Origin of the sequence: Patulibacter defluvii, assembly GCF_034096925.1 — a bacterium.
GTDB classification, from domain to species: Bacteria; Actinomycetota; Thermoleophilia; order Solirubrobacterales; family Solirubrobacteraceae; genus Patulibacter; species Patulibacter defluvii.
Window position 1 is genome coordinate 56,949 of record NZ_JAWZSQ010000021.1, and the last position, 49,828, is coordinate 106,776.

The 49,828-nt window shown below is 75.5% G+C and carries 52 protein-coding genes and 1 tRNA gene (1 of these 53 running past the window's edge); 28 read left to right on the forward strand and 25 right to left on the reverse strand.

Going from position 1 to position 49,828, the window contains the following annotated elements:
* From rlmD to argF, 3 genes are all read right to left on the reverse strand, one after another.
* Positions 1-1,167: the 5' portion of a 23S rRNA (uracil(1939)-C(5))-methyltransferase RlmD gene (gene rlmD, locus SH587_RS18855; protein WP_320672199.1), read on the reverse strand. The gene continues 270 nt to the left of window position 1, outside the view; 1,167 of the gene's 1,437 nt are visible here — the first part of the coding sequence; the start codon lies at positions 1,165-1,167; the stop codon falls past the left edge of the window.
* Positions 1,168-1,554: 387 nt separating this feature from the next.
* The gene (locus SH587_RS18860; protein WP_320672200.1) at positions 1,555-2,040 is read right to left on the reverse strand and encodes a hypothetical protein; all 486 of its coding nucleotides are present in this window, start codon (positions 2,038-2,040) and stop codon (positions 1,555-1,557) included.
* 99 nt (positions 2,041-2,139) lie between these two features.
* Positions 2,140-3,054 (reverse strand): ornithine carbamoyltransferase, encoded by a 915-nt coding sequence (gene argF, locus SH587_RS18865; protein WP_320672201.1) that lies wholly within the window; start codon positions 3,052-3,054, stop codon positions 2,140-2,142.
* 93 nt (positions 3,055-3,147) lie between these two features.
* Here argF and SH587_RS18870 point away from each other — a divergent pair, with 93 nt between their 5' ends.
* Together SH587_RS18870 and SH587_RS18875 are read left to right on the forward strand one after the other, a co-directional pair.
* The gene (locus tag SH587_RS18870; protein ID WP_320672202.1) at positions 3,148-3,873 is read left to right on the forward strand and encodes an endonuclease/exonuclease/phosphatase family protein; all 726 of its coding nucleotides are present in this window, start codon (positions 3,148-3,150) and stop codon (positions 3,871-3,873) included.
* 42 nt (positions 3,874-3,915) lie between these two features.
* Complete coding sequence (locus tag SH587_RS18875; protein WP_320672203.1) at positions 3,916-4,350, forward strand: cupredoxin domain-containing protein; 435 nt, start codon at positions 3,916-3,918, stop codon at positions 4,348-4,350.
* Positions 4,351-4,354: 4 nt separating this feature from the next.
* On the opposite strand, the gene SH587_RS18880 is transcribed toward SH587_RS18875, so the two are convergent.
* From SH587_RS18880 to SH587_RS18890, 3 genes are read right to left on the reverse strand one after another with little or no spacing between them, the layout of a single operon-like run.
* Positions 4,355-4,843 (reverse strand): ester cyclase, encoded by a 489-nt coding sequence (locus SH587_RS18880; protein ID WP_320672204.1) that lies wholly within the window; start codon positions 4,841-4,843, stop codon positions 4,355-4,357.
* 35 nt (positions 4,844-4,878) lie between these two features.
* Complete coding sequence (locus tag SH587_RS18885) at positions 4,879-5,685, reverse strand: thiazole synthase (RefSeq protein ID WP_320672205.1); 807 nt, start codon at positions 5,683-5,685, stop codon at positions 4,879-4,881.
* Between the two features lie 5 nt (positions 5,686-5,690).
* A complete protein-coding gene (locus SH587_RS18890) occupies positions 5,691-6,356 on the reverse strand; it encodes an HAD-IA family hydrolase (RefSeq protein ID WP_320672206.1) in 666 nt (221 codons plus the stop codon).
* A gap of 79 nt (positions 6,357-6,435) precedes the next feature.
* Between SH587_RS18890 and SH587_RS18895 the strand changes: the two genes are divergently transcribed.
* On the forward strand, positions 6,436-7,449 hold the full coding sequence (locus SH587_RS18895; RefSeq protein WP_320672207.1) for a M48 family metallopeptidase: 1,014 nt from the start codon (positions 6,436-6,438) through the stop codon (positions 7,447-7,449).
* Between the two features lie 43 nt (positions 7,450-7,492).
* Here the strand turns inward: SH587_RS18895 and thiS are convergent, their stop codons facing one another.
* Together thiS and thiO are read right to left on the reverse strand one after the other, a co-directional pair.
* A complete protein-coding gene (gene thiS, locus SH587_RS18900; protein WP_320672208.1) occupies positions 7,493-7,714 on the reverse strand; it encodes a sulfur carrier protein ThiS in 222 nt (73 codons plus the stop codon).
* The gene (gene thiO / locus SH587_RS18905; RefSeq protein ID WP_320672209.1) at positions 7,707-8,918 is read right to left on the reverse strand and encodes a glycine oxidase ThiO; all 1,212 of its coding nucleotides are present in this window, start codon (positions 8,916-8,918) and stop codon (positions 7,707-7,709) included. Before thiO ends, thiS begins: the two co-directional genes overlap by 8 nt.
* A 152-nt stretch (positions 8,919-9,070) precedes the next feature.
* Between thiO and thiE the strand changes: the two genes are divergently transcribed.
* The 5 genes from thiE to SH587_RS18930 all read left to right on the forward strand — a co-directional run bounded on the left by thiE (position 9,071) and on the right by SH587_RS18930 (position 14,046).
* Positions 9,071-9,730, forward strand: coding sequence for a thiamine phosphate synthase (thiE, locus tag SH587_RS18910; RefSeq protein ID WP_320672210.1), 660 nt, complete (start codon positions 9,071-9,073; stop codon positions 9,728-9,730).
* Positions 9,731-9,769: 39 nt separating this feature from the next.
* Complete coding sequence (locus SH587_RS18915) at positions 9,770-10,372, forward strand: hypothetical protein (RefSeq protein ID WP_320672211.1); 603 nt, start codon at positions 9,770-9,772, stop codon at positions 10,370-10,372.
* A 138-nt stretch (positions 10,373-10,510) separates the two neighbouring features.
* A complete protein-coding gene (lpdA, locus tag SH587_RS18920; RefSeq protein ID WP_320672212.1) occupies positions 10,511-11,890 on the forward strand; it encodes a dihydrolipoyl dehydrogenase in 1,380 nt (459 codons plus the stop codon).
* Complete coding sequence (locus SH587_RS18925) at positions 11,887-12,561, forward strand: DsbA family protein (RefSeq protein WP_320672213.1); 675 nt, start codon at positions 11,887-11,889, stop codon at positions 12,559-12,561. Before lpdA ends, SH587_RS18925 begins: the two co-directional genes overlap by 4 nt.
* A 123-nt stretch (positions 12,562-12,684) precedes the next feature.
* Positions 12,685-14,046: a hypothetical protein gene (locus SH587_RS18930; RefSeq protein ID WP_320672214.1), complete on the forward strand. Its 1,362-nt coding sequence runs from the start codon at positions 12,685-12,687 to the stop codon at positions 14,044-14,046.
* Between the two features lie 20 nt (positions 14,047-14,066).
* Here the strand turns inward: SH587_RS18930 and SH587_RS18935 are convergent, their stop codons facing one another.
* On the reverse strand, positions 14,067-14,327 hold the full coding sequence (locus tag SH587_RS18935; protein ID WP_320672215.1) for a hypothetical protein: 261 nt from the start codon (positions 14,325-14,327) through the stop codon (positions 14,067-14,069).
* An 80-nt stretch (positions 14,328-14,407) separates the two neighbouring features.
* Between SH587_RS18935 and SH587_RS18940 the strand changes: the two genes are divergently transcribed.
* From SH587_RS18940 to SH587_RS18950, 3 genes are all read left to right on the forward strand, one after another.
* A complete protein-coding gene (locus tag SH587_RS18940) occupies positions 14,408-14,953 on the forward strand; it encodes a metallophosphoesterase family protein (RefSeq protein ID WP_320672216.1) in 546 nt (181 codons plus the stop codon).
* Between the two features lie 93 nt (positions 14,954-15,046).
* Entirely contained in the window at positions 15,047-16,120 is a 1,074-nt protein-coding gene (locus SH587_RS18945) for a dihydrolipoamide acetyltransferase family protein (protein WP_320672217.1), read from the forward strand.
* Between the two features lie 32 nt (positions 16,121-16,152).
* The gene (locus tag SH587_RS18950) at positions 16,153-16,899 is read left to right on the forward strand and encodes a 2-oxo acid dehydrogenase subunit E2 (protein ID WP_320672218.1); all 747 of its coding nucleotides are present in this window, start codon (positions 16,153-16,155) and stop codon (positions 16,897-16,899) included.
* Here the strand turns inward: SH587_RS18950 and SH587_RS18955 are convergent.
* The gene (locus tag SH587_RS18955) at positions 16,896-17,537 is read right to left on the reverse strand and encodes a hypothetical protein (protein ID WP_320672219.1); all 642 of its coding nucleotides are present in this window, start codon (positions 17,535-17,537) and stop codon (positions 16,896-16,898) included. The genes SH587_RS18950 and SH587_RS18955 overlap by 4 nt on opposite strands.
* A gap of 110 nt (positions 17,538-17,647) precedes the next feature.
* On the opposite strand from SH587_RS18955, the gene SH587_RS18960 reads away from it, so the two are divergent.
* Genes SH587_RS18960 through SH587_RS18975 form a run of 4 tightly spaced genes read left to right on the forward strand, consistent with a single transcriptional unit; the run spans position 17,648 to position 21,240 of the window.
* Complete coding sequence (locus tag SH587_RS18960; RefSeq protein ID WP_320672220.1) at positions 17,648-18,790, forward strand: polysaccharide deacetylase family protein; 1,143 nt, start codon at positions 17,648-17,650, stop codon at positions 18,788-18,790.
* Positions 18,790-19,605, forward strand: coding sequence for a lipoyl(octanoyl) transferase LipB (lipB, locus tag SH587_RS18965; protein WP_320672221.1), 816 nt, complete (start codon positions 18,790-18,792; stop codon positions 19,603-19,605). Before SH587_RS18960 ends, lipB begins: the two co-directional genes overlap by 1 nt.
* A gap of 9 nt (positions 19,606-19,614) precedes the next feature.
* On the forward strand, positions 19,615-20,616 hold the full coding sequence (lipA, locus tag SH587_RS18970) for a lipoyl synthase (RefSeq protein ID WP_375341788.1): 1,002 nt from the start codon (positions 19,615-19,617) through the stop codon (positions 20,614-20,616).
* Positions 20,617-20,661: 45 nt separating this feature from the next.
* The gene (locus SH587_RS18975) at positions 20,662-21,240 is read left to right on the forward strand and encodes a hypothetical protein (RefSeq protein ID WP_320672222.1); all 579 of its coding nucleotides are present in this window, start codon (positions 20,662-20,664) and stop codon (positions 21,238-21,240) included.
* Here SH587_RS18975 and SH587_RS18980 read toward each other — a convergent pair.
* A complete protein-coding gene (locus SH587_RS18980) occupies positions 21,234-22,337 on the reverse strand; it encodes a glycosyltransferase family 2 protein (protein ID WP_320672223.1) in 1,104 nt (367 codons plus the stop codon). The two genes, SH587_RS18975 and SH587_RS18980, sit on opposite strands and share 7 nt — an antisense overlap.
* 314 nt (positions 22,338-22,651) lie before the next feature.
* Between SH587_RS18980 and SH587_RS18985 the strand changes: the two genes are divergently transcribed.
* From SH587_RS18985 to SH587_RS19000, 4 genes are all read left to right on the forward strand, one after another.
* Positions 22,652-24,148, forward strand: coding sequence for a DHA2 family efflux MFS transporter permease subunit (locus SH587_RS18985; protein ID WP_320672224.1), 1,497 nt, complete (start codon positions 22,652-22,654; stop codon positions 24,146-24,148).
* Positions 24,145-24,633 carry a MarR family winged helix-turn-helix transcriptional regulator gene (locus SH587_RS18990; protein ID WP_320672225.1) on the forward strand — a complete coding sequence of 163 codons (489 nt, stop codon included), beginning with the start codon at positions 24,145-24,147 and terminating at the stop codon, positions 24,631-24,633. Before SH587_RS18985 ends, SH587_RS18990 begins: the two co-directional genes overlap by 4 nt.
* Before the next feature lie 127 nt (positions 24,634-24,760).
* On the forward strand, positions 24,761-25,975 hold the full coding sequence (locus tag SH587_RS18995; protein WP_320672226.1) for an acyl-CoA dehydrogenase family protein: 1,215 nt from the start codon (positions 24,761-24,763) through the stop codon (positions 25,973-25,975).
* Positions 25,975-27,120: an acyl-CoA dehydrogenase family protein gene (locus tag SH587_RS19000; RefSeq protein WP_320672227.1), complete on the forward strand. Its 1,146-nt coding sequence runs from the start codon at positions 25,975-25,977 to the stop codon at positions 27,118-27,120. The genes SH587_RS18995 and SH587_RS19000 overlap by 1 nt, the downstream gene beginning before the upstream one ends.
* Positions 27,121-27,261: 141 nt before the next feature.
* Here SH587_RS19000 and SH587_RS19005 read toward each other — a convergent pair whose 3' ends face one another.
* Both SH587_RS19005 and SH587_RS19010 read right to left on the reverse strand, forming a co-directional pair.
* Positions 27,262-27,774 carry a nitroreductase/quinone reductase family protein gene (locus tag SH587_RS19005; RefSeq protein WP_320672228.1) on the reverse strand — a complete coding sequence of 171 codons (513 nt, stop codon included), beginning with the start codon at positions 27,772-27,774 and terminating at the stop codon, positions 27,262-27,264.
* 116 nt (positions 27,775-27,890) lie between these two features.
* On the reverse strand, positions 27,891-29,909 hold the full coding sequence (locus tag SH587_RS19010) for a right-handed parallel beta-helix repeat-containing protein (protein ID WP_320672229.1): 2,019 nt from the start codon (positions 29,907-29,909) through the stop codon (positions 27,891-27,893).
* A gap of 94 nt (positions 29,910-30,003) precedes the next feature.
* Here SH587_RS19010 and SH587_RS19015 point away from each other — a divergent pair.
* Positions 30,004-30,076, forward strand: a tRNA-Ala gene (locus SH587_RS19015).
* Between the two features lie 79 nt (positions 30,077-30,155).
* On the opposite strand, the gene SH587_RS19020 is transcribed toward SH587_RS19015, so the two are convergent.
* Complete coding sequence (locus SH587_RS19020; protein WP_320672230.1) at positions 30,156-30,755, reverse strand: D-alanyl-D-alanine carboxypeptidase family protein; 600 nt, start codon at positions 30,753-30,755, stop codon at positions 30,156-30,158.
* A gap of 142 nt (positions 30,756-30,897) precedes the next feature.
* Here SH587_RS19020 and SH587_RS19025 point away from each other — a divergent pair, with 142 nt between their 5' ends.
* Together SH587_RS19025 and SH587_RS19030 are read left to right on the forward strand one after the other, a co-directional pair.
* Entirely contained in the window at positions 30,898-31,575 is a 678-nt protein-coding gene (locus SH587_RS19025) for a response regulator transcription factor (protein WP_320672231.1), read from the forward strand.
* Positions 31,568-32,833, forward strand: coding sequence for a sensor histidine kinase (locus SH587_RS19030; protein WP_320672232.1), 1,266 nt, complete (start codon positions 31,568-31,570; stop codon positions 32,831-32,833). The genes SH587_RS19025 and SH587_RS19030 overlap by 8 nt, the downstream gene beginning before the upstream one ends.
* 15 nt (positions 32,834-32,848) lie before the next feature.
* On the opposite strand, the gene SH587_RS19035 is transcribed toward SH587_RS19030, so the two are convergent.
* From SH587_RS19035 to SH587_RS19055, 5 genes are all read right to left on the reverse strand, one after another.
* Complete coding sequence (locus SH587_RS19035) at positions 32,849-34,054, reverse strand: ABC transporter permease (RefSeq protein WP_320672233.1); 1,206 nt, start codon at positions 34,052-34,054, stop codon at positions 32,849-32,851.
* Complete coding sequence (locus tag SH587_RS19040; protein WP_320672234.1) at positions 34,051-34,734, reverse strand: ABC transporter ATP-binding protein; 684 nt, start codon at positions 34,732-34,734, stop codon at positions 34,051-34,053. The genes SH587_RS19035 and SH587_RS19040 overlap by 4 nt, the downstream gene beginning before the upstream one ends.
* On the reverse strand, positions 34,731-35,885 hold the full coding sequence (locus tag SH587_RS19045; protein WP_320672235.1) for a peptidoglycan-binding protein: 1,155 nt from the start codon (positions 35,883-35,885) through the stop codon (positions 34,731-34,733). Before SH587_RS19045 ends, SH587_RS19040 begins: the two co-directional genes overlap by 4 nt.
* Before the next feature lie 33 nt (positions 35,886-35,918).
* Positions 35,919-36,368, reverse strand: a complete 450-nt coding sequence (locus tag SH587_RS19050; RefSeq protein ID WP_320672236.1) for a hypothetical protein — start codon at positions 36,366-36,368, stop codon at positions 35,919-35,921.
* 170 nt (positions 36,369-36,538) lie between these two features.
* Positions 36,539-38,038, reverse strand: a complete 1,500-nt coding sequence (locus SH587_RS19055) for a cellulase family glycosylhydrolase (protein ID WP_320672237.1) — start codon at positions 38,036-38,038, stop codon at positions 36,539-36,541.
* 158 nt (positions 38,039-38,196) lie between these two features.
* On the opposite strand from SH587_RS19055, the gene SH587_RS19060 reads away from it, so the two are divergent.
* Entirely contained in the window at positions 38,197-38,994 is a 798-nt protein-coding gene (locus SH587_RS19060) for a hypothetical protein (protein WP_320672238.1), read from the forward strand.
* Positions 38,995-39,023: 29 nt separating this feature from the next.
* On the opposite strand, the gene SH587_RS19065 is transcribed toward SH587_RS19060, so the two are convergent.
* The 5 genes from SH587_RS19065 to SH587_RS19085 all read right to left on the reverse strand — a co-directional run bounded on the left by SH587_RS19065 (position 39,024) and on the right by SH587_RS19085 (position 45,360).
* Positions 39,024-40,316, reverse strand: a complete 1,293-nt coding sequence (locus SH587_RS19065) for an acyl-CoA dehydrogenase family protein (RefSeq protein ID WP_320672239.1) — start codon at positions 40,314-40,316, stop codon at positions 39,024-39,026.
* 38 nt (positions 40,317-40,354) lie between these two features.
* Positions 40,355-40,768, reverse strand: coding sequence for an SCP2 sterol-binding domain-containing protein (locus tag SH587_RS19070; RefSeq protein ID WP_320672240.1), 414 nt, complete (start codon positions 40,766-40,768; stop codon positions 40,355-40,357).
* A 157-nt stretch (positions 40,769-40,925) separates the two neighbouring features.
* Entirely contained in the window at positions 40,926-42,620 is a 1,695-nt protein-coding gene (locus SH587_RS19075; RefSeq protein WP_320672241.1) for an ATP-binding cassette domain-containing protein, read from the reverse strand.
* On the reverse strand, positions 42,620-43,072 hold the full coding sequence (locus SH587_RS19080; protein WP_320672242.1) for a universal stress protein: 453 nt from the start codon (positions 43,070-43,072) through the stop codon (positions 42,620-42,622). Before SH587_RS19080 ends, SH587_RS19075 begins: the two co-directional genes overlap by 1 nt.
* Positions 43,072-45,360, reverse strand: a complete 2,289-nt coding sequence (locus tag SH587_RS19085; protein ID WP_320672243.1) for a lytic murein transglycosylase — start codon at positions 45,358-45,360, stop codon at positions 43,072-43,074. Before SH587_RS19085 ends, SH587_RS19080 begins: the two co-directional genes overlap by 1 nt.
* 339 nt (positions 45,361-45,699) lie before the next feature.
* On the opposite strand from SH587_RS19085, the gene SH587_RS19090 reads away from it, so the two are divergent.
* A complete protein-coding gene (locus tag SH587_RS19090; RefSeq protein ID WP_320672244.1) occupies positions 45,700-46,086 on the forward strand; it encodes a hypothetical protein in 387 nt (128 codons plus the stop codon).
* Here SH587_RS19090 and SH587_RS19095 read toward each other — a convergent pair.
* Positions 46,083-46,748 carry a phosphorylase family protein gene (locus tag SH587_RS19095; RefSeq protein WP_320672245.1) on the reverse strand — a complete coding sequence of 222 codons (666 nt, stop codon included), beginning with the start codon at positions 46,746-46,748 and terminating at the stop codon, positions 46,083-46,085. The two genes, SH587_RS19090 and SH587_RS19095, sit on opposite strands and share 4 nt — an antisense overlap.
* Positions 46,749-46,810: 62 nt before the next feature.
* Here SH587_RS19095 and SH587_RS19100 point away from each other — a divergent pair, with 62 nt between their 5' ends.
* The 4 genes from SH587_RS19100 to tilS all read left to right on the forward strand — a co-directional run.
* On the forward strand, positions 46,811-47,215 hold the full coding sequence (locus SH587_RS19100) for a hypothetical protein (protein ID WP_320672246.1): 405 nt from the start codon (positions 46,811-46,813) through the stop codon (positions 47,213-47,215).
* A 14-nt stretch (positions 47,216-47,229) separates the two neighbouring features.
* Positions 47,230-47,661: a hypothetical protein gene (locus tag SH587_RS19105; protein WP_320672247.1), complete on the forward strand. Its 432-nt coding sequence runs from the start codon at positions 47,230-47,232 to the stop codon at positions 47,659-47,661.
* Positions 47,662-47,901: 240 nt separating this feature from the next.
* Positions 47,902-49,080 carry an adenylate/guanylate cyclase domain-containing protein gene (locus SH587_RS19110; RefSeq protein WP_320672248.1) on the forward strand — a complete coding sequence of 393 codons (1,179 nt, stop codon included), beginning with the start codon at positions 47,902-47,904 and terminating at the stop codon, positions 49,078-49,080.
* A 4-nt stretch (positions 49,081-49,084) separates the two neighbouring features.
* On the forward strand, positions 49,085-49,828 hold a 744-nt coding region (gene tilS / locus SH587_RS19115; RefSeq protein ID WP_320672249.1), incomplete at its 3' end, for a tRNA lysidine(34) synthetase TilS.

Consider the following 49,828-nt stretch of genomic DNA (forward strand, 5'->3'; position numbering starts at 1 on the left):
GCCGGTGCGAGCGTCCGAGGCCAGGAAGCGGGCGTTGCGGACGTCGTTCAGCTCGGCGTTCTTGATCGCGTCGCGGATCGAGTCCTCGACGATCTCGACCCCGACCAGCTCGCCGGCGCGGGCGGCCATCGTCAGCCCGACGGCGCCGCTGCCGCAGTAGAGGTCGAAGAGCCGCTCCCAGCCCTGGAGGTCGGCGTACTCGCCGGCGATCCCGTAGAGCCGCTCGGCCATCGTGGTGTTGGTCTGGAAGAAGCCCTCGGGGCTGATCCGCAGCCGCAGGCCGGACAGCTCCTCGTGGAAGTACTCCTGGCCGGCCACCAGCTCGGTCTCGCCGCCGTAGGTCGTCTCGCCGACGTCGTGCATCTGGGTCCAGAGCAGGCCGGTCGGCGGCTCCTCCAGCGCCTCGTCGAGCCACGCCGCCAGGCTCGTGACGTCGAACTCGCCGACGCTGGTGACGATCCGGACCTGCAGCTCGCCGGTGCGGAAGCCCTCGCGGACGACGAGGTTGCGCAGGAAGCCCTGCTGGTGCTTGCGGTCGTAGGCGCCGAGCCCCTCCTCGACGCACCACTGGTGGACCACCCGCCGGGCCTCGTTGCCGCGCTCGGTGGCCAGCAGGCAGTCCTCGATGTGCTCGATCCGCTGCCACGAGCCGGCGGCGTGGAAGCCGCACAGCAGCCCGCCGTCGGCGCTCGGCCCGAACGAGTACTCGAGCTTGTTGCGGTAGCGCCACTGCTGGTCGGCGGGGACGATCGGCTCGATCTCGACGTCGGCGTGGCCGCCGAGCCGCCGCAGCGCGTCCTCGACCTGCTCGGCCTTGATCTCCAGCTGGCGCTCGTAGGGCAGCACCTGCCAGGGGGCGCCGGGGTGGTCGGCGACCGCCGGGATCCGCTCGGCCGAGGGCTCCAGCAGCTCCTCGACCAGCGCCTCGCCGTAGTCGCGCTTGCGCTTGGTGACGACGGCCCGCACCCGGTCGCCCGGGATCCCGCCGCGGACGAAGACCACCCACCCCTGCTCGGTCCGGGCGACGCCGTTGCCGCCGTGGGCCAGCGACTCGACCTGCAGCTCGAGCACGTCGCCCCGCTTCGGGCGCGCCGGACGCGGCGGACGGGTGGCCGCGGCGGCCTCGGGCGCGGTCTCGGTCTCGGGATCGGGGGCGCCGTCGGACATCGTCCAAGGGTGACAGGCGGCCGCCGCCACGGGCTTCCCGCAATCCCGACTCGACGAGTTGGCATTTCGCGGCGGGGTGCGATACGGTTCGCCGCGGTCGCGGAGTTAGGGCAACCTTCCTTCCGCCGAAGATCGACCGCCAGCCGTCCCGCGGCTCGCCCCGCCATGACCGTCTGCCCGATCGGGCCGGCGGAAGGGCGGGCCGCTGGACGGTGACGGCCGGCCCTCGGTCGACGACCACCGAACGTTTTCCGACCGGAGCACCCATTCGTGTCGGAAGACAGGGGACCACCGGGCTTCCCACGTGTTGAGGGACATGTGGGCCGCGGGGTCCGGGCGCTGTGAGGGGCGCCCGGGCCCCGCGTCACCGGCCCCGTCGCCGGCGGCTCAGCCGAGCTTGCGCTCGATCGCCCGCAGCACCGTCTTGCGGTTCGCGGTCCGGGTCTCGTGGTCGAGCAGCTTGCGCAGCGCGGCCGGCTCCAGCCCGTCGAGCGCCTGGACCACCTGGGCGGCGGTCATCTCGTCGTAGCCCTCGATCGGCAGCGTCGGCGCGGCCGGCGCCGGTGGCTCGCTGCCGTCGCCGCGGGTGCCGACGATCCGGTCGCGGCCACGACCGAGCAGCTGCTCCAGCTCGCCGCGCAGCTCGTCGGTCTGGCGGCGGCCGGCGGCGACGATCGTCGCGGCCAGCTCGTGGGCGTCGTGGCGGGTCATCCGCCCGCGGCGAACCGCGTCCTCGATCGCCTCCTGGACCCGCTCGCCGGTGACGATCACGCCCTGTGCCAGCAGCTTCGCCAGGCCGCTCAGCTGGCCGCCCGAGTCGTCGGAGGGCGCGTCCCCGGAGGAGGGATCGCGCGGCGGGGTCTGGTTGCTCATGGCTCCTTCGGGGGACGGGTGGGACGGCGGTGCCGGGGCCCGCACGCGAGCCTATCCGACGGCTTTCGCGGCGGGACCGGGTGCGGCGATCGACGGCGGTCAGCCGCCGAAGGGACCGCGCCGCAGGGCCCACTCCAGCAGGGCCTTCTGCGCATGGCGGCGATTCTCCGCCTGGTCCCAGATCCGCTGCCGCGACCCGTAGAGGACCTCGGCGGTGATCTCCTCGCCCGGGTGCGCCGGCAGGCAGTGGAGGGCGATCGCGCCCGGCGCGGCGGCGTCGAGCAGCGCGTCGTCGATCCGGTACGGCGTCAGCGCGGCGCGCCGCTCGTCGGCGGTCGCCTCGTCGCCCATCGAGACCCAGACGTCGGCGTAGAGCGCATCGGCGCCGGCGACGCCCGCGCGCGGATCGCTGGCCAGCGCGGCCGGCACGTCGGCCTCCAGCTGGTAGCCGTCGGGGGCCACGACCGTCACCCGCAGGCCGGCGATCGAGCCGACCAGCGCCAGCGAGCGGGCGACGTTGTTGCCGTCGCCGACGTAGGCCAGGCGCAGGTCGTCGAGGCCGCCGTCCGGGCCGAGCCGATCGGGAAACGCCTCCTGCAGGGTCAGCAGGTCGGCGACCGCCTGGCAGGGGTGGTGGCCGTCGGTCAGCAGGTTGATCACCGGCACCGAGCCCTCGGCGGCCAGCTCCTCGAGCAGCGCGTCGGCGTGGGTCCGGATCCCGATCGCGGCCACGTGGCGGCTGAGGACCAGCGCGGTGTCCTTGACCGACTCCCCGCGCGAGAGCTGCATCTCGTCCGGCCGCAGCAGCAGCGGGTGGGCGCCCAGCTCGGCGACGCCGGCCTCCATCGAGACGCGGGTGCGGGTCGACGGCTTCTGGAAGATCAGGGCGACGCTGCGACCGGCCAGGCTGTCGGCGCCGCGGGTCGGATCCGCCTTCAGCTCGCGGGCTCGGCCGAGGACGGCCAGCAGGTCGTCGCGGGTGAGCTCGGTGCCGGTCAGCAGGTGGCGCGTCACCCCGGGGAAGCTACCGCGCCCACGGCGGCGGCGAGCGGTGCCGCGCGGGCCCGCGGGCGGGTTCGAGCCGACCCGCCCGTCACGATCCCGCCCGTGCGGGTGCTCAGCTGGAACCTGTTCCACGGACGGGCGACGCCGGCGGCCGGCCGGCCGCTGCTCCACGAGTTCGCCGTTGCGTTGCGCGACTGGTCGTGGGACGTGGCGCTGCTGCAGGAGGTGCCGCCGTGGTGGCCGCCGCTGCTGGCCCGCGCGACCGGGGCCGAGCAGCGCAGCGCCCGGACCTCGCGCAACCAGTGCCTGCCGCTGCGGCGCGCGGTCGCCCGCCGACGGCCCGACTGGCTGAAGAGCAACGGCGGCGGCGCCAACGCGATCCTCGTCCGCGGCGGGCTGCTGGTGACCGGCGAGCACGCCGCGGTCCTGCGCCGCCGGCCGGAGCGGCGGGTCGTCCACGCGGTCCGGATCGGCGTCCCCGGCGGCGGGCCGTTCGAGGGCGCGTGGCTGGGCAACGTCCACACCCAGCTCGGCGCCTGGGACGACCACGGTGGGATGGACGCCCCGGCCGCCGACCTCGACCGCTCGCTCGACGCGCTCCGCGGGTGGGCCGGTCCCGGCGACGGCGTGCTGCTGCTGGGCGGCGACCTGAACCTGCCGGCGGCGGCGGTCCAGGAGCGGCTGCCGGCCGGCTGGCAGCGGGTCTGCTCGCACGGACCGGACCACCTGCTGGCCCGCGGGGCGCGGCCGGAGCGGCGCGGCGGCACGCTCGAGCGGGGCGCGCTCTCGGACCACGCGCCGATCGCGGTCGATCTGCGTCCGGGCTGAGGGCGGGCGCTGGCCCCACCCCGCGGCTCTACCATCAGGACCATGCCCGGTCCGGTCGACACGCCGCTTCCCCGCCGCTCGTTCCTCGCCGTCGCCGCCGTCGGCGCGCTCGGCCTGACCGTCGCCGGCTGCGGTGGCGACGACGACGGCGGCGACACGACGACCGCGACCGAGCAGCCGACGACGCCGGCCACCACCGAGACCCAGTCGGCGGCCGGGTCCGGGACGCTGGCGATCGCGATGAAGGACATCCAGTTCACCCCCAAGGTCGCGACCGCCAAGGTCGGCCAGAAGGTGGTCTGGACCAACGAGGACAGCGTCCCGCACGACGTCCGGGCGCTGAAGGGCGAGTCGTTCCAGTCGGAGACCTTCGGCAAGGGCGGGACCTACTCGTTCACCCCGAAGAAGGCCGGCACGATCGAGTACGACTGCTCGCTCCACCCCGGGATGGTGGGCACGCTCAAGGTCGTCGCCTAGCGGCTCACTTCCGCCACAGCAGTCCGAACCCTTGGATGGCCCGCACCGCGCGATCGGCGACGGTGCCGGTGGCGGGCAGCACGCCGAGCTGGACCGCGGCGTCGAAGCGGTCGCTGAAGAGCCGGACGCGCCACAGCCGGTGGGCGGTCGCGTCGAGCTCGCAGACCAGCACCGCGTGGAGGGTCAGGAACCGCTGGGTCGGCGGCAGCGTGCCGATCGGCCCGAGGTTGTTGCCGACCAGCCGCAGCGGCAGGGCGACGATCCGGTCGCCGTCGTGGAGGCAGGGGCCGGTCGCCTCGACCTTGGCGTCGGGGAACGCCTCCCACAGCTGGGCCAGGTGGTCGCCGAGCTGATCCGGCCCCATCAGCGGGACGTCGGAGAAGCCGTCCTCGTAGTGGACGTCGTGCGTGACCAGACGGGCGATCAGCTGCCGGTCGCGACCGGCGATCGCCTTCGTCACCCGGTTCAGCAGCGCCTCGCCGTCGATCTCCACCCCGACATCATGACCGGCGGCGGCCGCCGGCCGGCCTACAGGTCGGGCGTGCCGGCGACCGGCGTCGAGGCCAGTGCGTGGGTCCGCCGCGGGATCCGCCCCGCCTGCCGCGCCAGCCGCCCCGCCTCGACCCCGCTGCGGATCGCCCGCGCCATCCGCACCGGGTCTTCGGCGCGGCTGATCGCGCTGGCGCAGAGCACCGCGCTGCAGCCCAGCTCCATCGCCAGCGCCGCCTCGGAGGCGGTGCCGATCCCGGCGTCGAGCACCACCGGGACCCCGGCCCGCTCGACGATCAGCTCGATGTTGTGGGGGTTGCGGATCCCGAGCCCGGAACCGATCGGCGAGCCGAGCGGCATCACCGCGACGCAGCCGACGTCCTCCAGCCGGCGGGCCAGGATCGGGTCGTCGTTGCTGTAGGGCAGGACCGCGAAGCCGTCGGCGACCAGCTCCTCGGCGGCGGCCAGCAGCTCGACCGCGTCGGGCAGCAGCGTGCGGTCGTCGCCGATCACCTCGAGCTTGATCAGGTCGGTGGCGAACGCCTCGCGGGCGAGCTTGGCCGTGAGGACGGCGTCGCGGGCGGTGAAGCAGCCGGCGGTGTTCGGCAGCAGCTCGACCCCGCAGCGGTCGAGCACGTCGACCAGCGAGCCGCGCTGCTGCGGGTCGACGCGCCGCAGGGCCAGCGTCACGAGCCCGGTGCCGGAGGCGCGGATCGCCTCCTCCATCGTCTGCAGGCGGCTGAACCCGCCGGTCCCCAGCAGCAGCCGCGAGGAGAACGACCGCTCGCCGATCCGCAGCGGGTCGGCGGCGGGCGCGGCGGTCGGGGCAGCGGCGCTGGGGTCCATGCCGTTCAGCGTAGCCCCAGCCGTTCGGGCAGGGTCGCCACCGGCGGGTCGAGGAAGGCGAGCCCGGCGGCGGCCGCCCCGTCGCGATCGACCGGCTCGTCGCCGAGGTGGGCGACCGTCGCCGCCGGCAGCTCCAGCCGCGCCAGCGCCCGCGCGAAGATCCGCGGGTCGGGCTTGGCCGCGCCGGCGTCGGCCGAGGTCACCACCCCGTCCAGCAGCGGCGCCAGGCCCAGCCGCTCCAGGTGCCGCGGCAGGTCGTCGTCCCAGTTCGAGACGCAGACCATCCGCAGCCCCGCCGCCCGGCAGGCGACCAGCGCCTCGGCCACGCCCGGCAGCGGCGCGAAGGCCAGCGCCTCGAGGAAGCCGGCCACGAACCCGGCCTCGTCGGCCAGCGGCCGCGGCACGGCCAGGTCGTCGAGCAGCTCGGCCACGCAGCGCTCGCGCAGGTCGCGGAGGCCGTCGGTCCCGCGGCCCTCCAGGTGATGGGCCTTGTAGTAGGCGATCTCGCGCCGCAGCGCGCGGCCGATCGCGTCGTCGGGCCGCGGCGCCCCGTGCGCCGCCAGCAGCCGCGCGAGCGCCGGCGTCGGGTCGCGGAGCGTCACCAGGCAGCCCATCGCGTCGATCGTCAGGCCCGCGATCGGGCGTCCGTCCAGCTGGGCGGGGGCGGTCACCGGCCCGATTGTGACGTTCCGGTCGTTCGGCGTCCGGAAGGTCACGGCCGGCGGGGCGCCGGCGGGTAGCCTGGCGGGCATGAGCGACAGCTCCCCCGTCCTCGGCTACCGCCTGCGCCAGCTCGACGAGCGGGTCCTGCGCCACCCCGCCGACCGCGCCGCGACCGCCGCCCTGAAGACCGTCCCCGGCCTCAACGCGGTCCTCCGCAAGCTGATCGAGCTGGGCTACGAGCGGGCGCTGCGGCAGGAGGCGCTGGCCTCGGCGGTGCGGATCGGCCCGCAGCAGCTGCCCGAGGTCTGGACGCTCCACCAGGCGGCCTTCGCGACCCTCGACGTCGAGCCGATCCCCGAGCTGTACCTGACCGCCTTCCCGGTGGTGAACGCGCTGACGATCGGCTCGCAGGAGCCGCTGGTGCTGCTCCACTCGCAGGCGCTCGACGTGCTCGACTCCGATCAGCAGCGGGTGGTCCTGGCCCACGAGGCCGCGCACGTGATGTGCGACCACGTGCTCTACGGCACCGCGCTCCAGATCGTCGGCCGGATCACCGCCGCCGGGGCGATCGCCGGCCCGCTGCCGACCAAGCTCTCGCTGCTGGCGATCCAGCACGCGCTGCTGGAGTGGTCGCGCGCCGCCGAGCTGACCTGCGACCGGATCGCGGCGCTGGTCGTCCGCGACCCGCTGCTGGTCTGCCGGACGCTGATGTCGATCGCCGCCGGCACCGCCAGCGAGCGGCTGAACCTGAACGCCTTCCTGGCCCAGGCCGACGACTACGGCAAGCGCGGCCGCAGCCTGCCGGGCCGCTGGACGCGGATCAACCTGGAGCTGGGCACCACCCATCCGCTGGCCGTCAACCGCGCCCACCAGCTGATGGAGTGGGTCAAGTCCGGCGACTACGAGCGGATCCGCGACGGCGACTACCCGCGCCGCGGCGACGGCTCCGAGCCGAGCGCCGGCGACGAGGCGCGGGCGGCCGGCGAGTACTACAAGGAGCGGATCGGCGGCGCCTTCAAGGACATCGCCGGCCAGGCCGAGGCCGCCACCAAGACCGTCTCCGACTGGCTGGCGAAGAACCTCGGCGACCAAGACGGCTGAGCGCGCGCCGTTTGGAACCGTGGCGGTCGCAAACGGCGCGCGCTCAGCCGCCCTGGATCGCCCCCAGCACCTCGACCCGCTCGCCGGCCCGCAGCGTCCGCTGCTCCCAGCCGCCGCGGGGGACCACCTCGCCGTCGACGGCGACCGCGATCCCGCGGCCGCCGCGGACGCCGAGCGCCGCCACCAGCTCGGCGACGGTGCGGCCGGCGTCGGGCCGCGGCTCGCCGTTGACGATGACCGCCTCGCGGTCGGCGGGGTCAGGCACGGGGCTGCTCCAGGGTCGGGGTCGGGGTGGCGGCCGGTTCGAGCCGGCGGGGATCGACCGAGCGCCGCAGCGGGTCGAGCGCCGGGTCGGCGCGGCCGAGCCCGACCGCGGCGGCCAGCAGCGGCCCGCTGAGCGAGGCCAGCAGGACGCCGTTGCGGTGGTGGCCGGTGCACCACCAGAGGCCGTCGAGGGCGCCCGAGCGGCCGATCGCCGCCAGCCCGTCGGGGGTCGTCGGGCGGAGGCCGGCCAGCGTCTCCTCGATCCGCAGCTCCAGCAGGCCCGGGACCAGCTCGGCCCCGTCGCGCAGCAGGTCGTGGACGGCGCCGGCGGTGGTCGAGCGGTCGAAGCCCTGCTCCTCGCTGGTCGCCCCCAGCACGTAGCGGCCGTCGTCGCGCGGGACCAGGTAGCCGGAACCGAACCGCAGCACCCGCTCGACCAGGCCGGGACCGTCGGGGTCGCGGAGCAGCAGCAGCTGGCCCTTGACCGGGCGGACCGGCAGCCGCGCCTCCTCCGGCAGCCCGTCGATCGCCCCCGACCAGGGACCGGCGGCGACCAGCACCGCGCCGGCGGCGATCGTCGTCCCGTCGGCCAGGGCGACGCCGGTCGCCCGGTCGCGGTCGTGGTCGACCAGCACCCGCGCGACCGCGCTGCCGGTCCGCAGCCGACCGCCGCCGGCGACGACCGCGTCGACCAGCGCGGCGACGACCGCCCGCGGATCGACGGCGTGGTCGTCGGGCACGTCGAGCGCGGCCCGCAGGGTCGGGGCGAGGGCCGGTTCGAGCCGCCGGGCGGCGCTCGGCAGCAGCGGCCGGACCGGCACGCCGAGCCGGTCGCGGACGGCGGCGAAGCGGGTCAGGGCCTCGGCCTCGTCGCGGTCGCGGGCGACGGCCAGCGTGCCCTGGCGGCGGATCGGCAGCGACCGGCCGGCGGCCGCGGCCAGCCGCTCGGCGAACCCCGGCCAGGCCCGCAGCGCGGCCAGCCCGAGCGCCAGCTGCTCGGGGTGGTCGGGCTCGGCCTCGACCACCGGCGCCAGCATCCCGGCGGCGACGTGGCTGGTGGCGCGGCCGGGCGGGCCGCCGTCAACGACGGTCACCCGCGCGCCGTGGTCGAGCAGGGTCCAGGTCGCGGCCAGCCCGGCCAAGCCGGCGCCGACCACCACCACGTCGGGCGCGGTCGGGGACGGAGGGGGGATCGGGTCGGGCATCGGGCTTCTCGCTTCGCCGGCATGACCCGGATCAGCTGCTGGCGGTCGGGGACGGCGGTCCCCCTCTCAGCCCCGGCGGGGCTCCCGCGGGCCCGGCGACGGGCCCGCTCCGATGGTAGCTCCGGCGCCCGCGGCTGGCAGACTCGACCGCGATGACGCCCGAGCAGCGCCGCGCCCGCTTCGCCGCGGTCCACCTGTACCTGGTCGCCCCGCTGGTCGCCGGAGGACGACCGCTGACCGACGTCGCCGCGGCCGCGATCGCCGGCGGGGTCGACGCGATCCAGCTGCGCGACAAGCACGCCGGCGACGACGAGCTGGTGGCCGGCCTGCGGGCGCTGCGGCCGCTCTGCGACGCCGGCGGCGCGCTGCTGCTGCTCAACGACCGGCCCGACCTGGCGGTCGCCGGCGGCGCCGACGGGGTCCACGTCGGCCAGGACGACCTGCCGGTCGCCGAGGCGCGCGCGATCGTCGGGCCGGAGCGGCTGCTCGGCCTCTCCACCCACAGCCCGGCGCAGGTCGACGCCGCCGCGGCCCACGACCCGCGGCGGGGCCCGGACCACATCGGCGTCGGCCCGGTCCACGCCACCCCGACCAAGCTCGGCACCCCCGGGGTCGGCCTGGAGCTGGTGCGGCACGCGACGGGCGGGTCGCTGCCGTTCGTGGCGATCGGCGGGATCGACGCCGCCAACGTCGCCGCGGTGGTCGCCGCGGGGGCGCCGCGGGTGGCCGTGGTGCGCGCGATCGCCGACGCGCCCGACCCGCGGGCGGCGGCCGCGACGCTGCGGGCGGCGGTCGACCGCGGCCGGGGCTGAGGGCCCGGGCCACCGTGCGCCCGGCATGATGGGGGCCTGATGTCGGACCGCAAGCGGAAGCGCAAGCGCCAGGCGGCGCGCACCAAGGCCGCCGCGTCCCGCCGGCCCTCGCACGAGGCGGGCGGCGTCCGGGCGACCGCCGAGCCGCCGGCGCCGACCGCGCCCGCCCCCGGCGGCCGCGGGGCGATGACCCGCGGCTACGCGAAGGCCGAGGCGAAGAACCAGGCGGTCCGCGACGCGCTCGAGCCGCTGGCCCCCGGCGAGCGGCCGGCGATCATCCCCTGGGTCGTGGTCTGGCTGCTGGTGATCGCCGCCGGGATGGTCTACAGCGCGATCACCGCCGACGGCGACAACGCCGCCGGCACCCGCGCCAGCAACGTCCTGATGGTGATCCTGATCGCCGTCGCCGCGATCGGCACCTGGCGGCTGCGCTACTGGGCGATCCTCGGCACCCAGACGATCCTGGCGCTGGCGGTCGTGGTCGGCTTCATCGCCCTGATGTCGCTGACCAAGGCCTGGCTGCTGCCGATCGCGATCGGCCAGCCGGTGATCAGCGCGCTGCTCTTCTACCGGATGGTCAAGGTCATGGCCCGGGTCCAGAAGACCGACCGGATGCGGCAGGAGTCGAACTCGGCCGCGTAGGCGGGGCGGGCCGCGCAGGGCCGTCCTATAGGCTCGATCACCCGGCGGCCCCGTCCCCCACGCGGACTACCGCGTCGCCGCGGCACGACGACAGACTCCCGGTCCCGGGGCGGGCCGGCAACGAGCAGGAAGATCCACATGGCGCAGTACGACGCGATCGTCATCGGTTCGGGACCGGGCGGCTACGTGACCGCGATCCGGGCGGCCCAGCTCGGGATGAAGACGGCGGTGGTCGAGAAGGACACCGTCGGCGGCCGCTGCCTGAACTACGCGTGCATCCCGGCGAAGGCGGTGCTGCGCAGCGCGGACATCCTGCACGAGGTCCAGAGCGCCGGCGACTTCGGGCTCAAGGTGGCCGGCGTCGAGGTCGACTTCGCCGCGATCCAGGAGCGTCGCCGGAAGGTGATCTCGCAGCTGACCGGAGGCGTCGCCGGGCTGCTGAAGAACAACAAGGTCGACTACCTGGCCGGTGAGGCGTCGCTGACCGCCGACGGCGGCGTGACCGTCGGCGGCGAGACCCACAGCGCCGCCAAGGCGGTCGTGCTGGCCACCGGCTCGGTCCGCAAGGCGATCCCCGGTGTCGAGTACGGCGGCCGCGTGATCGGCACCGAGGAGGCCTGGGCGCTGGAGTCGCTGCCCGGCTCGATCGCCGTCGTCGGCGCGGGCGCCTCGGGCACCGAGATCGCCTCCGCCTACGCCCGCCTCGGCGCCAAGACCCAGCTGTTCGAGTTCCTCGACCGGGTGCTGCCGTCGGAGGACGTCGACATCTCGCGCGTGGCCAACCGCGGCTTCAAGAGCCAGGGGATCGACGTCCACGTGAAGACCAAGGTCGCCGACGTCCAGTCGCACGACGACAAGGTCACCTTCACCTACACCAAGGAGGGTGGCGAGCCGGTCCAGGGCGAGGCCGACTGGCTCGTGATCGCCACCGGCCGCGCGCCCGACGTCGCGGCGCTCGGGCTCGACGTGGCCGGGATCGAGCTGCTCGACAACGGCCTGATCAAGGTCGACGGCGCGCTGCGGACGTCGAGGAAGGGCGTCTACGCGATCGGCGACCTGGTTCCCGGCCCGGCGCTGGCCCACAAGTCCTCCGACGAGGGCGTGATCGCCGTCGAGGACGCCGCCGGCCAGAAGACCCACCCGATCAGCTACGTCGACATCCCCCGCGCGACCTTCTGCCAGCCGAACGTCGGCAGCTTCGGCCTGACCGAGGCCCAGGCCAAGGAGCAGGGCTACGACGTCGTCGTCGGCAAGGTCCCCTACGGCGCCGTCGGCGGGGCGACCGTCTACGGCGAGGCCGGCACGATCAAGATCGTCGGCGAGAAGAAGTACGGCGAGCTGCTCGGCGGCCACATCGTCGGCGCCAAGGCGACCGAGATGATCCAGGAGCTGGTCAACGTCCGCGCGCTCGAGGGCGGCTACGCCGAGGTCGCGCGCACCATCCACGGTCACCCGACCCTGTCGGAGGCCGTGATGGAGGCCGCCCGCGCCGCCGACGGCTGGCTCATCCACGGGTGAGCGACGCGGGCGACAGCGGGCTCGAGGTCCGGCACCACGGACGCGTCGGCGACGACCACGGCGGTGGCGCCTCCGGCGACGGGATGCCGGACCCGGAGGGCCCGCCCGCCTTCTACTTCGACTTCCGCGACCCCTGGAGCTACCTGGCCGCCGAGCGCGTGATCGCGACGCTGCCGGTGGCCACGCCGTGGGTGCCGATCGACGCCGGTCGGCTGGCGGGGCCCCACGCGTGGGAGGGGTTCCGCTGCGAGGAGGACGAGCGGGCGGCCCGCGACCGGATCGCCCGCACCGCCGTCGAGCGCGGGCTGCAGCCGCTGCGGTGGCCGCTGGAGCTGCCCTTCGACAGCAGCCTGGCGCTGCGCGCCGCCTGGTACGCCAAGGGCCTCGGCCGGGTGGTCTCGTTCAGCCTGCCCGCCTTCCGCCAGGCCTACGCCGGCGGGCACGACCTGGCCACCGAGGCGTTCGTGCTGATCTCCGCCTCGGCCGCCGAGATGCACCCGCGGGCCGTCGGCCAGGCGCTCCGCCGGCCGCCGGTGATCGAGGCGCTGGAGCAGGCGACGACCCGCGCGATCGAACGCGGCGTCCGCACCACCCCGGCGGTCTGGACCGGCGACCGGGTCTTCCACGGCGACGACGGCGTCGACGAGGCCGCCCGCCACCTGGCCGGCTGACCGGCGCTTCCGCCCCTCGCCGGGTGGACGAACGACGGATCGTCCCTCACGCCACCCCGGACGTCCGTCGAGTTTCGCGATCGTCCCTGTTTCGGGGGATGGCAGCGCGTCGATGCAGACGGCATGCTCGTCGCTCTGCGCCTCGCGACTCCCTCCGTCTTCCGCCGCGTCCCCACGCTGGCCGCCCTGCTCGTCCTGGCCCTCGCCATGCTCGCCCCCGCCGCCGCCCAGGCCGAGCGGATCGGCGTCAACGGCCAGCAGATCGTCACCGACATGGAGGTCAACCCGACCCGCTCGGCCTTGATGATCGACACCGCCGACCGGCTCGGCACCAGCGAGATGCGGCTGCCGATCGGCTGGGGCTGGGTCGAGCGCGAACCCCCGAGCAACGGCCAGCACAGCTACGCCTGGGACAGCTACGACGGCGTCGTCCTGCAGATGGCCCGCCGCGGGATCCGGGTCCTGGCCGACATCGACGGGGCGCCGAAGTTCGAGGTCCCCTCGCGCTGCTGGCGCGGCGGCATGGGCGTCGGGATGCCGGCCCACCCCGAGTGGTACGGCGCCTTCGTGCAGGCGTTCGTCGCCCGCTACGGCCCCGGCGGCACGCTCTGGCAGGAGAACCCCGACGTCACGCCGCGGCCGGTCCAGCGGATCGAGCTGGGCAACGAGCAGAACCACCCCTACCGCTGGTGCACCGGGGCCCCGAACGGCGCCGAGTACGCCCAGCTGGTCCGCAGCGCGCTCGACGCGCTCGGTCCCGACCGCCAGGTGTCGGTGATCACCGGCGGTCTCTACCCGCTCTACGCGCCCCGCGACGACGCGACCGTGCCGGACGACGAGTTCCTGGTCCAGATGCGCGACGCCGACCCGACGATCCTCGACGACGTCGACGAGATCGGGCTCCACGACTACGGCAGCCAGGCCGGGGCGCTGGCCGGCGCCTGGGCCTTCGCCGACGCCGCGATGGTCGAGCTGACGCTGACCCGCTGGAAGCTGCTGAAGGCCGGGATCCCGCCGTGGAAGCCGGTCGCGATCACCGAGACCGGGATCAGCGGCACCCCGACGCTGCTCTCCAACGGCCGGGTCAAGACCTCCGCCGACGCCAACGACGGCACCCGCGGCGCCGCCCTCCAGCAGGGGGTCCGGCGGATGCTGGCCGCCGACTGCGGGGTCTCGCGGGTCCAGGTCCACACGCTCGCGACCTCGATGGTCGTGCCGTCGCTCTACGGCTACGACGGGACCACCGACCCCCGCTACATGCTGGCCCTGTCGGAGAACTTCTACGGGCTGGCGCGCTTCGACGGATCGCTGCGCGACGCCGGGGTCGCCTGGCGGACGCTCGAGGCGGGCAGCCTGCCGGCGGCCGGGTCGAGCGGCGAGTGCCGCGACATCCTGCGCGCGTTCGGCAACCTCGACGCGCCGCTGAAGGCCGCCCATCCGGAGTGGTTCCTGCCCGACGGGCGGCTGCGGACCGTCGCGCCCTGACCTGATCTGACCGGGCTGGGCTACGGCGCGCCGTCGTCGTCCAGCCCGAGGTCGAGCTGGGACTCGTGCTGGTCCGGGTCGCGCTGGTAGCGGCGGCGGGCCGCCTTCTTCCAGTGGCGAACCAGCTCGCGGGCGGTCGCGGTCCGCCACGAGACGCCGCGGCAGACCGGTTCGATCCGGACGCTGCCGTCGCGCTCGAAGCCGAGCACCAGCGCCAGGAACCGTCGGCCCTTCTTGTCGACCTCGACGATGTCACCGGGCTCGATCGGCGCGACTCGCACGTGTCGAGGCTACCGCCCGTCGCGCCAGCGTCGTTGCGTGCGCACCGTTCGACTCGGGGATCGGTCACGCTGTACGGGCAGTGTCCACCGCGCCCTCGCCGCCCGAGCCGCTACCGCCCGCCGCCCCGCTGCGGTTGGCGATCGTCAGCGACACCCATTTCCCCCGTCGCGGCGCGCTGCTGCCCGACGACGTGCTGCCGCGCCTGCGCGCCGCCGACGCGATCGTCCACGCCGGCGATCTCTGCGACGTCGCGACGCTCGAGCAGCTGCGGGCGATCGGCCCGCCGGTCCACGCGGTGCTCGGCAACAACGACCGCCCGCTGGTCGGCCTGCTGCCCGAGACGCTGACGATCGAGCTCGGCGGGCGGCGGATCGGCGTGATCCACGACGGCGGCGAGCGCCACGGCCGGATGCGGCGGCTGCGGCGGCGGTTCCCCGGCCACGACGCGGTGATCTTCGGCCACAGCCACGTGCCCGAGCACCGCACCGACCCCGACGACGGGTTCCAGATCTTCAACCCCGGCAGCCTCACCGACCGCCGCCACCGCTGGCCGGTCCACACCTTCGGCGAGGCCGAGGTCGGCGCCGACGGCGTCCGCTTCGCGCTGGTCGAGCGCGACGGCTGATCGCCCCGACGGCCGGGCGTCCCCCGGCCGTCTGGTTACGCCCGCGACACCAGCGGCGGCGCGCCCCGGGCGGCCCTAGCGTTGCCCGGACCCATGCCCGCCGTCCTGATGCCCCGCCTGTCGGACTCGATGGAGGAGGGGACGATCGTCGCCTGGCTGGTGCCCGACGGGACCGCCGTCGCGCCGGGGGTCGAGATCGTCGAGATCGAGACCGACAAGGCGACGATGGCCTACGCCGCCGACGCCGCCGGGGTGCTGCGGATCGGCGTCGGCGCCGGCACGACGCTGCCGCTGGGGACGCCGATCGGCCTGATCGAGGTCGACGGCGAGGAGGACTGCGCCGAGCAGCTGGCCGCCGTGGTCAGCGCCGCCGAGCACCTGACCGAGGCGGCCGCGGCCGCCGCCCCGGCCCCCGCCGCACCCGCCCCCGCCGCTGCGGTCCCGACCCCCGAGCCGGCCGCCGACGCCCGCCCCGCCGAGCGCCGCGACCCGACCCGGATCGAGCGGCTGATCGCCCGCCGGATGGTCCAGAGCCGGACCGAGATCCCCGAGTTCACCGTCACCGTCGAGGTCGACATGAGCGCCGCGCTGGCGCTCCGGGCCGACCTCAAGGCGGTCGCCGGCGGCCACCCCGAGCGGCGCGCGCCGTCGGTCAACGACCTGATCGTGAAGGCGTCGGCGCTGGCCCTCGCCGACCACCCGCGGATCAACAGCGCCTGGATCGACGGGCAGATCGTCGAGCCGCGGCGGATCGACGTCGGCGTCGCGGTCGCGACCGACGACGGCGGCCTGGTGGTGCCGGTGGTGCGGGACGCCGACCAGCTGACCCTCGGCCGGCTGGCCGCCCGCACCCGCGAGCTGACCCGCCGCGCCCGCGACGGCCAGATCACGCCGCCCGAGCTGAGCGGCGGCACGTTCACCATCAGCAACCTGGGGATGCTCGGCGTCGCCCACTTCACGGCGATCATCAGCCCCGGCCAGGGCGCGATCCTGGCGGTCGGCTCGTCGCAGCAGCGCTACGTGCCGGTCGACGGTCAACCGACGCTGCGGCCGATCGTCGCGCTGACGCTGACCTGCGACCACCGGGTGATCTACGGCGCCCACGCGGCGGCCTTCCTCGACCGGCTGCGGGCGCTGCTGGAGCATCCGGGCGGGCTGGCGCTCTAGGACCCGGCCCACCTGCGATCCTCGGACGACCGATGACCGAGCCCGCCGAGATCGCCCCCAGGACCCCCGAGGACGGCGTCTCCGTCGAGGAGGGGACCAAGCGCGGCACGGTCACGACCCGGGTCCCGACCAAGCAGCAGACGGCGCTGGCGCGGCGGCTGGCCGAGGTCCGGGCGACCGTCCCGACCTGGACCGCGAGCGTCGACGTCGACGTCGAGGAGCTGCGGCTGCTGCTGCCCGACGTCGCCGGCGCCCCGGAGCTGGTCGACGCGGTCGTGGCCGCCGCCGGCGAGGCGCTGCGCGGCCACGAGCGGATCAACGGCGCCTGGCGCGACGGGATGCTCGAGTCGTGGTCGCGGGCCAACGTCGCGCTGGCCGTCGACGCCGTCGGCGGCGCGATCGCCCTGCCGACGATGCCCGAGGCCGACCGCCTGACCCTGGCCGAGCTGGCCGACCGCCGCCGCGACGTCACCGCCCGCGCGGTCGAGGGCGGCCTGCGGGCTCCCGACAGCGCCGGCGCGACCTTCGCCGTCGTCGACGGCGGGCCCGAGGGCCCCGACCGCTTCGACGCGATCATGCCGCCCGGGACCGGCGCGACGCTGGCCGTCGGCGCGCCCCGGCGACGGCCGTGGGTGGTCGCCGACGCGATCGTCCCCCGCCACGTCCTCAGCCTGACCCTGACCGCCGACCACCGCGCGATCTACCCCGGCCACGGCGGCGCCTTCCTGCGGCGGGTCGCCGGCCTGCTCGAGGATCCGCGGCCGCTGCTCGGCCGCTAGCGGAGCGAGACCGGTCGCGAGCCCGGCACGCCCGCGACCTGGGCGTTGGGCCGCGCGTCGGGATCGGCCCGCGCGACCGGGTCGCCGCCGTCGGTGCGGACGAACGCGCACCAGGCCCGGCCCGGCTGCCCGTTCGGCATGCAGGCGCGGTACAGGTTCTCCGTCCACTGGCGGACGTCGACCTGCTCACGCTCGATCGAGGTCGGCCCCTCGCGCGAGGCGAGGGTCTGCGCCGCCTGCACGATCCGCTGGGTCTGGGCCCGCTCGGCCAGCAGCGCCGGGCGATGGCGGACGCCGGCCGCGGCGATCAGGACGACCCCCAGCAGCATCGCGTAGGTCGCCGCCCGGTCGCGCGCGATCGGGCGCGGGAGCGACGGATCGCGCCGCCGCAGCAGCCGCGAGCCGATCGCCCCGCCGGCGATCACCAGCGCCAGGTTGAGGAAGCCGCCGAGCACGACCGCCCCCAGCAGCGGCCCGCCCTGGCCGCTGAGCGGCAGCACGGTCAGCAGCACCGCGTCGGCGACGACCGCGACCACGAAGCCGATCCGCGCGCTCGACCCGCGCAGCCGCCAGCGCAGCCGCGCCACCCAGAGCGGCGGCTCGCGGCGGCCCTCGCCTCGGGTCGGTGCCTGGCCCATCGTCCCGAGGGTACCCCGCCGACCGCGGTCGCGAGCGGCATCGCGCCCGGCGGCGCCGGGCTGGCCGACGTCCTGCGTGTCGCCGAGCGCCGTCCTCTACCGTGCAGTGGGTGGCGCCCGACGGTCCCTCCTCCGAGCCGCCCCCGCGTGGCGACGAGCCGCGTCGGCGGCGCGCGACGCCCGACGACTGGGGCGACGCCGACTGGGAGGTGCCCGTCCGCCGGCGGCGCGGCGAGGCCGCGCCCGCCCCGGAGCCCGAGCCGGCCCCGCCGCGGCCCGATCCGGGCCCGCGGCCGCGGGTCGCGGTCGACGGCCCCGCCGATCGGCCCGCCCGGGCCGCCGCCGGCCCGCTCCTCCGCACCAACGGCCTCTCGCCCGCGCTGCGGCGGCGGGCACTGGCGATCGCCGGGCTGGTGCTCGCGGTGGCGGTGCTGGTGGTCGCGGTCCAGGCGCTGGCCGGCGGTGGCGACGACACCGGCGGCATCAGCGAGCACCACCTGCTCGCCGCCCCGCTGGGCTCGGCCGCGACCGACGCCGTCGACCGGCTCGATCGCGCCGCCGCCGTCGAGCGCTACGTGCGGCTGGGCCTGCCGGTCTACTGCGGCGCCGGCCGCAAGCCGTGGGTGGCGCTGACCCTCGACGACGGTCCCTGGCCGCTCTCGCCCCAGTTCCTCAGCCTGCTCTCGCGCGAGCGGGTGCCGGTGACCGTCTTCCGGATCGGCCGCAACGTGCCCGGCCGCGAGCAGTTCGTGCAGGCCGAGCGCAACCTCGGCTGGGACTCCGGATCGCACACCCAGAACCACCCGCCGCTGGCCACCCTCAGCGCCCGCGACCAGCGCGAGGAGATCACCAAGGGCCAGAACGCGTCGATCCGCGCGCTCGGCCGCAAGCCACGGCTGTTCCGGCCGCCGTACGAGTCCCACAACGCGACCACCGACCGGATCGTCCGCGACCTCGACATGGTCCAGGTGCTGTGGAACGTCGACACCCAGGACGCGCTCGGGGTGCCGGCGAAGACGATCGCCGAGCGTGCGATCCGGGGCCTCAAGCCGGGCTCGATCATCCTCATGCACGAGGTCAAGCCGAACACGCTGGCCGCGTTGCCGCAGATCATCGCCGAGATCCGCAAGCGCGGCCTGGAGCCGGTGACGATCTCGAAGATGCTGGCCGGCGACGGCCCCAGCGAGGCCCAGCTGCGCAAGGGCTTCGACGGCTGCCCGGTCGACCTGACCCCCGGCAAGGCGGCCTCGTGATGGCGCCGCCGGTGGCCGACGGACCGGTGCTGGCCGACCCCGGCGGGCCGCTGCGGGTGGCCGAGCTGGGCACCGTCCCCTACCGCGAGGCGCTGGCGCTCCAGGAGCGGCTGCGCGAAGCCCGCCGGGCCGGCGCGATCGGCGACCTGCTGCTGCTGCTCCAGCACCCGCCGGTCTACACCCGCGGCCGCCGCGCCGGCGCCGACGAGCTGCCGTTGGGCCACGAGTGGTACCGCGAGCGGGGGATCGAGATCGTCGACGTCGCCCGCGGCGGCAAGGTCACCTACCACGGGCCCGGCCAGCTGGTCGGCTACCTGATCGTGGCCACCCGCGACGTGCTCGGTCTGGTCGGCGCGATCGAGCGGGCGATGGTCGCCGTCGCCCGCGACGCCGGGATCGACGCCCGCGGCCGCTCCGGCGAGGGGATCGCGTGGACCGGCGCCTGGACCGGCGAGCGCAAGCTCGGCTCGATCGGGCTCCACCTGTCGCACGGCGTCACCACCCACGGGCTGGGCCTGAACGTCGTCACCGACCTGACGCCCTTCGACTGGATCGTGCCCTGCGGGCTGACCACGCCGATGACCTCGATCGCGCGCGAGGCCGGCCGTCCCGACCTGGCCGCCGATCCCGGCCTCGACGCCGACGCCGCCGTCCGCGACGCCGGCCTCCAGGTGGCCGCGGCGCTGGCCGCCGAGCTGGCGATCGCCGCCGAGCCGGTCGACGCCGCCCGCGTCCGCGCCTGGGCCGCCGCCGCGCCCGACGGCCGGCGGGAGGCCGTCCCCCGCGCGGACGGGACGGCCGTGGCGGCCCGCTAGGCTGGAAGCGTGTCCGAGGCACCGAAGGCGACGCTCCCGATCCGGCAGACCCGCTCGCGGGCGAACCCGGGCGGGATGGACGTCCAGAAGGTGCTCGGCACGGCGACCGTCCCCTACCGGACGCGCAAGCCGGAGTGGTTCAAGGTCCCCGCGCCGGGCGGCGAGAAGTACCGCGAGCTGCGGCGGACGATGGAGGACGAGAACCTCCACACCGTCTGCCAGGAGGCGGCCTGCCCGAACATCGGCGACTGCTGGGAGCGCGGCACCGCCACCTTCATGATCCTCGGCGACACCTGCACCCGGCGCTGCGGCTTCTGCCACGTGATGACCGGCACGCCGACCTGGAACGACCCGCTGGAGCCGGCCCGCGTGGCCCGCTCGATCGCCCGCATGGGCCTGCGCCACGCGGTCATCACCTCGGTCGACCGCGACGACCTGCCCGACTACGGCGCCCGGATCTGGGCGGCCACGATCAACCAGGTCCGGCGCCAGTCGCCGGCGACCAAGGTCGAGACGCTGACCCCCGACTTCCGGGGCGAGGAGATGCCGCTGGCGACGGTGATCGACGCCGGGCCCGACGTCTTCAACCACAACGTCGAGGTGGTGCCGCGGCTCTACCCGCTGGCCCGCCGCGGGTCGACCTTCCTCCGCTCCTGCCGGGTGCTGAAGAACGCCAAGGCGATGGGCGGCGACGCGCTCTCGACCAAGTCGGGGCTGATGGTCGGGCTCGGCGAGAGCTTCGCCGAGGTGGTCGAGACGATGAAGGCCCTGCGCGCCGTCGACGTCCAGATCCTCACGATCGGCCAGTACCTGCGGCCGACCAAGGACCACCTGCCGGTCGTCCGCTACTGGCACCCGGACGAGTTCGACGAGCTGGCCCGGATCGGGATGGAGGAGCTGGGCTTCGACCACGTCGCGGCCGGCCCGCTGGTCCGCTCCAGCTACCACGCCGACGAGCACGTCCAGCAGGACGCGCCCGGCGTCGGCCCGCTGGCCGAGGTCGCCGCCTAGCCGCGCCCGGCCGCGGGGACGGGCGCTCCGCTACCGTCGCAGGCCGTGTTCCCGCTCAAGGACGACCTTCCCCACGATCGCGCGCCGATCGCCTGGGCGCTGGCCGCCGCCGTGCTGGCGATCGGCGTGGTGCGGCCGCTGGTCGGGCTGCTGTCGGCGATCGTGGTGGTGATCGCCGCCGACGGCGTCGCCCGCCGTGGCCGGCCCTCGCTGGCGCTCCTGACCGCGGTCGCCGGGGCCGCGCTGACCGTCGGCGTGGCGCTCGGGGCGGGCGACAGCCGGCCGCCGGACGCCTGGAACCCGCTCGGGCCGCTGGCCGCGGTCGGCGCCGCGGCCGGGCTGGCCGGGGTCTACGTCGGCCTGGCCCCGACGGCGCGGGTCCTGACCTTCTCGCTGCTGCCGGGCGCCGGCGGGATGATCGCCGTCCCGGCCGCGCTCTGGACGCTGGCCGGGATCGCCCTGATCGCCGTCGGCGAGGCGACCCACGCGGTCCTCCCGACCGGCACCGGGATGGTCGCGCTGGTGCCGCTGGCCGCGCTGGCGCTGGGGCTGCTGGCCGGGCTGCCGCTGCGGCTGCTGGCGTCCGGCCGGACGGCCGACGCGGCCGCGGCCGGCGGTCAGTAGCGGCGGCCGCGCCAGGCCCGCGGCGGCCGCACCACCGACGCGGTGAAGCGCGCGACCACCGGCAGGTCGGCCAGCGGCGCCAGCCAGAACCACGGCCCCCGCGGCTGGTAGGCGCGGGCCAGCCGCGCGGCGATCCCCAGCCGCGCCGCCAGCAGCAGGCCGTCGAGCCGGTCGCCGCGGCCGAGCGCGATCCGCCACAGCGGCAGCGCCTGGGCCACCCACAGCACCAGCAGGTCGAGCGCCAGCCAGCCGCGGGCGGTGACGTCGGAGGCGGTGATCGAGCGTCCCCAGCCGGCCCAGGTCTCGGCCGCGCTCTCGTACATCCGGACGTCGACCAGCGCGGTCGCGTCGACCCGGGCGACCCGCCAGCCGCGGCCGGCGAGCGCCCGCGCGAGGGCGACGTCGTCGGTCATGTGGCCGGCGGCGAGGGCGAAGCCGCCGGCCTCGCGGAGGGCCCGCGCGCGGACGCACACGACCTGGCCGTTGGCGGTCGCGCGGCCCGGCGGCGACTCGTGGCCGCGGACGTCGAGCGGGCCGTAGCGGTAGCTCTCGGTGGCCACGAAGCCGGGGTGGAGCAGCCGCTCGCCGGCGCTGCGGCACTCGAAGCGGGCGCTCGCGCTCAGCAGCAGCGGCCGCGCGTCGCCGGCGCCGCTCCGCCACAGCTCGGTGACCAGGCCGGCCACCAGCCCCGGCCGCGGGCGGGTGTCGGCGTCGAGCGCCACCACCACCTGGCCGCGCGCCACCCGCAGGCCCTGCTCCAGCGCCCACGGCTTGCCGACCCGGCCGGGCGGTGGTTCCTCCCCCGCCACGACCCGCGCCCCGTGGGCGGCGGCGACCTCGGCGGTGCGGTCGCTCGAGCGGTCGTCGACCACCAGCAGCTCGTCGATCCACGGATCACCGGCGAGCCCGTCGAGGCAGCCGCCGATCCGCTGCTCCTCGTCGCGCGCCGGCACGATCACGGTCACGGTCGGGCGGCCGCTCGGCGGCTCCTCGTCGGCGTCCATGGGCGGAGCGGTCAGGCGCACCGCGGGGCGCGCGGCCCGCGCCAGGCGGACGGCGAGCAGCGCGGCGGCGGCGAGCCGAAGCGGGTGAGCCACGGCGGCCAGGCTAGCGACCGCCGCCGGCGTCGAGGCTGCCGGGTGGTGAACGCTTCCGGCCGGGGTGGCGGCGGTGGGGAAGGGCGGGGGCGAACGTCACACGCCCGCCCCCGGCTGCGCCCCGTGCGACGTTCACCCCCGCCCGCGTAGACGAACGTCGCATGGCGCCGCCACTCCGCCCCGCCGTGCGACGTTCGCCCCCTCCGGCGACGGGCCCACCTCCCCGTCCCCCACCCGTGTGCGACCGGCCACAGATTGGACACGGCAACTATTTGGATGCTAAGCTTCGCTAGCGAAAGAAGAGGGAGCCGAAGATGTCATCTGCAACCACCGCCGCGCCGCCGGCGCGGATCGAACCCCACGTCATGCGGATCGCGATCGTCGTGATCCTCGGCGCGATCATGTCCGTGCTCGACACGACGATCGTCAACGTCGCGCTCGACACCCTCGCCAAGGACCTCCACTCGCCGCTCGACCAGATCCAGTGGGTGGCGACCGGCTACCTGCTCTCGCTGGCCGCGGTGATCCCGGTCACCGGCTGGATCTCCAACCGCTTCGGCGCCCGCCGGGTCTACGTCGCGGCGCTGCTCCTCTTCACCCTCGGCTCCGCGCTCTGCGGGCTCGCCTGGTCGACCGGCTCGCTGGTCGCGTTCCGCGTCCTCCAGGGCGTCGGCGGCGGGCTGCTGATGCCGGTCGGCCAGATGATCCTCGTCAAGGCCGCCGGCCCCCGCGCGCTGCCCCGGATCATGAGCGTGATCGGCGTCCCGATCGTCCTCGCCCCCGTGTTCGGCCCGACCCTCGGCGGCCTGCTGGTCGAGCACGTCGGCTGGCAGTCGATCTTCCTGGTCAACGTCCCGATCGGCGCCCTCGCCGTGGTCGCCGCGCTGCGGCTGCTCCCCCGCGACGTCGCGACCGAGGCCGGCAAGCTCGACGCGACCGGCCTGGCGCTGGTCGGCACCGGCGTCGTCGGCATCACCTACGGCCTGGCCGAGACCGGCACCACCGGCAGCCTGACCGCGACCGCCGTGCTGCTGCCGCTGCTCGGCGGCCTGGCGCTGGTGACGCTGTTCGTGCTCCGCGCGCTGCTGATCGAGAACCCGCTGCTGAACGTCCGCCTGTACCAGGACCGGGCCTTCGCGGCCGCCTCGCTGACGACCTTCGCGCTCGGCGCCGCGCTCTTCGGGGCGATGGTGCTGATGCCGCTCTACTTCCAGCAGGTGCGCGGCGAGGACGCGGTCCACACCGGGCTGCTGGTCGCCCCGCAGGGGATCGGCGCGATGATCGCGATGGCCGTCTCCGGGCGCCTGACCGAGCGGATCGGCGCCGGCCGGACCGCGGTGATCGGCGTCGCCCTGACCGCCCTGACGACGATCCCCTTCACGCTCCTGACCGCCGACACCTCGTACGGCGTGACCAGCGCCGCGATGGCCTTCCGCGGCCTCGGCGTCGGGCTCTCGATGATGCCGGCGATGACCGCGGCCTTCGCGGTCTTGCGGCCCGAGCAGATCAACCACGCCTCGCCGCAGCTGAACACGCTGCAGCGGGTCGGCGGCTCGATCGGCGTCGCGGTCCTGACGGTCGTCCTCCAGGGCCACGTCGACGACCTCGGCCGCGCGGCCGCCGCGCCCTCCTCGCTGGCCGGCGCCTTCGGCAGCACCTACTGGTGGGTGCTCGGGGTGACCGCGGTGGCCCTGGTCCCGGCGATCGTCCTGGCCGTCGTCGAGCGGCGGCGGGCCCGCGACGGCCACGCGCCGATCGAGCGCGAGGCGACGCCCGAGATCCGCGAGGCCGCGATCGAGGCGGCGGCATGAGCACCGTCGACGTCACCCCCGAGGCGCCGCTGCTGCCGCTGGTCGGCGAGCGGGCCGATCGGGTCGAGGAGCTGACCCGCGCCTTCTACGCGCTGCTCGGGGCCGAGCGGCGGCTGAAGGGCCGCGACCAGCAGCGCCCCGGCGAGCTCAGCCACGCCCAGGTCCGCAGCCTGCTGGAGCTGGCCAAGGGCGGCGGCACGATGAGCGCCGGCGCCCTCGCCCGCGCGGTCGAGCTGAACCCGGCCTCGATGACCGCCACCCTCGACCACCTGGAGGAGCTGGGCGTCGTCCGCCGCGGCCGCAGCGACGAGGACCGGCGGGTGGTGCTGGTGCGGCTGACCGACGACGGCCGCGCGGTCGTGGCCGAGCGCCGGGCCCGCTGGCAGCGGCTGTGGGGCGCGGCCCTGGCGGGGGTGCCGGACGAGGACCTGGCCGTGGCCAGCCGCACCCTGCGGACGGTCGCCGGGCTGCTCGACGAGCTGTAGCCCGAGCCGCCCGCGGAGAAACCGACCAGCTGGCTTGCATCGCCGCGGGCGTGGCGTATCCTCCAGCCGGCTGGCCGGTCAGCCAGCCAAGCCGACCGGACGAGACTGGACGCGGAGGACCGCACCCGTGGATCTGAACGACGACCCCGAACAGGCCGCCTACCGAGCCCAGGTGCGCGCCTGGCTCGACGAGCACGCGGCCGAGGCCCCGAAGGTCCGTGGCGCCGACGCGATCGCCGACGAGGGCGAGCGCGTCGAGGCCTGGCGCGGCTGGCAGGCCAAGCTCGCCGAGGCCGGCCTCTGCGGCGTCACCTGGCCGCAGGAGTTCGGCGGCGCCGGCAAGGGCCCGATCGAGCAGGTGATCGTCAACCAGGAGCTGGCCCACGCCGGCGTCCCCGGCCCGCTCGACTTCATCGGCCTGGGCATGATGGGCCCGGCGATCATCGTCCACGGCAGCGACGAGCAGAAGCGCCGCCACCTGGGGCCGATGCTCCACGGCGACGAGGTCTTCTGCCAGCTGTTCTCCGAGCCGGCCGCCGGCTCCGACCTGGCCGGGATCACCACCCGCGCGGTCCAGCAGGAGGACGGCAGCTTCCGGATCAGCGGCCAGAAGGTCTGGACCACCAACGCCCAGTTCTCCGCCTTCGGCGTGCTGCTGGCCCGGACCGACGCCGACGTGCCGAAGCACAAGGGCCTGACGATGTTCATCGTCCCGATGGACGCGCCCGGCGTGACGATCCGCGGCCTGCGCCAGATCTCGGGCGAGGCGGAGTTCAACGAGGTCTTCCTCGACGAGGTCGAGGTCGGGGCCGACGCGGTCCTCGGCGAGGTCGGCGGCGGCTGGGCGACCGCGCTGACCGTGCTGATGTTCGAGCGGCTCTCGATCGGCACCTCGCCGATCGGCTACAGCGCCGAGAAGTTCGCCGCCGCGATCGCCGACGCCCCCGGCGCCCGCGAGGACAGCGACGTCCGCCAGCGGCTGGGTGCGATCGGCACCGAGCTGATCGCCAGCCGCTTCGCCGGCCACCGGATGCTGAGCGACCTGGCCGGCGGCGGCCTGCCCGGGCCGGAGTTCGGCCTCGGCAAGGTGACCGTCGTCAGCGCCGCGGTCCGCGCCGGCGACCTGATCGCCGACGTCGTCGGGCCCGAGGCGCTCGACGAGGCCAGCGAGTGGGCCTACATGATCTCGTTCCTGCCGGGCCTGAAGTCGGCCGGCGGGACCGAGGAGATCCTGCGCAACACGATCGGCGAGCGGGTCCTGGGCCTGCCGCCGGAGCCGCGCTTGGACAAGGGCGTGCCGTTCAGCGAGCTGAAGGCGCGCGAGACGGAAGGCGTGGCCTGATGGATCTCTCCCTCACCGACGAGCAGGAGTTCCTGCGCGAGGCCGCCCGCGGGGCGCTGAAGCGGATCGACACCGTCGCCGCCGCCCGTGCCGCGATCGAGGAGCCCGGCTCGCCCGAGCACGCGCCGCTACCCGACCTGTGGCCGACCGCGGTCGAGGCCGGCTGGCCGGGGCTGCTGACCAGCGAGGCCAACGGCGGGGCCGGACTCGGCCTCTACGACGCGATCCTGGTCGCCCAGGAGGCCGGCGCGGTGCTGGCCCCGGTGCCGCTGGTGTCGGTGCTGCCGGCGGCCACGATCCTCGACGCCGCCGGCGACGCCGAGGCCGGCCCGGTGGCGGCGGGCGAGCGGCGGACGGCGTGGGTGCCGGCGGCGCCGCCGACCGACCTCGACGAGCGCTGGACGGTCGAGGCGCGGACCGGCGTGCGGCGGGCCGACCTGCCGAGCGGCCGCGCCGACGGCGAGCAGGTGACGGTCGACGGCGAGGTCGCCTGGGTGCCGGACGCCGTGGCCGCCGAGCAGCTGCTGGTGATCGCCGACGTCGACGGCGCCCCGACCGCGGTGCTGGTCGAGGCGGGCACGGCCGGGGTCGCCGTCGAGGACGTGACCCGCTACGACGCCACGCGGCCGCTGGGCCACGTGCGGCTGACCGGGGCGGTCGGTCGCCGGGTCGACGCCAACGCGACCGCGATCGGGCGGGCCTGGCACGTGGCGCAGGCGCTGCTGGCCGGCGAGGCGGTCGGCGTGGTCGAGCGGCTGCTGCCGATCGCCGTCGCCTACGCCAAGGAGCGGCACACCTTCGGCCGCGCGATCGGCTCGTACCAGGCGGTCAAGCACCACCTGGTCGAGGTCCTGCGGCTGCAGGAGAACGCCAAGTCGCTGCTGATCTACGCGGCGTGGGCGTCGGAGCACGCGCCCGAGCAGCTGGCGCTGGCGGCGGCCGCGGCCCGCTCGGGGGCCGGTCACGCGCTCGACCACGCCACCCGCGAGACGATCTCGGTCCACGGCGGGATCGGGGCCACGTGGGAGCACGACGCGCCGCTCTACTTCCGGCGGGCGCAGCTGTCGCGGCGGCTGCTGGGCGGCGACCACGGCGCGACCGACCGGGTCGCGGGGGAGCTGCTGGCGGGCGTCACGCCGGCGTAAGCTCCCGAGGGCTGCGGGCCGGGCGGTGACGCCCGGCCACGACAGAGCACGGTGGCCGGCGGGTCGAGGAGAGAGCGCCGGCCACCGTTTCGCTCGGGTCCCGGAAGGAGGAGGAGCGGGACCCGAGCCGCTCCGTCGGGATCAGCCGGCGGTCAGCCGGACGATCGGGATCCGCCGGCCGACGGCGTCGGTCCGCTGGCGGTAGTTGGCGTAGGGCGGGTAGATCCGGTCGGCCTGCGACCACAGGCGGGCGATCTCGGCCGGGTCGGTGACCTCGACCGCGGTCCGCGGCGTACCGCCGCCCTGCTTGGCGATCCGGACCTCGGGATTGGCCTTCAGGTTGTGGTACCAGGCGGGGTGCTTGTCGCGGCCGAAGCTCGACGCGATCACGATCACGTCGTCGCCGTCGTGGAAGTAGAGGACGGGGTTGACGCGCTCCTGGCCGCTCTTGGCGCCCTTGGTCGTGAGCAGCGCCGAGGGCAGCATCAGGCCCATCCCGACCTTCCCGCGGGAGACGCGCATCAGCCACGGGTCGACGTTGGCGGCGACGTTGATCGCCAGCCAGCGGCCGGGCGGGGTGCGCAGGACCGCCGCGTAGGCGCGAGCCGGGCGGGAGAGGTCGCGCGACGGGTCGATGCGGGGCAGATCGCTCACGGCCGCCAGCCTACGCCGGGCTCCGCGCGCCGGCGGTGTGCGGCGGGCACAGGCTGGGCGGGCGGCGATGGAGTGGCCACCATGCCGGGGCCGGCTGGAGCCGGGCTGGGGCCCGGCTAGGGCTGGGCGAAGCCGACGGTGGGCCGGGCGGGCAGCGGCCGGCCGAAGTAGTCGCGGACGGCGGGATCGAGCCCGAGCGGCGTTCCGGCGCCGAGGGCGGGCGAGCCGGGTCCGGGCACGAAGCCGCGGCCGACGCGCTCGCGGCCAGGGCCGCGGCGGGTGGGATCGGCGAAGCGCGGGTCGCCGGTCAGGGGCGCGGTGCCGGCGGGCGGGGCGGGACCGGCGGTCAGGTTGTGGGAGCAGGCGAAGCCGCAGGGAAGGGGCACGAGCTGTGGGGCGGTGGCGACGAGCAGGTTGTTGCGGAAGACGAGCCCACCGACGTTGGGGAGGACCGGCAGGGGCAGGGCGGGACCGGAGGAGGGCATCGCCAGTAGCGGACCGACGATCGTGTTTTGGACGATCCGGATCCCGTCGAGGGCGCCGAGCGGGTTGGTCTCGTCGCACGGCGACCAGGCGAGGGCGGCACCGTCGTCGACGCTGAGGTTGAAGCGGACCTCGGCCCGGCGGGGGCGGGCGTCGCCGCAGAGCAGCAGGAAGCCGCCGGCGTTGTCGTGGCTGTAGTTGGCCTCGATCAGGGTGGCGTCCTGGTCGTAGTCGACGTCGAAGCCGGTGCCGTCGCAGCCGCTGAAGGCCATCCCGAAGACCTCGTTGCGGCGGATCACAGTGCCGTTGGCGTGGAAGGCCCAGATGCCGGCGTTGCAGACCATGCCGCGCGGATCGAGCAGGTTGCGGCCGTCGCGGTTGCCGCGGCTGACGACGTTGTCCTCCACGAGGGCGTCGACGGTGCCGCTGGGAACGATCCCGTCGCCGCCGATCCCGTCGACCCGGTTGCCGCGGATCACGACGGCGGTCGACGCGGCGGGCCAGGGCGCGGTGGCGGGCGGGCGGCGGGGGTCGCCGGTGCCGTTGATCCGGATGCCGCTGCGGCGGACGTCGACGACCCGGTTGGCGGTGATGAGGACGTCGTCGAAACGTCCGGAGGTGGTTGCGCCGCCGAGCACGTCGAGCTGGATCCCGCCGCTGCCGCCGGGGCCCTTGGCCAGGTCGCCGCCGACGTCGTGGACGTGGAGGCGGCGGAGGACCAGGCCGCGGACGGTGGTGCGGCGGGCGGCGACGCCGATCCCGCGGCGGGGCCTGGTGCCGTCGCCGCGGTTGGTGAGCTCGAGGTCCTGGACGACGAGGTGGGACTGGTCCTCGAGCCGGACGGCGTCGGGGCCGCGGGCGTCGATCCGCGGGGCGGGGCCGCTGCCCCAGGCGCCGATGATCGCGGGCGCGCCGGGTGCGCCGCCGCCCTGCGGGGCGAGGGTGCCGACGCAGGCGGTGGCGCGCCGGAGGAGCAGCTGCGCTCCGGGGGTCAGGCGGAGGCCGCGGGCCTGTTCGAGCCGGTTGAGGGGCGAGGTCGGCCCGCCGTCACCGGGCTGCGGGGCGGAGCAGTCGAGACGGTAGACGGGCGGGGTGACGACGAGGGTGGCGTGGCCGCGGCGGCCGGCGCGGAGGGCGGAGACGGTCAGGGTGGAGGTGGGTGTGGGAGTGGAGGCGGTCGGGGTCGAGGCGGAGGCCGCGGTTGGGGTGGAGGTGGTCGGTGGGGCAGCGATCGGTGGGGCGGAGGCCGGGCCGGAGGCGGAGGCCGCGGTCGGATTCGAGGCGGCCGTCGGCGGCGGCAGCGAGACCCGCAGCCGGGCGCGGCCGTGGCGGTCGCTGTGGGCGACGGTGGCGCCGAGCGCGACGCGGGCGCCCGGGACGGGGACGGTGCGGACGAGGGCGCGACGGGCGCGGCCGGCGCGATCGGCGTGGCGTCCGGCCCGAGCGCCCCCGAGCCCGCGGCGAACGGCGACGCGCCGCGTGACCCGGACGGTGACCGTGACCGCCGGCCCCGCGGGGACGGCGGGCGGGCTGACGCTCACCCGCAGCGACGAGGCGCCGTCGGCCGCGACCGGCGCCCCCAAGAACCCGAGCAGCGCCGCACCGACGACCACGGCCGCCGCGACCCCCCGCCCCCCACGGTGAGACACCATCGATCCAACCGTACCGCCCCCACGGCCGACCCCGCCAACGCCCGTCCACCCCGCCCTCCCCCGTCCGCCGCCCCGCGCTAGCCTTGACCGGCCAGGGGCCTTAGCTCAGCTGGGAGAGCGCCTGCTTTGCAAGCAGGAGGTCGCGGGTTCGATCCCCGCAGGCTCCACTGCCCGATTTCGCCAGTGACCTCGGCGCTTTCGTCGCCTCTACCCCGCGGCAGTCGCCCGCTCTCGCCGGACCAACCCCTACCCTGCCGCATCGGGCGCGGGCGCGGGACAGGTGCCGCCCGGCGCGATCCGGCGCTCGTAGTGCCAGACCTCGTTGGCGAACGTCTGGCAGAGCCCGAAGCGGGCGCCGTTGGCCTGCATCCAGTAGGCGGCGTCGGTCGGCCCGATGTCGACGGCGGCACCGCGGACGTGCGCCGACCGATCGGGCGCGGCGACCAGCCGTCGCGCGGCCGCTGCACCATCGCGGGCGATCGCCGCGTCGAGCAGCCGCTGCTGATGGTCCCGGCTGCGCCAGCCGCTCGTCACCCGCAGGGCGATCCCGTCGTCGGCCGCGGCGCGGGTGGCGGCGGCCAGCGCCTGGCGCAGATCGGGGATCAGGCGGGCGATCGCGGGATGGTCGACCGCGCTGGCGGCGATCGACTCGCCGTCGGGGATCACCGCCGCGTCGCCGCTGCCGGGCCCCTGGTTCCCCGAGCGGGGGGCGATCGCCTGACCGGCGATCCGCGCGCCGCCGAGGCCGACCAGCGCCGCCGCGACGACGACCGCGAGGGCAACGACGGCGACGGCGATCCGGCCGCGGCGCGTCGGCGTGACGGAGAGGAAGATCGACGAAGACATGGGGCGGGCGACGGGTCGAGGGCGAGTCGAGCACCAGCCAACCGACCGCCGTGTTGCGTCCGCGTGCCCCGCTCGCTTCACGCGGACGCAACAACGGCCTGGCCTAGACTCGGCCGACCGTGAGCGGCCCGACGAAGCAGCGATGCGGGTCCTGATCGCCGAGGACGAGCGGTTCCTCGCCGAGGCGATCCAGACCGGCCTGCGGCGTGCCGCGATCGCCGCCGACCTGGCGCTCGACGGGGCCGCCGCCCTGCGCGCCCTGGCGATCGTCGACTACGACGCGATCGTGCTCGATCGGGACCTGCCGGAGGTCCACGGCGACGAGATCGCGCGGACCATCGCCACCCAGCATCCGGGCGTGCGGATCCTGATGCTGACCGCGGCCGCACGGGTCGATCAGCGCGTCGAGGGCCTGCGACTCGGCGCCGACGACTACCTGGCCAAGCCGTTCGCCTTCGAGGAGCTGGTCGCCCGCCTGCAGGCGCTGGCCCGCCGCCCCGCCGCCGCCGCGCCACCGGTGCTCGAGGTCGGCGACCTGCGGATCGACTGCTTCCGCCGCGAGGCCTTTCGCGACGGCCGCCTGCTGCGGCTGACCCGCAAGCAGTTCGCCGTCCTCGAGCTGCTGGCCCGCGCCGACGGCGGCGTCGTCAGCGCCGAGGAGCTGCTGCAGAAGGTCTGGGACGAGAACGTCGATCCGTTCACGACCGCGCCCCGGGTCACGGTCTCGACGCTGCGCAAGGCGCTCGGCCCGCCCGATCCGATCGAGACGGTGACGGGCGTCGGCTACCGGCTCGTGGTCCCGGTCCGGGACGATGGCTGACCGCCGCCCGGCGCCCTACCGGACGAGTGCCCGCTGGCGGCTGACGCTCAGCTACACCGCGTTCCTGCTGGTGGCCGGGTCGTGCACGCTGATCGGCGTCTACGTCGTCCTGCGCTACGTGCCGAACTACCCGCTGACGCCGAGCGACCCGACGCAGGCCGGCACGGCGACCTCGCGCGGGGAGATCCTCGCCGCCGTCGTCCGATCGTCGCTCTACGTGCTGGCGGCGCTGCTGGCCGTCGGGCTCGCGGGCGGCTGGTGGCTGGCCGGCCGCGTGCTGCGGCCGCTCGACGAGCTGCACCGGGCGGTGCGGATGGTCGCCGCCGGGCGGCTCGACCATCGGGTGCGGCTGCGCGGGCCCCGCGACGAGTTCGCCGAGGTCGCCGACGGCTTCGACCGGATGCTCGACCGGCTCAGCGACGCGTTCGCCAACCAGGAGCGCTTCTCGGCCAACGCCGCCCACGAGCTGCGCACGCCGCTGACCGTGTCGCGCACGATCCTCGACGTCGCCCTCGCCGACCCGGAGGGCGCCGACCGCCAGGCGCTCGAGCGGCTGTCGCAGACCACCGATCGGGCGATCGGGCTGACCGAGGCGCTGCTGCGGCTGGCGGACGCCAACGAGCTCTCGGCCGTGCGAGCGCCGCTCGACCTGGCCGACGTCGCCCACGAGGCGATCACGGTCGTCGGCGACGAGGCGGCCGAGCGCGGGATCGAGATCGACGCCGCGATCGACCCGGCGGCGATCGTCGGCGACCCGACCCTGCTGCGGCAGCTGCTGGTGAACCTGCTGCAGAACGGCGTCCGCCACAACCACGCCGCCGGCCAGCTGCTGCTGCGGGTCGACGGCGACGAGCACGGCGCCCGGATCGTGGTCGAGAACGACGGCGCGCCGCTCGCGCCCGAGCAGGTCGCCCGCTTCGCCGAGCCGTACCTGCGCGGGGCCGGGCGCACCGCCGGCGACGACGACCACGCACGGGGCCACGGCCTGGGGCTGGCGCTCGTCGCGCAGATCGTCGCGATCCAGCACGGCGAGCTGACGCTGGAGCCGCGACCGACCGGCGGACTGCGGGTGCTGGTCCAGCTTCCGGCGAATCCGGACGCGACGCCGGCGGCCCGCCGGCGCTCCCCGGCCGCCGGACCGCCGACCAAGCGAGCCCCGCGCTGGCTGCTCCCGATCGCGGTGTGCGCGGTCGTCCTCGCCGTGGCGCTGGTGCTGTTCGTCGGGTGGTGGGACGGCGTGACGTTCCCGGCGCCGTGAACGCTCGTCTCGCCCTCAGGCGCTGCTGAGCGCCACCGTCGGCGGGGTCCGCGCCGCTCGCACCGCCGGGTAGAGGCCCGCCAGCGCACCGATCACCGTGGTCGCGCCGACCGCGCCGGCCAGCACCCACGGCGGCACGACCGGGATCCAGTCGTTGAGACGGGCCACCGCGACGCTGACGCCCGCGCCGAGCGCGGCGCCACCGAACCCACCCGCGATCGACAACACCAGCGCCTCGGCCAGGAACTGGATCCGGATCTGGCCACGGGTCGCGCCGAGCGCCCGCCGGAGCCCGATCTCGCGGCGCCGCTCGAGGACCGAGATCACCATCGTGTTGACGACCCCGATCCCGCCGACCAGCAGCGCCACGGCGCCGAGCCCGAGCAGCAGCCCGGTGAACGCGGCGTCCGCGGCGTCGCGCGCCGCCAGCGCGTCCGACGGCCGGCCGATCGCGACCGTCGCCGCGTCCTGCGGTTGCAGCGAGGGGCCGAGCAGCCCGCTCACGCGACGGACGGCGGCGTCGTCGGCCCGCACGTAGACCCGCGTCGGCCGCAGCGGCCCCGGCGCCCAGCGACGGGCGACGGCGCGCGGGACCAGCACCGCGGCGTCCAGCTCCGACGCCAACGCGATCGGACGCAGGACGCCGGCCACCCCGACCAGGTGCCCGTCGACCCAGAGCGTCCCGCCCGGCTGACGCACCCCGAGCCGTTCCGCCGCCACGCTGCCGAGCACCACGCCCGGCGCGTCGGACGGGAGGCCGCCGAGCCAGCGTCCGCTCGCGACCCGTCCGCCGACCACCGCCAGCAGCTCCGGATCGGCGGTCATCACCGCCAGGCCGTTGCTCTGCGCGACCGGGACGAAGCGGTTGCGGTAGGCCGCGACGTCCTTGATCTCGGCGACCTGGCCAGCGCGCTGCACCCCCGCGATCCGGCGCGCGCGACCGGCGGCGGTCGCCGGCAGCAGCGGCGGCGGGCTTCCCGGCGTCGCGTCCGCCGGCTCGGCGGTCAGCAGGTTGGTGCCGAGCGCCGCGAGCTGCTGGTCGAGCCGCTCGCGGCTGGACGCCGAGAGGCTGACCACCGCCACCATCGCCGCGATCCCGATCGCGATCCCGAGCGCCGACAGCAGCGCCCGCGCCGGTCGCGCGCGCATCCCCGCGGTGCCCAGCCGCAGCGCGTCGACGGGCCGCAGGCGCGAGCGCGGGCCGGACGTGCGGCGGCTCATGCGGCTTCCCGGCGGTCCTCGAGCAGCCGGCCGTCGCGGATCGCGATCCGCCGCGGCAGCCGTGCGGCCAGCTCGTCGTCGTGGGTGATCACCACGACCGTCGTCCCGCCGGCGTGCAGCTCGTGCAGCAGCGCGACGATCCGCTCGCCGGAGCGGCTGTCGAGGTTGCCCGTCGGCTCGTCGGCGAGCAGCAGCGGCGGGTCGCCGACGACGGCGCGAGCGATCGCGACGCGCTGCCGCTCGCCACCGGACATCTGGTGCGGGCGGTGCCCGGCTCGCTGCTCGAGGCCGACGGTCCGCAGCGCGGCGGCCGCCCGGCGGCGTCGCTCGCCGCGCGGCAGGCCGTGGTAGAGCAGGCCGTCGGCGACGTTGTCGAGCGCGCGGACGCCGTCGGCCAGGTGGAACTGCTGGAACACGAACCCGATCCGGTGCGCCCGCAGCGCCGACAGCTCGGCGTCGCTGCGCTCCTGCACGTCGACCCCGTCGATCAGCAGCCGCCCGCTGGTCGGGCGGTCGAGCGTGCCGACCAGGTTGAGCATCGTCGACTTGCCCGAGCCGGACGGCCCGACGATGGCGACCATCTCGCCCCGCTCGATCGTCAACGAGACGTTGCGCAGCGCGTCGACCGGCGGCGAGCCGTAGCGGCGTCCGACGCCCTCCAGGCGCACGAGCGCGCTCACGACTCGGCCACCGCGACGCGCAGCCCCGGACGCACGCCCGCGCCGCGGATCACCGCCCGACCGCCGACGAACGGCCCGACCGCGACCGGCAGCCGCCGGACGCCGCCCTCCGGAAGCGGCACCTCGACGGCGAACCGCTCGGGATCGAGCGCGACGAGGGCCGAGATCGGCACCGTCAGGGCGCGGCGGCTGACCGCGGTGCGGAAGGCGACCGAGACCGATCCCTCCTGGAACCGGCGCGCGGCGCGCGGGCGCCGCAGCTCGATCGTCACCGGGACCACGAGGGCGGCCCCGTCGCCGCCCGCTCCCGACCCGTCGCTCGACCCCGGATCGCCGCCCGCTCCCGCGTCGCCGCCCGCGGCGGCATCAGCCTTCTGGGCCTTCGGCTTGCGCGGGCTGCCGACGGCCGTCACCCGTCCGCGCGTCGTCGTGTCGTCCGGCAGGGTCACGGTGACGGTGCGCCCGGCCTTCGCGACGCGCTGATCGGCGAGCGGCAGCTCGACGGTGACGCGGGTGCCGCCGGTGGCGACGTCGAGCAGCGGATCGCCAGCGGCCAGCAGCGACCCGACCGTCGCCCGCCGGGACAGGATCCGCAGCGGCCGCGTGCCGAAGGCGAGCGAGCCGAGCGGCAGGACGCCGGTGGCGCGCAGGCCCCGCGCGCGCTGCCAGCGCTCGATCGCCGCGCTGGTCGCCGGGCCGAAGCGGCGATCGGGCGGCTCGCGCAGGTGACCCATCGCCTGCAGCGCCTGCTCCAGCTGGAGGACGTCCGCGCCGGCCGGCATCTTCGGCCCGAACGCCCGCCAGGCCGGGGTCGCGCCGTACAGCAGCACCAGCGGCTGCTCGTCGATCGTCGCGACGGCGTCCCCGAAGCCGACCCGCGTTCCACGCGTGATCGACGTCAGCGTGCCCGCCGCGCCCGCGACCAGCGTCCGTCGCCCGACCGGCTCGAGCAGGCCCATCGCCCGCGTGATGTCGGCCACCGGCCCCTGAACCACCACGTCGGTCGGTCCGGCGAGCGGCCGCGATCGCGACGGCGGGTCGTCGTGGCTCCGCGACAGCAGCACGCCGCCGGCGACGACGACGGCGAACAGGGCCAGCGCCGCCGCCGGCAGCCACCGGCGACGGCCGCCGGGCGACTCAGTCGCCGTCATCGCCCAACTCCGTGACGGAGGTGCGCCCCACCGTCACCCGTCGTTCGACTTCGGAGTGCAGGCCACGATGTCGGCGTCCTTGACGCCGCTCGGCATCTGGATCGCCATCTTCTCCGTCGGATCGTCGACGTCGTAGCCCTTGTCGCGCAGGCAGCGGGCGAACCTCAGGCTCGCTTCGAAGTTCGCCTTCCGCTCCGCGGGGCTCTTCACCGCCGACGGCGGCGGGCCGATCTGCTTCTGGCAGCCCGCGGAGATCTGCGGGAAGTTCGCCGGCCGCTCGAAGCCGGGGAAGCCCTCGCCGGGCTTCGGATCCTCGATCTGGATCCCGCCCTTCCGCAGGCAACGCACCATCTTCAGGTCCCAGGCGTCCTGGGCCGCGGCCCTGTCGGCGCTGGAGGACGCCGCTCCCGCGGAGCCGGTCGTCCCCTTGGCGGTCTGGTCGTCGCCGCCGCACGCGGCCAGGCCGAGGATCATGGTGGCCATCAGCGCGGTCGTACCCAGCCGGCGCGTCGTTCGGTTCGAGGTCTGCATCGGGTCTCCGTTCGGGGGCGTGCGCCCGCCGTCCGACGAGCGCACGGACAGCCCACCACCGGCACCGTTGGACGCCCGTGAGGCCGCGGCTCACACGGACGCAACACGCCGCCGATCCCCGGTCAGCGCAGCCGGATCGTGTGCCGTCCTGCCGGCAGGCGGAGGGTGATCCGGCGACCGCCGACGGTGGCGTTCGGGAGCCGGGCGCGGTGGCCGACGCTCCGGATCCGGAGGTTGCGGCGCGGTGGGCGACCGTCGACCGTCAGCCGCGGCGCCGCCCCGTTGCGGGCAGCACGCCCGGTCGCGGCCCCGGTCCACAGCTCGACGGTGCCGCGGCCGCTGGTCTTCACCGTCAGCCGATCCGCCTCGGCGCGGTGCGCGCGCACGGTCGGCGCCGAGGCCACCAGCCGCGGTCGTGCGAGGTCGAGGGCCAGCCGATTGCCCCGCCGCAGCGCGCCGTCCGGTCCGAGCACGCCCCAGCCGTAGTCCTTCGTCGGGTGCTGCTTCCAGACCCACACGATCCCGCCGGTCAGGTCGCGGTCCTGGAGGTCGAGCTGCCAGCCGCGGTAGCTCTCCCACGCGCCTCCGGTGACGCCGGGGAACTCGCCGGGCACGAGCGCGGCGCCGAACGCGCGCGCCTGCTGGCCGGCGCCGCGGTAGGCGTTCGCCAGCTGCGACGGCGTCTTCGGACCGAGGCTGTTGTCGAAGACCCCGTCGTAGATGTGCGGCGCGAAGACCAGCTGCCCGTCCCGCACGAGACCCGCCGTCGCGGAGCCGAAGCCCTCGAACCAGATCGGGCCGCCGTAGCCGTCGCCCCGCAGGCGGGCGATCAGCCGGTCGTAGAACGGGAACAGCCAGTCGCTGGCCCAGGTCGGGCGCCACGTCGGACTGGGGTCGACCGGCTCGTTGTAGAGCTCGACCCCCGCGAACCCCGGACCGAGGCGGCGCCCGACCGCCGTCACGGCCGCGACGGCGTCGGCGTAGTGCTGCTGGAGCGGCCGCCCCGCGACCGAGCGGTTCTCGAACAGCGCCGCCGCCGCCGTGGCCGCGCACGGGGTGTTGTAGTACTGCCCGTAGCCCTGGAACTGGCCGAGGATCGGCGAGCACGACGCGCCCTGGGCGTCGACCGCCCACGGCGGCGCGCCGTCGGCCTCGACGTACGGCGGCTGCCCGAGCTTCGCCGCGAAGCGGTCCTGGTGCATGTCGAGCAGCACGTAGATGCCGCGGCGCGTGAACGCCCGCGCCGCCTGCTCCACCTGGGCGAGGTAGCCGCCGTCGGTCGTCCCCGGCCGTGGCTGGATCCGCGACCACGAGACGCCGATCCGCACGACGGTCAGGCCGAGCGCCCGCGCCTGGGCGGCGTCGGCGGTCGCGATCGGCACGGCGCCGTGGACGCCCGCGTAGTCGATCAGGCCCGCCAGGTTCGCCCCGCGCAGCACGACCCGGCGGCCGTCGCGCGTGGTCAGGGTCGGCCCGTTCGCGAGCGGACGGACGCCGAGCGCGTCGCGGGAGCCGAAGCCGGCGGCCGTGGCGGGCGAGGTCGACACGGCCGCGAGCGTGACGGCCGTCAGCAGGACGGCGGAGGCGCGGCGACGGGCGTTGGGGCCGGGGAGAGAGCGCACCCGTCGGATCGTGGCAGTCCCCACGGCCCCGGCCGCACCACCGATCGTCCGTCCAGTTCCTGCCCGAATCGCCCGCTCCGACCGTGGTTACAGCGGTGTAATCAGCGATCCGTCGAGTCGAGTGGACGTCCAGGATCCCTCCGTACCTTCGGCCGGAGATGCGCGTGCCCCCTTTCCCCTCCGACGCCCGGAACGGCTCGGCCGACCCCCGGCCCGGGGGTCTGGCGGCGCTCCACCCGCTGACGGTGGCCGACGCGCGCGCCGCCCAGCGGCACGCCGCCGAGATCGGCCGCGCGCGCGTCGCCGTTCCCGCTGGCGGCCCCTGCGAGGCCGTGGGGCACCTGGTCACGCTGACCGCGGCCGCGGAGCAGCTCGACCGGACCCCGGACGCCTTCGGGGCCGCCTCGGTCGCCACCCTCGCGGCGGCCGCCGCGATCCGGCTGCTCGTCGATGCGCTCGAGGATCGCAGCCGGCAGCTCGGCCGCCCCGTCGATCGGTGGCTCCAGCAGGCGGCCGAGCTGGCGGTGGCGGCGGTCGATCCGGCCGGCACGCTCGCGGAGCTGCTGCGCGGCTGCACCACCGCCGACCTCGTGCGTCTGGCCCACCAGCACGTCACGTCCGAGTCGGCCGGCTGCGGTCCGACGGCCACGCTCGACGACCTGTCGGTGGCGATCGGCCTGCTGACCGCGGTCTTCCTGCTGGCCTACCTGCGCCACGGAGCGTCGAACGGGGGCGGCGCTCGTCCCGTTCGACCCCGGCAACGTCCCCGGCCCCCCGTGGCTCGACCGCCGGCTCCGAGGACGAGCGAGCCGCGGTGGCGATCATCGGCCGACGGCGGCCGGCCGGCCGTGATCGCCCGCCCGGCCCCGGACCCGCGCGAGGCCTTCGAGCTGCTGCTGATCCCCGCGCTGCTGCTGGCGCTCGTGACCGCCGTCGCGGCGGTGGTCGTGCTCTGACCGCGCGGACGCCGCCACCTCGCTCCGCCTCAGTCCGCCAGGTCCTCCGGCTGCAGCAGGTACTCGCCGATGTAGGTCCGCGACTGGTCGCCGTTGAGCGGCTGGAACATCGAGGCGGCCGAATCGCGGTAGAGCCGCTCGAAGATCTGGCCCTTCCGGAACGAGGAGCCGCCGACCATGCTCATCGCGTGGCGGGTCATGTGGAGGACGTTCTCGGCGATGAAGGTCTTCGCCAGGCCGATGTAGGGGAAGCGCAGCTCCAGCGGCCACTGGTCGTCCTTGCCCTCGGTGACCTCCTCGCAGGTCTGGTAGAGGACCCGGCGGCAGATCTCGTAGCGGGAGGCGAAGTCGCCGACCCCGTCGACGATGTGGCCGACGTTCGAGACCTTGACGTCGGCCGCGGCGACGGCGCCGAAGACCGCGCCGAGGGTCTTCTTCGAGAGCGTCGCGCGGGACTCCTCGAGCACGCGGGCGATCATGCCCAGGTAGATCGAGGCGAACATCAGCGACGCCCACTCGAGGACGCCGAACGCGCCCGCCCGCCAGTCGCAGATGAAGCCCGACTCGGGGATGAAGAAGCCGTCGTAGACGATCGTGTGGGTACCCGTGGCGTGCATCCCGAGCGAGTCCCAGGTGCGCTCGATCCGGACCCCGTCGCCCTGGAGCGTCTCGCGGTCGACGTCGAAGTCTGCGATGAACAGCTTCTCGGCGTCGACCCGGGCCTCGAAGTCCTCCGGCAGGTTGCCGTCGGCGTCGGTCACCGTCGCGTTGGTGGTGATGATCGTGGCCGCGTCGCAGAGGGTGCCCCAGGTCTTCTTGCCGTAGAGCCGCCAGCCGCCGCCCTCCTGCGGGATCGCCTTCACGTCGGCCAGTCCCGAGAAGCCGGCGCGCTTCTCGGAGAACGGCCCGAACATCAGCTCGCCCTCGGCCACCCGCCCCAGCCAGTAGCGGTTCTGCTCCTCGCTCATCAGGTTGCCGGCGATGCCGACCATGATGTAGTGCATGTTGTACGCGAGGGTGATCGCCGAATCGCCCCGCGACAGCTCCGAGACGATCTTCGAGGTCTGGAGCAGGTTGGCGCCGTAGCCCCCGAAGCGCTTGGGGACCGAGAGGCGACCGAGCGTCGTCTGCTTGTAGCGCTCGATCGTGGGGAAGGCGAAGGTGTTCTTCTCGTCGTACTCCGGGCCGATCTCCCGGAAGTACTGCGAGAGCTCCTGCGCCTTCTCGAACAGCGTCTCGAACTCGGCGTCGGAGAGCGCGTCCTCGAACTGCTTGGACGTGTGCTCGGCCTGGAAGGCGTCACGGGTCTCGGTGGTGGCCATCTGGATGCTCCGTCTGGATTGGGGTCGCGGCTCGCCGATCAGGCGACGAGCAGGTCGTCGCGGCCGGTCTCCCGGAGCCGCTGCTTGTAGGTCGCGAACAGGTCCTCGGTGAGGGGCAGGAGCTTCAGCGCGACGGAGCGCTTGCCGTCGAGCTTGACCTTCCGCTGCGCCATCGCGAGCGTGAAGTTCAGCTTTCCCTGCCAGAAGCGGTTGGCGTTGTCGGACGACATCCGCAGCTGCACGGTGTGGCGGCCCTCCAGGGCCTCCGCGCCGGTCGTCACCGTCTGGCCCGGGAAGTCGACGAGGATCGCCGCGTCGGGGTTGGTCTGCCGCACCAGCACGACGAGGTTCGTCCCCGCCGTCGCCTGGACGAACGACGGCGTCCTGGTCGCCGTCTCGAACATGCCGCCGATGTACTCGTAGACCTCGTCGGCATCCTTGAACGCGTTCACGTTCGCTCCCTCCTCACTCGACTCTCCCGGCCCGGGCCGGACCGCTCAACGTGCTCCGGACGCTAGGGCCGAACCCCACCGTCGGACCTCCCCCTTTGCGGGAGTCTTCGGTAGCCGGAAGCGGTACATCGGGGCCTGCGAGGCCCCTCCCGGCGAGCTACGCGCGCGGCGGCGAGACGAGGTCGTACTCGTCGTAGACCGCGGCGGCGACGCGGCGGTCGAGCAGCACGGCGGCGAAGACCAGCGTGACCACCGTCAGCATCCCGATCATCAGCAGCGGCTGGCCGACGCCGTCGGCGAAGAACGAGCCCTCGAGGCCGGTGGCGGTGCGCAGCTCGCTCGAGATCCCCGCGCCGAGGTCGAGCGAGCCGCCGATGCCCGACAGCGCCCAGCGCGAGAGCGTCATGTCGGAGAGCACCCGCACCGGGTCGATCATCTGCGCGGGCGGGATCAGCGCCCCGGCGAGCAGGAACTGGGGGATCACCACCAGCGGCAGCGCCGTCGTGGCCTGGCCGGGGTTGCGGACCACCGCCGAGACCAGCAGCCCGATCGCCGCGCTGCCCCAGCCCGCGACCACGCAGACCACCAGCACCCCGCCGTACTGGCTGGCCGGCCCGTCGGGCGGTTGCAGCAGCGCCACCGCGACCACCAGCAGCAGCACCTGGAACGCCACCAGCGGGAAGAGCACCGCGCACTTCGACAGCAGGTAGGGACCGATCCGGACGCCGATCGCGACCTCGCGGTAGAGCGCGTCGCGTTCGCGGGCGATCTCGCGACAGGCGGTGATCAGCCCCAGCCAGACCGCGCCGACCACCAGCATGAAGGCGAGCAGCACTCCGTAGAAGGGGCCGAGCACCGCGTCGGAGAGGATCCGGCTGGGCACGGTCAGCCCGATCGCCAGCCCGATCAACGGCGCCTGGCCGACCATCAGCGCCAGCGACCGCGGGTCGCGGCGCAGGCAGAGCGCGTAGCGCGAGGCCAGGGTCCGGACCTGCGCCGCGGCCGGCGGCAGTCCGCGGCGCGGCAGCGTCGTCCCGCCCGGGTCGGTCGACTCGACCGTCCGCAGCGGCGGCGGCGCCTCCGTCAGCGGCTGCTCCAGCGCCGTGTAGACCTCGTCGATCGTGGCGACGCCGAAGTGGCGCAGCAGCTGCTCGTGGCTGCCCGAGAACACGATCCGCCCGCCCGGCCCCATCACCGCGATCCGGTCGCAGAGGGTCAGGCTGCCGGTCGCGTGGGTCGAGGCGAGGATCGCCAGGCCGCGGTCGGCCAGCTCGCGCAGCAGCAGCATCAGCCGCCGTTCGAGCCCCGGATCGAGGCCGGTCGTCGGCTCGTCGAGGACCAGCACCGACGGTCGGCCGACCAGCTCGGTCCCGCAGGCGACGCGGCGCCGCTCGCCGTCCGAGAGCGAGCGCACCTGGTGGTCGCCGCGCTCGGTCATGTGCAGCTCGTCGAGCACCTCCTCGACGCGCGCGGCCCGCTCCTCGGGGGCGACGTCGTGGCTGCGCAGCGCCGCCGCGTAGCCGAGCGCCTCGCGCACGGTCAGCTGCGGGTGCACCAGATCGCCGGTCGGGACGTAGCCGACCGCCTCGGTGCGGCTCCAGACCGGCTGCTCGTCGACCGTCACCGTCCCGGCGCTCGGCGCGTTGACGCCGGCCAGCACCCGCAGCAGCGTCGACTTGCCGGAGCCGCTGGCGCCGATCACCGCGCACAGCTCGCCGGGGCGGACGTCGAGGTCGACCTCGCGCAGCAGGACCGCGCCGCGGGCCTGGACGGTGACCGCGCGGCCGCGCAGGCCCGACGTCGCCGCCGGGCCCGCGCGCTGCTCGTCGTGGGTCAGCGGCGAGGACCCCATCACGGCCGATCCTCGCCGATCCGGGGACCGCCGGCCAGCGTTCGCCGGTGGTCGCCGAACGACACCGACCGCAGCCCGGCGCGATCGATCCGCCGCGCCAGCCGCCGCCGGCGGGCGTCGCGGACGGGCAGCGCCAGCGTGTCGCAGGAGAGCCGGGCGGCGGCCCCGAGCAGCGCCCGGGCGGTGCTCGGTCCGCCCACCACCAGCAGCCGCAGCGTGACGTCCGCGGGGACGACCTCCAGCACCCGCCGCCGCAGCCAGCGGTCGTGCTCCTCCAGCACGCACGGCCACTGCCGCGCGACCGGCGCCCAGCGCCCGCGGACGACGGCGACCGCGAGCACGCCGCGCGTGCGCCGGCACCAGGCCACGGCGCCAGCCAGCCGCCGCTCGGCCGCGCGGCTGCCGTCGAAGGCGACCAGGACCCGGGGCGGCGACGCGGCGGCCGCGGCCATCAGTCGTCCTTCCTCGGCGTGCGGAGGGCGTACTTGGAGGGCTTGGTGAGGACGGTGGGGTTGTCGATCTCGCTGATGCGGTCGATCAGCTTGATCCACTGGTTCGGCTTGAGGATCTGGGCGATCTGCTTGCCGAGCTTGGGGTCGTTCTCGACCGTGGGGCGGAACCCGACGTGGATGTGGTCGTCGTGGTCCGGCAGCGACATGGTGTTGTCGGTGCCGGGGAAGGTCATCAGCGAGATGATCTGGTGGGGCTTCATCGCGCCCTGCAGCTGCAAGAGCAGGCGGATGGTGGAGTCGGTGATCGTCCCCGGCCCCTGCGTCTTGGGCGCGATCGTGATCCCGTTCACCGCCGCGATGTCGACCGCGTTGCCGCTCGAGTGCTCCGACACGTTGCCCGAGGCGGTCAGGTAGCCGTGGCCGGAGCGCAGCGACGTGATCGTCAACCGCAGCCCGTTGGCGGTCAGGTACTCCAACGTCGCCAGCACGCGGCGATCGATCGCGCCGGCGGCGATGTCGGTGCGGCCTTGGGGGTAGATGTCGATGTGGCGGTCGGCGAGCACGCGGTCCTGCAGCTGGGCCTTGCTCATCAGCAGGACCTGGCCGGCGGTCGCGTTGCCGTCGTTGCCGAACAACGGGTTCTGGCCCTTCGCGCGGTAGACCGCCGTGGACTCCAGCAGCTTCCACCCGTCGAGGATCGGCTTCGGATCGACCCGGGGGGCGCCCTTGCCGGCGGGGCGGATCTCGAACTGCAGATGCGGCGTGCGACCCGCATCGGTCTTGCCGATCCGACCGAGCACGGTGCCCGCCATCACGCGCGCGCCCTTCTTCAGCCGCTTCAACCGGATGTCGTCCTTCGACAGCCCGTGCAACGACGAGAGGTACGAGCTGTAGGAGCCGTTCTCCAACTCCGCGTTCGCCAGCTGCTCCGCGCCACCCAACGCCTTCGCCACCGGACGCGCCGGATTCGCGAACACCCGCTCCTTGGTGTCGGTCGCCTCGGCGTCGATCGCGGTCGCCCGCCCCGCCCGCTGGCGGCCGGCGGTGGCGGCCACGGTCGGCTTCGGATCGTGGCCCGGATCGAGCCGCGTCGCGGTGCCGCCGCGCGCGGCCCCGGTCTTCGCCACCGGGTAGAAGGCCGAGACCGACTTCAGGTTGCCGTACGTGTAGGTGTTGCCGTAGACGTCGCGCAGCTGCACGAACCGGCCGAGGCGCGGATTCGATCCGACCTTCACGATCTCGCCGTCCTGGACCGCGATCGCCGCCGCCCCCGCCCGCGCGTACAGATCGCTCGCCGGCCGCCGCTCGCGGCCGCCGGCGTACCGCGCCTTGGCGGCGACCGGGAACACGCCCTGCGTCAGGCCGGTCAGCGACCCGACGAGGTCCGGCGGCAGACCACCGAACAGGCGGGCCCGCATCAGCACCGAGTCGACGTACCAATCGGCGTGGTTGTAGGCGAAGATCGCCTTCTTGATGTCCTTCTCCGCGCCGGCGGCACGGAGGTAGCGCGCAGCGGCGAAGATCGCGTCGACCGGGTTGTACGGATCCTGCTTGCCGTCACCGTTCGCGTCGACCCCGTACATCTTCCACGTGGCCGGCATGAACTGCATCCACCCCAACGCACCCGCCGAGGACACGCTCAGGTTGCGCCCGAAGTCGGTCTCGATCTCGTTGATCGCGGCCAGGATCTCCCAGCGGACCCCGTACTGGGTGCCCGCCGCCTGGTAGATCGGCAGCAGGAACGGCGGGATCCGGAACTTGTCGATGAAGAAGTTCGGCACCCCGATCGGCGCCGCACCCGGGATCGCCTCGGAGAAGGTCGGATCGGCCGGGGTCGGCGCACCACCCTCGTCACGAGTCGCGCCGTCGGCCCCGTCACCGCTGTCGTCGCCCGACGAGCGCGTGACCTTCTTGCCGTCGGTCTTGTCCTTCGCCGCCTGCTCGGCCGCCTTCTGACGGCGCTGGTCGGCGTCGTTGGCGCGACGCGCGGCCTCGCGCCCGTCACCGCCGCTGTCGTCGCCGCCACCGTCGCGGCGGGCCGCGCTCTCGCCCTGCGGGACGGTCGGCGTGGTCTGCGGCGTCGAGGTGGTGGTGCCGGCCGTCGGGGTCGGCGGCGCCGACTGCAGCTGCGGTGACGCGTCCGAGACGCGGATCACCGGAGCCCCGAGATCGGGCAGCGGGATCTGGTCGATCGGGGTGCCCGGCGGCACGTCCACCGTCACCTGGACCACCCGGCCACCCGCGAGGGTGACGCTCAGGGTCCGGGACTCGGCCGAGGCCTGGTGCACGGTGGCACCGAACCCGGTGGCCACCGCCCCCGCGGCGGACAGTCCGACCAGAAGCTTACGCGTCGACAGCGTCATCAGATCTCAGAAATCTCCCTCAGATCGGTGGCCGCGAGCCCACCCCGGTACACCGATCGCGCCACACTACCACGGGTATCGGAGCCGCAGAGACGCGTGGACAGGGGAGTTGCAAAGAATGGTACGGAGGTCCAGTCGGGCCCGCGCCGGCGATGACCGGAGCACATCGTCGGGGCCCCCGCGCGAGCGTCCGAACGGCGGTAGGGTGCGGCTGCGTCGCCGGCCCCTCGGGACGCACCGTCCACGAATGCCGGAGGGCAATCCATGAGCGAGGACTCGGCCGACATGAGCAAGGATCTGCGCGAGCGCGTCAAGGGCGCCAGCGAGGACACGATCGGGAAGCTCGCCCAGGAGCTGCTGAACAGCCCGCTGGTGACCGGCGCGGTCCAGCGCGCGATGGAGGTCCGCGAGCGCGCGACCCAGGCCCAGGAGGCCGCGTTCGGCGCGCTCAACGTCCCCTCCGCCGCCGACATCGAGCGGCTGACGCGGCGGGTTCGCAACGTCTCCCAGCGGCTCGAGTCGATCGAGGACGCGGTCGACCGGCTCGACGACCGGCTGGCCGGGCTCGGCGGCAGCGACCCGCGGATCGCGGCGCTGTCCGAGCAGCTCGACCGGATCGAGGCGTCGCTGAAGGACCTGAAGAAGGCCTAGGTCAGGGCGGCCCCCGCGGCCGTCCCGACCGCGCGCCACCAGGCGGTCCGGCGCTCCTCGTCCCCGTCCAGGTGCGGGAAGGCGACGATCGCCGCCGCCACCACCCCGAACCGCTCGGCGGCCAGCAGCAGCGCGGCCGTCTGGCGGTCGAGCGCGCCGACGTCGTCGGGCGCCTCGGGGGTCTCGCCGCCGTCCTGCGGCAGCACGTCGACGCTCAGGACCCCGACCGCGGTCGGGGCGTGCTCGCGCAGGCGGGCGGTCAGCGCCGCGTCGGGCCGGATCGGCGTCCGCCCCCCGAGCGTCCGGCTGGCGCCGTCGCCGGGGATCGCGAAGGCGACCGTCCGCAGCTCGCCGGCCGCGGCCGGGTCGGGGCCGATCGCGATCGCCGAGCCGGCCCGGACCACGCGCCGGACGCCGGCCTCGGCCAGCTCGCGGACGACGGCGACCGCGCTGGCCCCGCCGGTGCCGGTCGACTGGATCGTCAGCGGCTCGCCGTCGGCGGCGCGGCCGGTGTAGCCCCACAGGCCCCGCTGGTGGTTGCTCATCAGCGGCCGCTCCAGCAGCGCCTGGGCCAGCTCGAGCGCGCGCCCCGGGTCCCCGACCAGGATCGCGCGCGGGGCGACCGGGTTGACGAGGTGGAGCATCTCCGGCAGGCGGGTCACGGCGGCGAGGATAGGGCGGGCGGCCGTCGGCGTGGCTTCCGGCCGCGGGTAGACTGCCGCCCGTGGACGTGGACACCGCCACCCCGCCCGACGACGACGATGGCGACCGCCGCCGCGCACGGGTCGAGGCCGTTCGCCGCGCCGTCGACCAGGCGCTGGCCGTGACGGCCGACTCCACGCGCACCACGCGCGCGCGTGCACAGGAGCGCGCCCAGGACCTGGCCGACGAGCTCAGCCAGGTGGTCACCCGCGTGCGCGGGACCCTGGAGGACCTGAGCAGCGCCGGGACCGCCGGCGCCGGTCAGCTGGCCGGCGAGGTCCAGCAGGCGGTCGGCCGGCTCGGGCGCTCGCTCGACGACGCGCGCCCGGCGAGCGTCGACGACCTGCGGCAGCTGGCCGCCCGGGTCGACGAGCTCGAGGCCCGGTTGGCCCGGGTCGAGGGCCCGGGCCCGGCGGATCCGCGCTGACCGCGGCCCCGATCGTGCCCGGCCCGTTCCGATCGTCCGACGAGCTGCGCGAGGTCCTCGACCGGCTCTTCCGCGAGATGCAGGCCGACGAGGCGCTGGCTCCGCGGCTGGCCCAGCTGCGGGTCGCGCACGAGCTGCGGATCACCGACGCCGACCTGCTGCTCCAGGCCCGCAGCCTGCCGCCCGGGTCGCCCGTGGCCGGCGAGTGGCAGTGGCCGACCAGCCGCGAGCAGCGGTGGCCGGTGGCGGTCCGCTTCGCGATGTCGGCCGACGTCCTCAACCGCTACCTGCACGGGCTCGAGCCGCTGGTGCTGGCCGTCGCCCGCCGCCGGATCCGGGTCTCGGGCGACGCCAAGGCCGCGCTGGCGGTGATCCCGCTGCGCGAGCGGACGACCGAGATCTACGAGCGGCTGGTGGCGGCCGACTACCCGCACCTGGTCGGCTGAGCGCGATGCCGACGACCCCGCGACCCTTGACGCCGTGGCGCTCCAGCCGCTATGACTGAGGGACCGGATACGACCCCAGGCCAGAGCGTGGATGGTTCGCCATCCGCGAGGCGCCGCCCCCAGTCGGGACGAGCGCCGATGGCCGACGGAGCGGGCCGTGACGCCCGCCGGCGGCGGGACCCTTCGAGGTCTCGCCGCCACAGCGGCCAGCCCCGTGTCGACCTGCCGGATCCGCTGCCGTTGACGCGCGCCCGGGTGGCCGAGCTGGTCGGCGTCTCGGAGAGCACGCTGCGCCGCTGGGCCGACCTGGCGCTGATCCCGCTCGACGAGGACGGCGGCTGGACGACCTCGTCGCTCAACCACGCCCGGATCGTCCAGCGGCTGCGGGCGAAGGGCCGCTCGCTGAGCGAGATCGCCGCCGTCACCGAGCGCAGCGAGCTGGCCTTCGACTACCTGACCGCGGTCGTGACCCCGTCGACCTCGCGGGTGACGCCGGACGACGTCGCGCGCGAGACCGGGCTGCAGGTGGCGCTGGTGCGGCGGATCGCCGAGGCGTTCGGCTTCAGCGACGAGTCGATCGAGCACATGAGCGAGCAGGACGTCGACCTCTTCCGCCACGCCGCGGCGGCGCTCGACGCGGGCTTCCCGCTGATCGCGCTGCTGCAGCTGGCGCGGGTCTACGGCCAGGCGCTGGGCCGGGTGGCCGACGCCGAGGTGCGGATGTTCCGGCTCTACGTCCGCGACCCGGCCGTCCGCCAGGCGGGGACGCTGCTGGAGACAGCCGGCAGCCTCGGCGGCCTGGCCCGCGACGTGCTGCCGCTGGCCGATCCGATCATCCGCCACGTCCACCGCCGCTCGCTGCACTGGTTCATCGAGCAGGACGCGGTCAGCCTGGTCGAGCAGGCGCTCGACGAGGACTCGCTGCTGGGCCTCGGCCGGCTGCGGGTGGCGATCGCCTTCGCCGACCTCGCCGGCTACACCCGCCTGACCGAGGACCAGGGCGACGAGGAGGCGGTCGAGGCGGTCGAGCGGTTGGTCGACGCGGTCGAGATGTCGCTGCCGGACGACGCCCGGATCCTGAAGACGATCGGCGACGAGGTGATGGTGATCGGCGACGACCCGGCGGCGCTGGTCGACTGGGCGGTCGGGTTCCAGATCCTCCACCCCGACGAGCCGCGGCCGCGGATCGGGATCCACGCCGGCGAGGTGCTGTTCCGGGACGGCGACTACTTCGGGCGCGAGGTCAACATGGCCGCGCGGGTGGTCGCCCGCGCCGCCGGCGGCGAGGTGCTGGTGACCGAGCCGATCGTCGCGGCCGGCGGGCCGCACCTGGAGTTCGAGCCGATCGGCGAGGTCCGGCTGAAGGGCTTCCGCGATCCGACCGCGCTCTCGCTCGCCCGCCAGCCGCCGGAGCCCTAGGGGCGTGGGGGAGCAGCGGGACCTGCTGGCCCGGCTCGCGGCGTCGGGCGAGGTCGCCGCCGGCGCGCCGGTCGTCGTCGCCTGCTCGGGCGGGCGCGACTCGCTCTGCCTGCTCGACCTGGCCGTCCGCGTCGCCGGCGCGAAGGCGGTGCTGGCCGTCCACGTCCACCACGGGCTGCGGGGGACGGCGGCCGATCGCGACGCCGCCCACGCCGCCGCGGCGGCCGCGCGGCTGGGGACGGCGCTGCGGGCGGTCCGGCTGTCCCCGCCGGACGACCTCGGCGGCTCGCCCGCGGTCTGGGCCCGCGAGGCGCGCTGGCGGGCGCTGCGGGCCGCCGCCGACCGCTGGGATCCGGCGGCCGAGGTGCTGCTCGGCCACACCGCCAGCGACCAGGCGGAGACGGTGCTGCTGCGGGCGATCTCGTCGCCGGGCACGCGGGCGCTGGCCGCGATGCCGGTCCGCGACGGCGAGCGGCGGCTGCGGCGGCCGCTGCTGGCGATCGGCGCCACCCGCGCCGACGCCGGCGCCTGGTGCGCCGCCCACGGGCTGCGGTGGCGGGACGACGGCTCCAACCCGACCGGTCCCCGCGGCCGGGTGCGGGCGGCGCTGGCCGGGCTCGAGGCGGTCGACCGGCGGGCGGTCGCGGCGCTGGCGGCGACCGCGGCCCGCGCGCGCGAGGATGACGAGGCGCTGACGGCGGCGGCCGCGGCGATGGTCGCGGCCGACGCCTCGCCGGGGGTCGCCGCC

Coding starts and splice junctions, on each gene's coding strand:
- SH587_RS18860 (WP_320672200.1), bottom strand. CDS start 2,040: ATGAGCAACCAGACCCCGCCGCGCGATCCCTCCTCCGGGGACGCGCCC.
- SH587_RS18875 (WP_320672203.1), top strand. CDS start 3,916: ATGCCCGGTCCGGTCGACACGCCGCTTCCCCGCCGCTCGTTCCTCGCC.
- SH587_RS18885 (WP_320672205.1), bottom strand. CDS start 5,685: ATGGACCCCAGCGCCGCTGCCCCGACCGCCGCGCCCGCCGCCGACCCG.
- SH587_RS18895 (WP_320672207.1), top strand. CDS start 6,436: ATGAGCGACAGCTCCCCCGTCCTCGGCTACCGCCTGCGCCAGCTCGAC.
- thiO (WP_320672209.1), bottom strand. CDS start 8,918: ATGCCCGACCCGATCCCCCCTCCGTCCCCGACCGCGCCCGACGTGGTG.
- thiE (WP_320672210.1), top strand. CDS start 9,071: ATGACGCCCGAGCAGCGCCGCGCCCGCTTCGCCGCGGTCCACCTGTAC.
- SH587_RS18915 (WP_320672211.1), top strand. CDS start 9,770: ATGTCGGACCGCAAGCGGAAGCGCAAGCGCCAGGCGGCGCGCACCAAG.
- lpdA (WP_320672212.1), top strand. CDS start 10,511: ATGGCGCAGTACGACGCGATCGTCATCGGTTCGGGACCGGGCGGCTAC.
- SH587_RS18930 (WP_320672214.1), top strand. CDS start 12,685: ATGCTCGTCGCTCTGCGCCTCGCGACTCCCTCCGTCTTCCGCCGCGTC.
- SH587_RS18945 (WP_320672217.1), top strand. CDS start 15,047: ATGCCCGCCGTCCTGATGCCCCGCCTGTCGGACTCGATGGAGGAGGGG.
- SH587_RS18950 (WP_320672218.1), top strand. CDS start 16,153: ATGACCGAGCCCGCCGAGATCGCCCCCAGGACCCCCGAGGACGGCGTC.
- SH587_RS18955 (WP_320672219.1), bottom strand. CDS start 17,537: ATGGGCCAGGCACCGACCCGAGGCGAGGGCCGCCGCGAGCCGCCGCTC.
- lipB (WP_320672221.1), top strand. CDS start 18,790: ATGGCGCCGCCGGTGGCCGACGGACCGGTGCTGGCCGACCCCGGCGGG.
- SH587_RS18985 (WP_320672224.1), top strand. CDS start 22,652: ATGTCATCTGCAACCACCGCCGCGCCGCCGGCGCGGATCGAACCCCAC.
- SH587_RS18990 (WP_320672225.1), top strand. CDS start 24,145: ATGAGCACCGTCGACGTCACCCCCGAGGCGCCGCTGCTGCCGCTGGTC.
- SH587_RS19000 (WP_320672227.1), top strand. CDS start 25,975: ATGGATCTCTCCCTCACCGACGAGCAGGAGTTCCTGCGCGAGGCCGCC.
- SH587_RS19010 (WP_320672229.1), bottom strand. CDS start 29,909: ATGGTGTCTCACCGTGGGGGGCGGGGGGTCGCGGCGGCCGTGGTCGTC.
- SH587_RS19020 (WP_320672230.1), bottom strand. CDS start 30,755: ATGTCTTCGTCGATCTTCCTCTCCGTCACGCCGACGCGCCGCGGCCGG.
- SH587_RS19025 (WP_320672231.1), top strand. CDS start 30,898: ATGCGGGTCCTGATCGCCGAGGACGAGCGGTTCCTCGCCGAGGCGATC.
- SH587_RS19030 (WP_320672232.1), top strand. CDS start 31,568: ATGGCTGACCGCCGCCCGGCGCCCTACCGGACGAGTGCCCGCTGGCGG.
- SH587_RS19035 (WP_320672233.1), bottom strand. CDS start 34,054: ATGAGCCGCCGCACGTCCGGCCCGCGCTCGCGCCTGCGGCCCGTCGAC.
- SH587_RS19045 (WP_320672235.1), bottom strand. CDS start 35,885: ATGACGGCGACTGAGTCGCCCGGCGGCCGTCGCCGGTGGCTGCCGGCG.
- SH587_RS19050 (WP_320672236.1), bottom strand. CDS start 36,368: ATGGCCACCATGATCCTCGGCCTGGCCGCGTGCGGCGGCGACGACCAG.
- SH587_RS19060 (WP_320672238.1), top strand. CDS start 38,197: ATGCGCGTGCCCCCTTTCCCCTCCGACGCCCGGAACGGCTCGGCCGAC.
- SH587_RS19065 (WP_320672239.1), bottom strand. CDS start 40,316: ATGGCCACCACCGAGACCCGTGACGCCTTCCAGGCCGAGCACACGTCC.
- SH587_RS19075 (WP_320672241.1), bottom strand. CDS start 42,620: ATGGGGTCCTCGCCGCTGACCCACGACGAGCAGCGCGCGGGCCCGGCG.
- SH587_RS19080 (WP_320672242.1), bottom strand. CDS start 43,072: ATGGCCGCGGCCGCCGCGTCGCCGCCCCGGGTCCTGGTCGCCTTCGAC.
- SH587_RS19090 (WP_320672244.1), top strand. CDS start 45,700: ATGAGCGAGGACTCGGCCGACATGAGCAAGGATCTGCGCGAGCGCGTC.